This is a genomic window from Hyphomicrobiales bacterium, from assembly GCA_030688605.1.
GTDB lineage: Bacteria > Pseudomonadota > Alphaproteobacteria > Rhizobiales > NORP267 > JAUYJB01.
This window is the reverse complement of the sequence record JAUYJB010000125.1, coordinates 1-42,721: the sequence shown is the minus strand read 5'-3', so window position 1 is coordinate 42,721 and position 42,721 is coordinate 1. Positions and strand designations below refer to the sequence as shown.

The window sequence follows — 42,721 nt, the reverse complement described above, 5'->3', positions numbered from 1 at the left end:
TGCGCCTCTTCCATCACCCGGTGGTTGAATTCCAGCCAGGAAAGCTCGCGGTTGATGAAGCGCGACGGCCCGAAGCTTTGCGGCGGCTTGTGGGTGCCGGCAGACGCGGTCTTGATCTCGGCCGGCGCGGCGCGCGCGCGGGTCTGGCGCTTGCTGCTCTTCGCTTGTGGTACAGGCCGCGTATCCATCGGTTCCTCGCGTGGCATCATCCTGCCCGGCATTGTCGTAAATGTCGGCTGATAAAGATTTAATCGCTCCATGTGAGATTTGGAAGACGGCGGCAAGTCAGGCGCCACCTTCGCGGTCCCGGTCGGCGAGGACTTCGGCGGCAAGGCGGCGGGTGATACCGCGGCCTTCGGCGAGCGCCGCCTTGTCGAGCGCCGCGACGAGGCTTGCGGCGGCGGCGAGCGAGCGCTCCATGCGGGCGCAGATATAGTCGAGAACCGCGGCGTCGACGGCCAATTGCCGGTCCGAGAACAGCTTGACCAGGACCGCGCGCAGCAACAGATCGTCCGGGGCTCCGAGACGGGCGACGGGGGCTGCGCGCAGACGCGAGGCAAGATCGGCAAGACCGACGGGCCACGAGGCGGGCGCGCTGCGGCCGGTCAAGACGAGATGGCCGCCCTCGTCGCGCGCCATGTTGAGGGCGTGGAACAGTGTCTCCTCGTCGAAACCGCGGTCGGCGTCCTCGATCGCAAGCGCGCCGCCGCCGGCAAGCGCCTCCAGGTGCGCCGCCGTAAGCGCGTCGGCGAGCACGCACACAGCCTCCGCCCTCCGGCACCACACGGCGGCAAGATGCGTCTTACCCGAGCCCTCGGGTCCGATCATGGCGAGAACCGGATGCGGCCAATCCGGCCAGCGGTCGATCAGCGCCACCGCCTCGGCATTGGCCGGGGTGACGATGAAATCCTCGCGGCCGAGCGCTGGCCGGTAGGCGAGATCGAGGGTTAGCTGGCGCTCGGCGACGCCGCCGGTGGCGCTAAAGCGGTTTCTGGTCATCTTTGCCGTAGAGCGCGCTTGCCGCGTACCGTTTCAGCGCGAAGCGGGACAAGACCCCGACGGCGGCGGCCATCGGCACCGCCAGTAACAGCCCGACAAAGCCGAACAGATAGCCGAAGGCGAACAGCGCGAACATCAGCCAGACCGGGTGCAGGCCGACGCTCGAGCCGACGAGCTTGGGCTGGAGAATGTTACCCTCGAGGAATTGGCCGGCGGCGAAAATACCGACGACGACGGCGATCATCACCCAGTCGGGCCAGAACTGGACCAGGGCGACGCCGCCGGCGACGATAAGGCCGACGGTGCTGCCGACATAGGGGATGAAGCTGATGAGGCCCGCGCCGAGCCCGATCAGCAGGCCGAAATTGAGCCCGACCACGGTCAGGCCGATGGCGTAGAACAGGCCGAGCAGCAGGCAGACCGTGCCCTGGCCGCGGACGAAGCCGGCAACGGCCTGGTCGATGTCGCGGGCCAGCGCCCGGATCGTCTCGACCTGGGCGCGCGGCAGCCAGCCGTCGACATGGGCGACCATCCGGTCCCAGTCGAGCAGCATGTAGAAGGCGACGACCGGGGTGACGACGAACAGCGCCAGGAAGCTGACGAGCGCAACGCCGCGCGACAGGAGCGAGCCGGCGAGACCGCCGAGCCAGGTGGTCAACTTGGCGGCGAGATCCTCCAGCGGCTTGGGCACCTGCCCGCCTTCGAGCCCGAGCCACTGCACGAGCTTGCCGTCGCCGGCCTCGGAGACGAATTTCTGCAGCGTTGCGAGATAGTCGGGAACCCGCGAAGCGAAGCCCGCGAGCTGCTGCACCAGCACCGGCGCCAGGATGACAACAAACAGCACAAGGGCAAGCACGAAGAACAGAAGGATGATCACGGTTGCCCACAGCCGCGACAGGCCAAGCCGCTCGAGCCGGTCGGCGACGGGGTCGAGGAAATAGGCGATCGCCAGCCCGGCGACGAAGGGCAGCAGGATCTCGCGCAGCACATAGAGTACGACAACCAAGGCGAGGAATGCACCGAGCCAGAACAGGATCTGCCGCTGCAGGCTCATGGCCGCGACTTCTCCCGCACGGAAATGGGCGGCTTGGCGTCGCGGCGGGCATGCGGCTCGGCGGCAGGCTTGCGCACCGACGGCTCCTCGTATCGCGCCATGTGCTCGAGCCAGCCGATCAGATAGGCGGCGGCGGACGCTACGGTGAGCACGGCCACGGCGATAACCGTCAGCTGCCGCGATACCGTCAAATCGAGGCCGAAGCCGACATCGAGCAGAACCATCCCGGCGAGCACGATCTGCCCGGTGGTGTTGGCCTTACTGACGAACAAGGGCCGCATCATCACCGCCCGGTCCATCATCCACGACAGGATCACCGCCGAGACGATCAGAATGTCGCGGGAAACCACCATGATCACCAGCCAGTTGGGGATATGCAGCTGCAGGCCCAGCGTCACATAGATGCTGACCAGGAGCGCCTTGTCGGCGAGCGGGTCGAGATAGGCGCCGAGCAGCGTCTCCTGGCCGAAGCGCTTGGCGATGAAGCCGTCGATGCCGTCGCTGAGGCCGGCGAGCAGAAACACCCAGAAGGCGGCCGCCATCTGCCCGGCGATGATCAGCCACACCACGAGCGGCACGAGAAAGATCCGGAATACGGTAATGACGTTTGGGACGTTCACTTCACTTTGGCTCCCCGGCGCGTCTCGAGTTTCACCAACAGCCGCCGTCAATAGGACGTCAAAACCCAATGATCGCCGGCATTGGCCAGCACCATGCCGTCGCGCGCCAGCATGTCGGCCAACTGCTCGCCGGTGCCGGCAAAGTAGAGCGAAAGCAACGCGCCGCGCGCATTGAGCGCTTCGATTTCGATCTCGCTGACGCCGGGCAGCGCGGCCAGCCGCGCCCTCAGCGCCTGCCATTGCTGAAGCCCGTCGAAGGATACGCGCACCCGGACCGGAACGCCTTCGATCACGCCGGACAGGCCGCCCGGACCGGTCATGGTCTGGATCTTCCACTGCTCCTCGATCTGGGCCAGGAACGAACCGACGGCCGCCTGCGCCACGGCCACCGGATCGCTGCCGCCGGCAAAGCTTTCCGTCAGCGCCACCGGCCCGGCCGGCCCGGCGCCGTCCAGCGAGCAGGTGAACCGGCTGTTCGCCGCGTCGGTCTCGCACAGGCCGACGAGCACGCTGTCGGTGCCGTAAAGGTAGCGCAGGGCGGTGAGCGCACCGATGTCGCGCGCCAGAACCGCATCGGGGTCGACGCCCTGGTCGGCGATATTGCCCTTGGGCAGCCGCACCGGGGTCATGGTGTTGACGAGGTCGAAGGTACGCCAGGCTTCGAGATTCGGGTTGTCGTCGATGAAAAAGTAGCGCTCGCCCTCGCGGTAGATGGGGACGACGAGGATCGGCGGTGCCTGACGCTCGGTATAGGGCACGCCGGCGCCGACGAGCAGGGTCTGCACCGCGGCCGGGTTGAAGCGGAACGTCAGGGTGGCGGCATAGTCGGTGGCGCTGGTCTGCTCCTTGACGACACTGAAATTGACAATCATCGTGCCGAGCTCGTCGGCCGGCACCTGCGGCAGAAATTCCCGGTCGCTCGCCCGGGTCAGCCGTTGCAGAACGATGGCGAGCGCCCGGGCCTGACCGTCGGCGACCGCCGCTTCCTTGGCCGTCACGGCGTCGGCCGCGTGCGCCTGCACCGCAATCCCCTCGACCTCGTAGGGGCCGGCTTGCGCCGCTGCCCGCAGCAGCAGCAGCGCCGCCAAGGCAAGGCCGAGCGCCGCGCCGCGGCGCGCTCCGCCGGCCGCCAATATCGATCGCGTCATCCTTCGTCTCGCCACGCCCCTCCTCCCCGCGCGATTGCCCATGCGAGTGCGTTCGCCGCGCCCAAAGCTCTAAGCCGTCCGCGCCCGCGGGGCAAGCATGGCCGCCCGCTTGCCGGACCCCGTTTCGGCCGCGGGCAGCAACCCGGGCCGCGCATTCGGGTTGATTCCGGACCTACCTTCCCGCCATATGTCGCAGGCAGACAGCGGAAACCCGTCCAACCCTCGATGTGCAACCTTTACAGCCAGACCATGCCGCGCGAGGCCGTCATCCGGCTGTTCCGGGTCGGCGGCAACCGCGCCGCCGCCTTCGATCCGCAGCCGGCGATCTTTCCGAGCCAGGAAGCGCCTGTGGTGCGTCAGGCCTCCGACGGAGGGCGGGAGATCTCGCTCCTGTCCTGGGGCTTCGTGCTGCCGCAACAAGGCCGGGCCGCCAAGCGGGTGACGAATGCGCGCGATGAAAAGGTGATGACCTCGAGCTTCTGGAAGGGCTCTTTCGCGGAAAGGCGCTGCCTCGTCCCGGCAACCTCCTTCGCCGAGCCGAAGGGCAGCCGGCCCGCGGTCTGGCACTGGTTCGCGCTCAAGGGCGCCGCGCCGCGCCCGCTGTTCGCCTTTGCCGGCCTGTGGCGGTCCTGGAAGGGCCCGCTCAAGGAAGGCGGCGACCCGGTTGCGATGGATGTCTACGCCATTCTCACCACCACGCCGAACGACACCGTCAAGCCCATCCACCCGGCCCGGATGCCGGTCATGCTGAGCGGCGAAGATGAGTTCGACACCTGGCTGAGCGGCGCCCCGGAGGCGGCCTATGCGCTCGCCCGGCCGTTTCCGGCCGCGGCCATGCACATCGTCCATAAAGGCGAAAACAAGGACGAAGTGAATCCGTTGTGAGGAGAAAATCGGCCGGCTCATCGCCGCTTGCCTTTCCGCCCAATTCTGCTTGGATGGCGCGGCGCCGAGCGGTCCCGCGCCGGGAACGGCTTCGGGAAGGAGGCCATGAGGGAAAAGACCAATCCGGGCGGCACGACCTATCGCGACGCCGGCGTCGACATCGAGGCCGGCAACGCGCTCGTCGAGGCCATCAAGCCCTATGTTGCCGCGACCCGCCGTCCCGGTTCCGACGCCGAGATCGGCGGCTTCGGCGGCCTTTTCGACCTCAGGCAGGCGGGCTTTTCCGATCCGATCCTGGTGGCGGCGACCGACGGTGTCGGAACCAAGGTCAGAATCGCGGCGGAGACCGGCCGCCACGACACCATCGGCATCGACCTTGTCGCCATGTGCGTCAACGATCTCGTCGTGCAGGGGGCCGAGCCCCTGTTTTTCCTCGATTATTACGCGACCTCCAAGCTCGTCCCGGCGACCGCCGCCGAGGTGATCAAGGGCATCGCCGCGGGCTGCAAGGAGGCCGGCTGCGCGCTGATCGGCGGCGAAACGGCGGAAATGCCCGGCCTCTACCAGCAAGGCGACTATGATCTTGCCGGCTTTGCCGTCGGCGCCGTCGAGCGCGCTGCGCTGCTGCCGCGCGCCGACATCGCCGAGGGCGATGCCGTCCTCGGCCTTGCTTCGGGCGGCCTTCATTCCAACGGCTTCTCGCTGGTGCGCCGCATCATTGCCGACGCCAAGCTTCCCTGGGAGATGCCGGCCCCCTTTGCGCCCGACGCCTTGCTCGGCGAGGCGCTGCTCGCCGCAACGCGCATCTATGTCAAGCCGCTGCTTGGCGCCATCCGCGAGACCGGCGGCATCAAGGCGCTTGCCCACGTCACCGGCGGCGGGCTGCCGGAAAATCTGCCCCGGGTGCTGCCGAAATCGCTCGCCGCCGAGATCGACCTTTCCGCGGTTCCCGTGCCGCCGGTGTTCTCCTGGCTGGCAAGGACCGGCGGCGTTGCGCAAGCCGAGATGTTGCGCACCTTCAACTGCGGCATCGGCATGGTAGCGGTTACGGCGCCGGCCGACGCGGACAAGATCGCGCGTCTGCTTACGGACACCGGCGAAAAGGTCGTCCGGCTCGGGCGCATCATCCCGGCCGAGGCCGGCGCCCCGCCCGTGCGCTTTTCCGGAAATCTGGCCACGGGTGAGTGACATGCGGCGCAACACGGCCATCTTCATCTCCGGACGCGGCAGCAACATGGAAGCGCTGATCGCGGCGGCGCGGTCGCCCGACTACCCGGCCGAGATCGCGCTCGTCATATCGAACAGGTCGGACGCGGCCGGCCTCAAGATCGCCCGGCGCCACCGCGTGCCGACCAAGGCCATCGACCACCGCCGCTTCGAAAGCCGCGAGGCTTTCGAGGCCGAGATCGGCAAGGCCCTGGAGGCGGCGGACATCGACCTCATCTGCCTTGCCGGCTTCATGCGGCTTCTGACCGAAGGCTTCGTCAAGCATTGGGAAGACCGCCTGGTCAACATCCATCCCTCGCTGCTGCCCTCCTTCAGGGGCATCGACACCCATGCGAGAGCCCTCGCCGCCGGGGTCAAGATCGCCGGCTGCACGGTGCATTTCGTGCGGCCGGAAATGGATGCCGGGCCGATCATCGCCCAGGCGGCGGTTGCCGTGCTGCCGGACGACACCGCCGAGACGCTCGCCGCCCGGGTGATCGAGGCCGAGCACAGGATCTATCCGATGGCGGTGCGGCTTGTCGCCTCGGACCGGGCGCGGGTGGTCGGCGGTCGGGTGGTGATCGAGGCGCGCGGCGGCAAAGCGATCCCCCTCTATTCGCCGCCGGTGGACTGAAGGATCGCCGCGGCGCGAGCGCGTGCTCCTCGACGCGAATGCGGTGCGCGAGCAGCATTAGGTTGAGCACGCCGAACAGGCCGGCCAGCCCGACGAGCCCGAGCGCGAGCGGCAGGACGGGGATCTCCACGGCGACGATCGCATAGTTGGGATGGCGCAGGCACCTGTAGGGGCCGCGTGTTTGCAGCGGTTGATCCTCGAGCGTGACGATGCGGGTTGCCCAATAGGGTCCGAGGCTCGCGATCACCCAAAGACGTAGGACCTGCAGGACCAGAAACAGGATCAGCCACCCCCAGCGCACGGGCGGGCTGGGCGCGGTGGCAAGCGCCAGGCAAACGAGCCAGCCGCCGTGCAGCAGGACGAACAGCGGATAATGCGCCCGGCCCACTTCGCGGCCGCCGCGCGCCATGAGACCGGCCATATTGCACCGGGCGTGGCAAAGCTCCAACGCCCGCTGCGCCGCCACGGCCGACAAGACAAGATGCGCCCAGCCGAGGGTCATGGGCGGGCTTCACGCGGCCTGAGAAACCGCGCGACCATCCGGGATCAATGTGATGGTCTGAAACGCGGCGGTAAAACCCGGGCCAAGCGCACAAAGCAGCGTCGGTCCGGAACGTCCGGCCTTGACAATGCGGTCGAGCACGAACAATACGGTGGGCGCGGACATATTGCCGAATTCGGCAAGAACCTGGCGCTCGAAATCGAGCCCGCCCCGGCATAGGCCGAACGCCTGTTCCAGCGCCGCGACCACCTTGGCGCCGCCGGGATGGCAGCAAGGCCGCGCGATATCTTCAAGGCAAAGCCGCGCGCGGCCAAGGAAGCCATTGAGCGCGCTCGTAAATTTGGTTGCGACAATCTCCGGGATACGGCGGTTGAAGATTACGTCGAGGCCCTGGCCATCGACTCGCCAGCCCATCACATCGAGTGTGCCGGGCCAGCAATGCTCTCCGGCCGCGCCGAGGATGCCGAGCACGCCCCGCGCGGGGCCGCTGGTGATGATGGCCGCCGCCGCGCCGTCGCCGAACAGGGCGGTCGCAACCAGATTGCTCTTGGTCAGGCGGTCGTGGCGAAAGGCAAGCGTGCACAACTCCACCACGACCAGGAGGCATTTCATTCGCGGCCGCGACTGAACCAGTTGAACCGCCCTGGTCAGGCCGAGCACGCCGCCGGCGCAGCCCAGCCCGAAGATCGGCAGCCGCACGGTGTCGGGGCGAAATGGCAGGCGGTTGATGAGATGGGCATCGAGACCGGGGGTCATGACTCCGGTCGAGCTGACGCAGACGAGGGCGTCGATCTCGCCCGCCTCAAGCCCCGCGCCGTCAAGCGCCTTGGTCGCCGCGTCGACCGACAGCGCCACGGCATGTTGCTCATAAAGCCTTGCTTTTTCGCGGAAATCGGAAGGTTTTGCAAACCACTCGATGGGCTGGCAGCTATAGCGGGCGGCAATTTCCGCGTTCTCGAAAACCGGTTCCAGAGCCGCAAAGAGCGGCGTCCGCTCGGCAAAGATCATACGCGCTTTTTCTCGGGCGTCCGCCTGCGAAATGCGGTGCTTGGGAACGGCGGTCGCCAATGCGGTTAGCTTGGCCTTGACGCCGGTGCCGGGCGCACGCCGCAGCCGCGGCGATAGGAAACTCTGTGGTGCGTTCATTGCGCCGGGCTCATTCTGTCGGGATCGAAACCCTGTCTGTTGCCGCAATTCTCCGAGGCCGGGGCCCGAGCCTACGGAAAAGTGCCTCGGGCCAGCGCGCCGGCAAGACGGCCCTTTCCGCTGGCCCTCGGCCTTGAGCGTTCGAATGATCGTCGCCTAGATCACGATGATTTTTGATCGATTCGATCCAAAATCATAAAACGTGATCGATTCTAATAAGATAGAGCGGGATGCGGGCGGAAAACCGGTTCCCGCTATTCCTCATCCCGCTCTACTCGGATGTCTTGCCGGCAATCGCCGCGGCGAGCTCCCCATATTGCTCGCAGCTCGTGCCGCAGAGCTTTTCGACTTCGGCGAGCTCGAGGCGCGCCAGATCGGTGCGGCCCGACGCAACATAGCCCTCGCCCAGATACTCGCGCGTATCGGCGTTCTTCGGATCGATCGCCAGCGCCTGCTTGTAATAGGCGATGCCGCGATCGATCTCGCCCAACTTGCGGTGGCTGTAGCCGAGATAGGTGAGCCCCACGGGGTCTTCGCGGCTCACGGCCTGCAACGCCGCGATGGCGTTCTCATACTGGCCGGCCTTGGCCAGCCGGCGCCCCTCCTCCACCAGCACATCGTCGGTAACCGCGCCTGAATTCGCAACGACGCATTTCTTCGTCTTCTTGTCCCAGACCGACCCTCTCGGGCAGTTGGGCGTCGAGGTCGTGCTGGTCCCGCCGCTGTCCATCGCCAGCAGCGAAGAGCTGGGCGCCGCCGAGACGGCAAGGCCGACAAACAATGCGGCCAAGGGCGATGCAATGAACGGGAAAAGTCCGGGGCGTTGGGTCATCTGAGGCTCCTGATGGCTGGTGGCGGGCAAAGCGCTCTTCAAACAGTGCGGTTCCCTATGAGCAGGAACCGCTCTAAAGTCACACGCCCCGTAAACACCGGCGCTCGCGCGCCTATTCGTCTCCGGCATGGCTGATGATTCTCAACAAGTTGTGAGGACGGGCCTGGCGGCGCACCTTGCCCGGCTTTGGCGCTACGGTCTGGTGCTGTCCGGCAGCGCCGACGTGGCCGAGGACCTGGTGCAGGCGACCTGCGTGAGGGCGCTTGAGCGCGCCCACCAATTCCGCGTCGGAACTCGGCTCGATCGCTGGCTGTTCACCATCCTGCGCTCGATCTGGCTCAACGAGCTGCGCGCCCGGCGCATTCGCCAGGGCCAGGGGTTTGTCGACGCCGCCGAAGCCCTGCATTTCGACGGCGGCATACACGTCGAGACGAATATCCTGGCCGCCCAGGTGTTGAAGGAAGTGCTCGCCCTTCCCGAAGCGCAGCGCGAGACGATTCTGCTCGTCTATGTCGAGGGACTGACCTATCGGGAGGCGGCCGAGGTGCTGGGCGTGCCCATCGGCACGGTCATGAGCCGGCTGGCTGCGGCGCGGGTGAAACTGGGCGCGTTGAACGCCGATTCGATCGGCAAGGACCGGCCAAAGAAGCAAGAAGATGGCGCGTAAGGGCAGCATCAGATCAGCGACGGACGAAGAACTCGTCGCCTATTTCGACGGCGAGCTTGCGCCGGACCGCCGCGCCGCGGTGGAAAAGCATCTGGCGGACGAGTCGGAGCTGCGCCGGCGGCTCGAACTCATGATCCGCGGCGGCCGTCCGTTCCGCCAGGTCTTCGACCTCATGTTGCAGGACGCTCCGACGGACCGCCTCGAAGCCATCCTGGAAAACACCGCTGCTGCTGCGGGGGACGGTCAAGCGCCGGCCGGCCGGGCTTGGCCGCTGTCGCGCGCGGCCTCGGTTGCCGCTGCTCTGGCGCTGTTCCTCGCCGGCATGGGCGTTGGCAGCCTCGTCGTGCCCCTCAAGCCGCCGCCGGCGGTCCCGGTCGCCGAGCAGCCGGCGGACCGCTCGGAGGATTGGCGCCAGGCGGTCGCGGGCTATTTGTCGCTATACACGTCCGAGACGCTGGCCAACGTCCCCGACGACGCGGCCGTCAAGGAGCAGGAGCTTGCCGCGGTCGCCGACAAGCTTGGCCTCAGCCTGACGCTCGACCGGATCGATCTGGCGAACGTTGAGTTCAAGCGGGCGCAATTGTTCGACTATGAGGGCAAGTCTCTTGTGCAACTGGCTTATCTCGATCCTGATTTCGGGCCGGTCGCCTTTTGCATCATCGCCGATGGGGACGAAAGCGAGCCCGCGCGGACGGAAGAGCGGCTCGGCATGAACATCGTCTACTGGGCGCAGCAGGGCTATGGCTTCATGGTCATCGGCCGCGCGCCGGCCGACCGGCTGCGGCCGCTTGCCGATTCCCTGGCGGCGCGGCTTTCCTCGTGAGCGCCGATATTGACAGTCCTGACTGACCATTCGGAACGAATCAGGGATGTGACGCTGCTCGTTGGCAGGGTTTTCATCTCCGGTCTGTTCCTCTGGGACGGCGTCATCTTGCTGCGCGCGCCGGGGCCTGCCGCCGACTATATGGCGGCCCACGGGGTTCCCGGCCTGCTTCTGCCCGCGGTGATCCTTTTGCAACTCGGCGGCGGCCTCTCTATCCTTGCCGGCTGGCAGACGCGCATCGTCGCCCTCGCCTTTGCCGGGTTTGCCCTGCTGACGGCTCTGATCTTCCATGCCGACACCGCCGATACCGATCAGCTCATTCATTTCGCCAAGGACATCGCGATTGCCGGCGGCTTCCTGTTCCTGGCGGCCGGCGGGCCGGGCGCCTTCTCCATCGACGCAATGCGCCGCGCCCGCCGGGCCTGAGCGGGAGCCCGTGAGCCTCCGTTCATGCCGTCAGGAAGGCCCGCCATGCTCCGCTTAGTCATCCGGACATTCGCCCTGGCGTTGCTGGCGACCGCGCTCATCGCCCTCATCGCCGCCCTCCTCTTGCCGCTTCGCCCGGTGCCGGCAAGTGCCGGCGAAGAGCGGCAAGCTGCCGGCAAGAACGAGCATCCTGACGGTTGCTGGGCCGGCGGCGCCTGGTATCCGGAGGGTGCCATAATCGACCTCAAGACGCTTACGGGCGTGCAGTCGCTGTCGGTCACGCCGGTGATATTCTCCTGCAAGAACGGCGTTTGGGTCAGCGTTTCCGCCAAGAATTAACGCCACTTGAAAAAGCTTAAGACTCCGTTAACCTTAATGGACTATGAAGATCCAGAATGGTTCGGAGATTACGATGCGGCTCAAGTTCAAAATTACTCACTCATTATTTGCATTTATCCTTTTAATTTCACCCGCCGTCGCAGCCGATTCCGCGATGTCCGGCGGCAATGGTCCCGAGCCGCCGTGGCTCAACGGCAGCTATTTCGACATCGGCGCGCGCTACTGGTACTCGACCGGCCAGACCGATTTCGACCTTTACGACAGCACCGGCGCCATTCTCATCTCGCGGCTCACCTACGATGGCCTCGACGCCCATTCGGGTGAGATCTTCTTCCACGCCCAGCACGCATCCGGCGTCTTCGTCAAAGGCTATGGCGGCCTCGGGATCATTCCGGGAGGCGGCCTGAATGATGAAGATTTTCCGCCGGTTATCGCCCCTTATTCGAGCACCCTGAGCACACAGGACGACGGCGACATAAGATATTTCAACACCGATATCGGCTATGCGTTTGTCGCCACCAATACCGAGACCGCGCGTTTTGAGCTCGCCGGATTCACCGGCTATCACTATTGGAACGAGTCGGTCCGCGCCTTCGGCTGCACCCAGATCGCGACCAACCCGGCGATCTGCGTTCCGACCATCGCGCAGTCGACCAAGGTGATTTCCAACGAGGTGCAGTGGCATTCCTGGCGCGTCGGTATCTTGGCGACCGTGGAGGCCGGCAACGGCTTGAAATTCACCGGCGAGGCGGCCTGGGTGCCCTATACCCAGCTCGACAATACCGACAATCACCATTTGCGCCCGCTCATCAACCCGCTGCCGAGCGACGGCGACGGCAACGGGCTGCAATTGGAGGCGGTGCTGAGTTATGACATCAACGAGGATGTCAGCATCGGCGCCGGCGCGCGCTATTGGCGGCTCGGGCGCACCGACGGCCATGCCCATTTCGAGCAGACGCCGGGCGGCGGCGTCGCCCAGGTGGTGAAGTTCCAGTCGGAGCGCTATGGCGGCTTCGTCCAGGTGAGCGTGAAGCTCCGCTAGACCGCCCTGATCCACACCTTGTTGTCGTGAAACGCGGCGCCGCCGAACGGCGCCGTCTGGTCGGCGCCGGTCAGCGCGTTGATGCCCACCCCTCCGTCGTGGGCCGAATTCGGCCAGACGCTCTCGGCGATGAGCACGCCGCGGCAGACCCCATTGAACAGGCGCGCGTGCAGCACCACCACGCCGCGGCTATTGCCGAGCCGCACCTTCTGGCCATCGGCGATGGCGTTGGCGGCGGCATCGTCGGGATGGATCTTCACCTCGGGGCGGCCTTCGCGGGCGCGCGAACTCGGCGTTTCGGTGAAGGAGGAATTGAGGAACGAGCGCGACGGCGAGGTGGCTAGCCGGAACGGATGCGGCGCGTCGGCTTCCTCGATCACCGCCCAATGGTCGGGCAGCTTCGGCATCTCGGCCCACCGGCCCATGGGGCCGGCATTGGCCGTCGGCACATTGAGCCAGTCCGGCTTGAAGCGGAACTTTCCGTCCGGATAGCCGAATCCATTGAGGTAATGCGCTTCCTCGAAGGGCGGCTGGCAGTCGATCCAGCGCTTCTCCTCGAGCTCGGACAGCGTCCCCCAGCCGGAATGGCGCAGGGTCCAGTCGATGAGCTCGCGGGCGCTCATAGAAAACCCTTCATGGCGCGCGCCGAGGCGGCGCGCCAGAGCGCAGATGACCTCGTGGTTGGAGCGGCATTCCCTCGCCGGCTCGACGATCTTCGGGCCCAGCATGATGTGCTGGTGGCCGCCGCCCTGATAGATATCGTCATGCTCCAGGAACATGGTCGCCGGCAGCACGATATCGGCCATGCGCGCGGTCTCGGTCATGAACTGCTCGTGGACGCACAGGAACAGGTCCTCGCGCTCAAGCCCTGCGCTGACCTTGTTCTGGTCCGGCGCGACCACGGCGGGGTTGGTGTTCTGGACCAGCATCGCGGTCACCGGCGGGCCATCGCCGAGATCGAAGCGGTCGCCGCCGAGCACGCAGCCGATGCGCGACTGGTCGAGCATGCGCACCGAGGGATCGCAGGCGTCGAGACCCTGGATCATGCTCTTGTTCCAATGATAGATGGCGCCGTTATTGTGGAAGGCGCCGCCGCCTTCGTTGAGCCAAGCGCCGGTCACGGCCGCAATGCAACTTGCCGCGTGCATGTTGACGGTGCCGTTGCGCGAGCGGGTGAAGCCGTAACCGAGGCGGAAATAGGTTCTCGACGTCGTCCCGACCATGCGCGCAAACGCCTCGATTTCCGCTGCCTCAAGGCCGGTGATCGCGGCGGCCCATTCCGGCGACCTACTCTTCAGATGCGCTTCGATCTCTTTCGGGCAATCGGTGTATTTTTCGAGGTACTCCCAATTGGCGAGACCGTCTCTAAAGAGCACGTGCATGATAGCGCAGGCGAGAGCCGCGTCGGTTCCCGGCCGCAGGCAAAGGGCGACATCGGCCTGCTCCATGGTGGCGTTTCGGTAGACGTCGACGGCGGCGATCTTGGCGCCGCGCTCCTTCTTGGCGCGCACCGCATGGGTCATCACATTGACCTGGGTGCTGACCGGGTTGGTGCCCCAGATGACGATGAGGTCGGAGCGCGCCATTTCGCGCGGGTCGGGTCCGGCGAGCCTGCCGGTGCCGGCGATGAATCCGGGCCAGGCCATGTTGGTGCAGTAGCTCGAATACATGCCGGAATATTTCTTGACGTGGCGCAGCCGGTTGATGCCGTCGCGCTGCACAAGGCCCATGGTGCCGGCATAGTAGAACGGCCAGACCGCCTCCGGCCCATGGCGACTTTCCGCCTCTGCGAAGCGCTCCGCCACCCGGTCGAGGGCCTCGTCCCAGGAAATCGGCTCGAATCGGCCCGAGCCCTTGGGTCCCGTGCGGCGCAGAGGCCGCGTCAGCCGGTCCGGATGGTGGATGCGCTCGGCATAGCGGGCGACCTTGGCGCAGATGACGCCCGCCGTGTAGCTCTGGTCCTTGGCGCCGCGCACCCTCCCGATGGTGTGCGCATCGAGCCGCTCGACCTCCAGCGAACAGGCCGACGGGCAGTCGTGCGGACACACGGAGGTGAGGATTTCCGCGGCCATCGGCTTGTTCACGCGTGCCTCCCGGCGTTGCGACCATTTGCTTTTCGCAAACTATCATTCGCCGCACCGGCCAGTCTATGCGCGCCTCAGCCGACGATCTGGCTCTCGCTGAAGCACATCGCGATCTCCGTTACGGCGTTTTCGACGGTGTCGGAGCCATGCACCGAGTTGGCCTCGATGGATTCGGCGAAATCGGCGCGGATGGTGCCGGGAGCAGCCTTCTTGGGGTCGGTCGCGCCCATCACCTCGCGGTTGCGAGCTACCGCATTCTCGCCCTCCAGCACCTGCAGCACGATCGGGCCGGAAGTCATGAAGGCGACGAGATCGTTGAAGAAGGGCCGCTCGCGGTGCACCGCGTAAAAGGCCTCTGCCTGCGCTTTCGTCCATCGCACCCGCCTTTGCGCAACCACCCGCAGGCCGGCGCATTCCAGCCGGTCGACGATCTTGCCCGTGATGTTGCGGCGGGTAGCGTCGGGCTTGATGATGGAAAGGGTGCGTTCGATGGCCATCGATCCGTCCTGTGCGGTTGAAGGCGGCGTGTATGGAAGAGCGAAAACCCGCGCCGGCTTATAGCCGCGAGGCCATTTTCCGGCAAGTGCGGCCGTCGGGCGCGGCGATCGCCGACCCGCTATTCGAGAGATCAAGAGAAACGTTGCGATCGCGCGCACGTCATCCTCAGGCAGCGTCCCGATATTGCCCCGCACCTTGCCCATGCCGCCGCTGGACATGTCCTCATAGCCAAGGACTTCGCCGAACTGGAAGGCAAGGACGAGATCGTCAACGTCCTTGAAGCGCTTGCGCGCAATCAGACCGCGCAGGCTCGGAACCTTGCCCTTGCCTTCCGGATGCGGTCCGCCGGCGAGAAACGCGTCCGCGCGCCATGCCATGAAAATGTTGCGCGGCGTATGGCACTCGCCGCAATGGCCGGGCCCCTGCACCAGATAGGCGCCGCGGTTCCAGGCTTCGGAGCGGGCCGGATCGTCGGCCACGACGCGTGTGTTCATGGCGATCCATTTCCATGGACCGACGAATGCACGGGCAAAGCGTGCAAGCGGGATGTCCTGCCGCTTGGCGGGATTGCGCGCCGGCTCAATGCTGAACAAATAGGCCTTCAGATCGAGGAGGTCCGCAATCGTCATGTGCCGGTAGGAGGTGTAGGGGAAAGCCGGGAAATAGTGCCGCCGGCCGGGCGAAATCCCCTCGCGCATGGCGCGGATGAATTCCGCATCGCTCCAGGCGCCGATGCCGGTCTCCCTGTCCGGCGTGATGTTGGGCGGATAGAAGGTGCCGACCGGGCTCTTGAGCGACGCCCCGCCCGCCGGGAGCGTGGCGTCGATGCCGCTTGATTCAGGCGGGGCGTGACAGGAGAGGCAGCCGCCGGCGATGAAAAGACGCTTGCCGTTTTCCGGGTCGGCGGTGTAGGCGGGAAGCGCCACGGGATCACCCTCCCCCGGTGCGGTGAGCCACAATGTGAACGCGGCGGCCGCACAGGCGACCGCCGCGATCAGCACTATCAGGCGGGCAAATATCCGCACGGCGATTTTGGCTGAAAGGGCCTAGTTGTTCCTCGGCGCGCGGAATTTCTCGTGGCAGTCACCGCAGGCTTTGCCGAGCCCGCCGAAAGCCTCTTTGAAGGCGGCTTCGTCATTGGCCTCGCCGGTCGCGGCGACGGCCTTGGCGGCGGCGTCGGCGTTTTCCAGCGCGGCGATGAAGCCTTCCATGTCCTGCCAGATCTCCGGCTTGGCGCGGCTGTCATCCCTCACGCTGCCTTCCGGAAACAGCGTGCGCGCCGCTGCAAAATCGTTGGCGATCGTATAACCGGCAAAGGCCACGGCCTTGCCGTCAAAGGCGGTCTCGCCCTTGAACATGGCGGTGAGCGTCTTCGCCGCATTGTTGTTGTTTTGCATCGCCACTTTGCGCTGGGCGATTTCGTCGGCATGAACACCGGCCGAAAACACAAGCGCGCTGCCTCCCAACAAAACGGCACAAGTGACGGATATAACGGGATTTCTTGTCATACAAATTCCTCCGAAACGTAACTGATGGTCAGCGCACGCCCGCGTGCTTTCGAGCTGCCGGGCAGGCACGGGCCGGCGAACAATGAACAAGGCCCATTCACGTGTCTAGATGGTCGCAGTTCACTCTATTGTTACCGGACCGCCCTTTCCCGACGCGTCACGGAAACATGAACAATGTCGGTCGGATGCACCATCAAAAGACCACCAAGCTCTAACCTTCTCGCCGGTTTGCGGCGAACGACCCCTCGGCGCGCGGCCAATAAGGGCTTATATTACAGAAGGATGCGCGCGCCTGCTTGCACGCGGATGAATGCCTTCGTTTTGGAGGCGAAGAAGAAACGAGGACCGGCATGGCACTTCTCGCGAAACTCAAGACCGTCGCTCTGGTCGGCGCCGCCGCCGGCGTGGCGATGCTGACCTCGGACGCCGCCTTCGCGGCCTCCTCGGCGTATTGCAAGGATTACGCCGCCCGATACGCCAACTCCGTCGCGCCGCCCGCGGAGGTGGTCGGCGGGACGATCGGCGGTGCCGGCGTCGGCGCGGTAATCGGCGGCATTTCCAGGGGCTCGAGGGGCATCGGACCGGGTGCGCTCATCGGCGGCGCCATCGGCACCGTCGCGGGAGCCGCAGTACATTCGGCCAAATGGAACGACGCCTACAATTACGCCTTTGACCGTTGCATGGGAAGCGGCGCCGTCTATGGGGACGCGCCGGAGCCATGGACGCCGGAATGGTACGATTATTGCGACGCCAAATTCCGCTCCTTCGACCCGGCGGACGGCACGTTTCAGCCGTTTAACGGACCACGCCGCCTGTGCCGCTGACGGGGCCTCCGGCTCGATTGGATCCTGTTCTTCTCGCAAAACCGGCTCCCACTTTTGCAAAACAGGCTCAGGCCTTCTTGACCCAGCGGCCGGCCTCGTCTTGCTGCCAGTAGGTGACGTCATGGCCTTGCGCCTGCATCGCTTTCCAGGCGCCGCGGGCCGACGCCAGCGCCGTCTCGTCGCGCCCGTCGAAGAGATAGACGAGCCGCGCATAGCCGGCCGTGTCGGAAGCTTCCGCGCCGTCGACCAGGAAGCGTATTTCGGCCTTGTTGGGATTGTCGGCGCCCGAGGTCAGGAAGACCGGCTGCATGTCGGCGGCGCCGTCGCCGGCGCTGCCGTGGGGCAGGAAGGAATCCTCGCGATAGGTCCAGAGCGCGGCGTCCAGCGCCGCCACACGCTCTTCCGAACCCGCCTGCACCACCGCGCGCCAGCCACGCGCAAGGCTCTTTTCCAACAATAGCGGCAGCACCCGCTCCAGCGGCTGGCGTTCCAGATGGTAGAACAGGACCTCGGTCATTCCTCGTAATGGTCGGCCACCAGCCGGTCGAGCAGGCGCACGCCAAAGCCCGAGCCCCAGCTCTGGTTGACCTCGCTTGCGGGCGAGCCCATGGCGGTGCCGGCGACGTCTAGATGCGCCCATGGCACGTCGTCGACGAAGCGTTTCAGGAACTGCGCCGCGGTGATGGCCCCGCCATGGCGTCCGGCGGCGTTCTTCATGTCGGCGTTCTTGGAATCAATCTGCTTGTCGTATTCCTTGCCCAGGGGCAGCCGCCACACCTTCTCGCCTGTCGCTTCGCCGGCGGCGACGAGCCGTTCGGCAAGCTCGTCATTGTTGGCGAACAGCCCGGCATGGTGCTGGCCGAGCGCGACCAGGACCGCACCGGTGAGCGTTGCCAGATCGATCATGAATTTCGGCTTGAACTTCTGCTGCGCGTACCATAGCGCGTCGGCGAGAACGAGCCGGCCCTCCGCGTCGGTGTTGATCACCTCGATGGTCTGGCCGGACATGGAGCGGACGATGTCGCCCGGGCGCTGCGCCTTGCCGTCGGGCATGTTTTCCACCACGCCGATGACGCCGACCGCGTTGACCCTGGCCTTGCGGGCGGCAAGCGCGTGCATCAGGCCGACGACGGCGGCAGCTCCCCCCATGTCGCCCTTCATGTCCTCCATGTGCAGGGCCGGCTTGATCGATATGCCGCCGGTGTCGAAGACCACCCCCTTGCCGACAAAGGCAACCGGTGCGGCAGCCTTGTCCTTGGCCCCGTTCCAGCGCATGACGACGACGCGCGGCGGCCGGGCGCTGCCCTGGGCGACGGCGAGAAGCGCGTTCATCTTGAGCCGCTTCAGCTCCTTCCCGCCCAGCACGTCGATGTCGACCCCAAGCTTGGACAGGTCTTGAGCCTTCTTGGCGAACTCCACGGGCCCCAGGGAATTTGCCGGTTCGTTGACGAGGTCGCGGGCAAGCAGGACACCCGACGCGACCTTGTCGCGGCTGGCGAAGGCTGTCTGGACCACCGACGGGGCGGCGACGCCGAACGTCACCTTGGAGACCTTGCCTTCCGCTTCCGCCTCTTCGTCGTTCCCCTTGCGCGTCTTGTATTTGTCGAACTTGTAGCTCCGCAGCTTCAGGCCGAGGACGGCGTCGGCGGCCTTCTCGGCGGCGACCGCCTCCTCGCTGGCGCCTGGCGCCTCGAGAACCACCGTCGCGCCGTCGCCGGCGCCGGCCTGCAGGCGGGCCATGATCTGTCCGCCGAGCTTGAGCCAATCGCCGGCTTCCATGTCCTCGGCCTTGCCGACGCCGATGACGCTGATCCGCGCAAGCCCCAGCTCGCCCGGCGCCCAGACATCAAGGGCCGCCCCCGACTTGCCCTTGAAGCCCGCCGCCTTGATGGCGCGAGAAACGGCGCCTCCGGCCGCCTCGTCGACTTGGGCACCGAAGCGGCCCAGCGCACCGCCTTCGCCGGCGGTAATCACCAGCGTGCCGGCCTTCGGCACGGCGATCTTGGAAAAGGCGATTGCGGGAAACCTGGCCATGCGGGTCCTTTGAAACGGAAGTTCGTTGTGGATCCATGCAAGCTTCGGCGATCGGCTGTGGCACAACATCGGCGCCCGCGCAAGGGGGCGGACGCGCGCCGGGGACGATTAATGCTTGGAAAAAATTCAGATTTTGGGTCGAAATTCTGCCATCAATGGGGACCACATTGCCTGCGGGCAGAGGGATTTACGAACAGTCCTGGTGCATCCCGGCCGCGGCGGTCCGGGGGCGTTGGCGCCGGGGTGCAGTTGCGTGGACCATGGCAAAACTGATGAGCTTGATCGGCCGCTACATTTTTCGCCAGTTGTTTCAGGCGTTTCTGTTGTGCCTCGTTACATTGATCGCGATTGTCTGGCTGACCCAGGTACTGCGCGAGTTCGACGTGATCACGGCGCAGGGGCAGTCGTTCAAGACCTTCCTGATGATGACGGTTCTGGTGCTGCCCGCCTTTGTCAACGTGATCGCCCCGGTGGCCCTGTTCGTCGCCACTCTGTACACGCTCAATCGCCTCAATTCGGATAGCGAGCTGTTGGTGCTGAGCGCGGCCGGCGCCTCGCGCTGGCAGATCATCGCGCCGTATCTTGTCCTCGCCGCGACGGTCGCCGTAGCGGTCGGAGTGATCAACGTCGCTTTGATGCCAAGGAGCCTTTCCGTTCTGCGGGTGGTGATCACGGGGGTGCGCGCCGACCTGATCTCCAACGTGATCCAGCCGGGAAGGTTCTCGACGCCCGAACGGGGCATCACCTTTCACATCGGCGCCCGCACGCCGCAAGGCGACCTGCTCGGCCTCTTGGTCGACGACCAGCGCGATCCAGAGGAGCATATCACCTATATCGCCGAGCGGAGCCGGATCGTCCGCAGTGACGCCGGCACCTACCTGGTCATGGAGCAGGGCAGCGTGCAGCGCCAGCAGGTCGACCGCGTCGAGCGCACCCAGATCGTGGTTTTCGACCGCTATCTGATCGACGTCGCGAAACTGTCTGACTCCAACCGAGACGTGCTGTACAAGCCGCGCGAGCGATCGACGGCCTTCCTGTTCAATCCGGCCCCGGATGATCCCTATTTCAAGGCCTATCCGGGCCGTTTTCGGGCCGAGCTTCACGAGCGCCTATCAAGCCCCCTCCTGCCGATCCTTCTGGTCTTCGTGGCGATCGCCAATGTCGGCTTCGCCCGCACCACGCGCGAGGGCCGCGGCTTTGGCACCGCAGTCGCGATTTGCGCCGCTGCGGCCAGTATCATGCTCATCATCAGCGCGCGGAATCTGGCGCAAAAGCATGGCTGGGCGGTCCCCTTTGTCTACGGCGTACCGCTTTCCGTCATCGCCCTTGCCGTACCGATGGCATTCGGCAAATTTCGCCGCCGCCACGCCAGTGCGCTCGCCGACTCTGCCGCTTTTGCCGCCGCCTGGGTGGGCGAGCGCGCGGTGCGGGCCGGCCGGATCTGGGCACGGTCATGATCGCCGCGCCCGGGGCCATTTCCCGCTATGTCTCGCGCCGCATGCTGGCCGCCATCATCGGCGTCTTTTGCAGCTGTGCCGGGTTGATCTTTCTCATCGATGTGGTGGAAATGCTGCGCCGGGCCAGCAGTCACGACGATGTCGGGCTCGATGTGCTGCTGCTGATGTCGGCCTACCGGACCCCGGCCCTGAGCGAGCAGGTCCTGCCATTCGCGGTGCTGATCGGCACCATGATGGCGCTGTTGAACCTCAGCCGCCGCAACGAGCTGATAGTAGCCCGCGCCATCGGCATGTCGGTGTGGCATTTCCTGACGCCTGCCATCATCCTGACCTTGCTCATCGGCATTTTGGCGGTCGCCCTCTACAACCCGTTTTCGACCTATTTGAGCGAGGAACAGGCAGAACTCGAGGCGGTTGCCTTCGGGCCGTCCCAATCCCTGGTTTTGCGCGCCAATCAGTCCGGCGTATGGCTGCGCCAGGAAGGCGCCGATGGACAGAGCGTGGTCCATGCGAATCGCAGCTTGGAAAGGGGAGTCGTGCTTGAGGAAATCACGGTCTATGCGTTCGACCCGCAGCGAAAATTCGTCGAAAGGGTCGAGGCGAAGTCGGCGACGCTCCAAGAGGGCTACTGGGAACTCCGCGACGCCTGGGTCTTATCGTCGCAGGGCGAACCGCAATTTTACCAGAACTACTTGGTTTCCACCTATCTGACCCGCTCCCAGATCGAGCAGACCATCACCGACCCGAAGGCGATTTCCTTCTGGGATCTGCCGGCCTTCATCGACCATGCCGGACGGGCGGGTGTGGCGACCGAACCCTATCGCCAGCAATGGCATTTATTGGTTTCGCGGCCGTTCGTTCTGGTCGCCATGGTGATGATCGCGGCGACGGTTTCGCTGCGCTCCTTTCGGTTCGGCGGAATCGGCCGTAGAGTGCTGATCGGAATCGCCGCGGGTTTCCTGTTCTTCGTTCTGACAAAGTTGATGAGCGACCTCGGATCCTCGGGCCTGATAGCCCCGGCGGCGGCGGCTTGGATGCCGGTAATTGTTGTTACGCTTGCAGGACTTACTGTCTTACTTTACCAAGAGGATGGATGAGGGATTGTCCGGTTATGTGGGGTCGATTTGACCGGGTAATGCTCTTATTGTGGCCCCGGCATGGGGAGATGGTATGCGGCTAGCTCGAGCCGGCGCGGCAGATCACACGCTTCGGCGGCGTAGAGTTGTGTACTCCGGCCGAGAGGTGGCGGCGCGGGTGTGTTCGCGGGTCGGCCGCCTTTTGGCGTTTGCAGCCCTGCTGTGCCTGGCGGCAGCGCCGCCCGTGCCGGCTCAGGGGCCTGGCTTTCTCCAGCTTCCCGATGCCAAGACCGGCATTCCCCTGCTCGTCCAAGCCGACGAGATGATTTACGACTACGACCTCGATCAGGTCACCGCTTCCGGCAATGTCGAGATTTACTACGCCGACTACGCGCTGACCGCCGACCGCGTCATCTACGACAAACGCCACGATACGGTGACGGCACTGGGCAACGTCCGCCTCAGGGAGCCGGACGGCAACGTGCTGTTCGGCGAAAGTCTCACCCTAACCGGCGATTTCCGCGAAGGCTTCGTGCGCTCCCTGTCGGTGCTGACGCCGGAAAATGCGCGCATTGCCGCCGCCACGGCGCAACGCCGGGAAGGCAATCTGATCATCTTCAATCGGGCCGTCTACACCGCCTGCAAGATCAACCCCGAGACGCCGGAAAAGGCACCGATCTGGCAGATCAAGGCGGTCAAGATCGTGCACAACCAAGCCGAAAAAGTCATCGAATATGACGACGTCACCTTCGAGTTCGCGGGCGTGCCGATCGCCTATCTGCCTCATTTCAGCCATCCGGACCCTTCGGTGAAGCGCAAGTCCGGATTTCTGACGCCGCGGTTGCGCGTCTCCTCGCAGCTCGGCGCAAGCGTCGAGGTGCCCTATTTCTGGGCCCTAGCGCCGGATTACGACCTGACCTTCAGCCCGCGGGTGACCAGCAAGCAAGGCGTTCTGGCCAAGGCGGAGTGGCGCCAGCGGCTGATCAGCGGCAGCTACTACATTCGCGCCGCCGGCATCAGTCAGCTCGATCCGGACGCGCTGCCGGCGCCCGGCAACGAGCGCTTGCGCGGCTCGGTGCAGAGCGCCGGCGCCTTTCGGATCAACGAGTTCTGGACCACGGGATGGGACATCACCGCAGTCTCGGACGATACGTTCCTGCGCGTCTACGACCTGGATTCGGATACCGAGCAGGTGTCGGAACTCTTCCTCACCGGCTTGAGCGACCGCAACCACTTCGATCTCAGGGCGATGCATCTGAGGAATTACGCGAGCCCGGCGACCTTCACCGACCCGGCCGGCATCCTGCCCTTCGGCACACCGATCGATCCGGCCACCGACACCGCATTTCTCGTCGGCGGCGTGCCGTTGCCGCCGCCGGACCAGCCGCTGGTTCATCCGGTGCTGGACTATAACTACCTGTTCGACCAGTCGGTGATGGGTGGCGAACTCGGCTTCAACCTGCATGCCTACAGTCTCACCCGGGACGTCGGCGCGGATGCCAGCCGGATCATCGCCGACGTCGAATGGCGGCGCACTTTCACCGACAGCCACGGCCAGCAATTCACGCCGTTCTTCGACTTCCGCGGCGATGTCTACTGGGTCAACGAGGTCTTCGACGCGACGGTCCTGCCCAGCGGCCTCAGGAGTCAGGAAACGGTGACGCGGGGCATGGCGGCGGCCGGCGTCAATTACAGCTTCCCGTTCATTTCGACCCATTCCTGGGGCAACCAGGTGATCGAGCCGATCGCGCAGTTGATCGTCCGCCCCGACGAGCAGAATCGCAGCCAGATCTCCAACGAGGACGCGCAGAGCCTGGTCTTCGACGACACGATCCTGTTCGACATCGACAAATTCTCCGGCTTCGACCGGGCCGAGGGCGGATCCCGCGCCAATGTCGGCGTGCGCTACACCGTGCAGACCAACGATTGGGGTTACGGAACCGTGCTGCTGGGTCAGTCTTTCCACCTCGCTGGCGCCAACTCGTTCGATCCGACGACCGGGCTCGGCGGCGACAGCTCCGACATTGTCGGCGCGGTCATCCTGGAGCCGGCTAGTAGTTTCGGCTTGGCGACTCAGTTCCGCCTCGACCGCGACAGTTTCGACATTCGCCGCCACGACCTCAAGAGTTGGGCCCGCGCCGGTCCGGTCTTCGCTTCGGTGACCTATTCCAAGCACATGCAAGCGCCGACCCCCGGCGTCATTAGCGATCGCGAGGAGGTCCTCACCAGTGGGTCGCTGGATCTCACCAGCAATTGGCGCCTGTTCGGCCATTTCCGCTACGACCTCGCCGGCGGCACGCGCGTGCAAAGCGGTGTCGGGCTCGGGTATTTCTGCGATTGCGCCACGGTTCGGGTCGATTATTCGGAGGACTATTTCCGCGACCGTGACGACAAGCCGAACCGAACGGTATCGCTGTTCATCGATTTGAAAACGCTCGGCTCTACGACGATTTCAGCCGGGAACGCCTCCCTGCCCGAGCCCTATTGAGCCTCGGCACGTGCGGCGGAGCGGCGGGCCCGTTTTGCCTGGATCAGCCCCCCGGTCATTGGGAACCAATTGACCGGAGCAGGTTGCAGGTGGCACAAAATTGCCGACTTTGCCAGCTAACCGCCACGATGGGTGCCAAGGCGAATCGATGACGGAACGATTGAAGCGATGACATCTGCTGCGACAACCATGCAAAGGCCAATTCTCTCCGCATTGCTGGGCTTGGCCCTGACGAGCATGCTGGCGGCGCTTTGCGGCGCGCCGGCCATGGCCCAGAATGCCCAGGGCATCGCCGTGCTGGTCAATGACGAGCCGATCTCCAACTACGACGTACAACAGCGCGTGCGGCTGATCACCGTCACCACCGGCCAGCGTGACACCAACCGTCTGCGCAGCCGGGCGATCGACGAATTGATCGAGGAAAAGCTCATCATGCAGGAGGCCAAGCGCCTCAATATCAATGTGCCGCAAGAGGGTGTGCAGCAGCAGCTCAAGGATATCGCCCAACGCACCAAGATGACCGTGCCTCAATTCACGCGCGCTCTGAGCGGCGTTGGCATCAACATAAGTTCGTTTTCCAAGCGCATCGAGACGCAGCTCGTTTGGCCTCTGGTCATCCGCGCCCGCTTCGGCCGCAACCTGCAAGCGCGCCCGGAGGATGTCGACGAGGCGCTGCGGCACATTGAGGGTCCCAAGATCTCGACGCGCTATGAATTCATTCTGCAGGGCATTCTGTTCATCGTGCCCAAGGATGCTTCCGAGGCGACGGTGAACGCACGGGTCAACCTGGCCAAGCACCTTCAGCGCGGCTTCCGCTCCTGTGCGGAGACCAAGGCGCAGGTCGCCGGCGTGCCCGACGTGGTGATCAACGATCTCGGCCAGCATACCTCGGACGCCATGTCGCCTGCCGAGCGCAAGACGTTCGACGAGCTCGGCGTCAACCAGACGACGGCGCCGCGAATCCACGACACCGGCGTCGAACTGATCGCGGTCTGCGCCAAGAACGAAATCAAGGACGAGAAGCTCGCCCGGCGGACGGCGGAAATCGAGCTGATCAATAAGGAATTCGAGGCCATGTCCCGACGGCATCTGCTCGATCTGAAGCGGGACGCCGTCATCGAGCGGCGTTAGGCCTTTGGCCGGTGCATCCGGACCAATGGCCGAGCCGCCGCCACTGCTCTTGACCATGGGCGATCCGGCCGGGATCGGGCCGGAGATTGCTGCCCGGGCTTGGCTCGCGCGCGAGCGGGAAGGACTGCCGGCCTTCGCCTATCTCGGCGACCCGGACGATTTGCGCGCAAGGGCCGCCGCCTGCGGGCTCGAACTCCGCGTCGAACCCGCCGAGCCGGAGGCGGCAGCGCGGCTGTTCTGCGAAGCGCTGCCGGTTGTCCCCGTGCCGCTGGCCCGCCCGAGCCGCGCCGGTCAGCCTGATGCCGCCAATGCGCCCTGCATCATCGCCTGCATCGAGCAGGCGGTGGCGCTGATCCATGACAAGCGCGGCGCCGGCCTCATCACCAACCCGATCCACAAGGCGGGCCTTTACAACGCCGGATTCGACTATCCCGGACACACCGAGTTTCTCGGCGCCTTGGCGCTCAAGGCGTGGGGCCGGCCCGCGCGCCCGGTCATGATGCTGGCCTCGGACGAGCTGCGCGTCGTGCCGGTTACGATCCACATCCCGCTTGCCGCCGTGCCGGGCGCCCTGAGCACGGCGCTGATCGTCGAGACCGGGCGTATCGTCGCCCGCGAGCTGACCGACAAGTTCAGGATCAAGGCCCCGCGCCTCGCCGTTTCCGGGCTCAACCCCCATGCCGGGGAGGCCGGCGTGCTGGGCACCGAAGAAGCGACGATGATCGCGCCGGCCGTCGCCCAGCTCCGCGCCGAGGGCATCGATGCCTTCGGCCCGGTGTCTGCCGACGCCCTGTTTCACGCTGCCGCCAGAACGCGCTATGACGCGGCCCTTGCCATGTATCACGACCAGGCGCTGATCCCGATCAAGACGCTGGCCTTCGATCGCGCGGTCAATGTCACCCTCGGCCTTCCCTTCGTGCGCACCTCGCCCGACCACGGAACCGCCTTTGGCATCGCCGGCAGCGGTCGGGCCAGCGCCACGAGCCTGATCGAAGCGATCAGGCTTGCCGGCCGCCTTGCCGGATCCCGGCCTTGACGGGCCTTGGCGAACTGCCGCCGCTGCGCGAGGTCATCGCCAGACACGGCCTTTCCGCGCGCAAGAGCCTGGGCCAGAATTTTCTCCTCGACCTCAACTTGACCGGCCGCATCGCGCGCGCCGCAGGCCCGCTTGCGGGCGTCACGGTGATCGAGGTCGGGCCGGGGCCGGGCGGCCTTACCCGCGCGCTCCTCGCCGAGGGCGCCGCCAAGCTCGTCGCCATTGAGCGCGACGAACGCTGCCTCGAAGCGCTCAAGGAGATCGCCGCCTGCTGCCCGGGACGGCTCGAAATCGTCTCCGGCGACGCGCTGAAGACGGACTATGCATCGCTTGCGCCGGCGCCCGTGCGCATCGTCGGCAACCTTCCCTACAATATCGCGACGCCGCTTCTTACCGGCTGGCTGTCGGCCGAGCCCTGGCCGCCCTTCTTCGACCGGCTGGTGCTGATGTTCCAGTTGGAGGTGGCCGAGCGGATCGCGGCTGCGCCGGGCAGCAAGGCCTATGGCCGGCTCGCCGTGCTGGCGCAGTGGCGCACCCGGCCGCGCATCCTGTTCACGGTGAGCCCGAGAGCCTTCGTGCCGGCGCCGAACGTGACCTCGGCCCTGGTCGAGCTTGAGCCGCAGGTGAAACCCTATCCGTGCCGGCGCCGGACGCTTGAGCGATTGACCGCGGCCGCCTTCGGCCAGCGGCGCAAGATGCTGCGATCGAGCCTCAAAGGGCTCGGCGACAAGGCGTGGGTGGAAAAGGCGATTGCCGCTCTGGAGGCGCTCGGCATCGCCGAGACGGCGCGGGCAGAGACCGTCAGCGTCGAGCAGTTCTGCGCCATCGCCCGCGCCCTCGACGCCTAGAGCATGTTCCGCAAGAGTGGGAACCGGTTTTGCGAGAACAACATGCTCGACCAAAAAGATAGGACCGAAATCGGATTCGCATCAGGTGGATTTCGGACTACAAGTCCGCCTGAATCCCGTGCACGAAATCGGCAAGGCCGGCGCGCCGCTCGCGGCGCAGCCGCTCGGCGGCAAGGATGGCGCGCAGCCCCGCAAGACTCTCTTCCAGGTCCTGGTTGACGATCACGAAGTCATATTCCAGCCAGTGGTCGAGCTCGGTGCGGGCGCCGGCCAGACGGCTCGAAATGACCTCGGCGCTGTCCTCGGCGCGGCGCTCGAGCCGCGCTCTGAGCTCGCCCGCGGAGGGCGGCAGGATGAAGACGCCGACCATGTCTGCGCGCGCCTTTTCGGACAATTGCCGCGCGCCCTGCCAGTCGATGTCGAACAGCATGTCGCGGCCGGCCGACAGCGCCTGCTCGACGGGTTTGGCTGGCGTGCCGTAAAGGTTACCGTGGACCTCGGCCCATTCCAGAAGCTCGTCGCGGGCGCGCAGTGCCTCGAAGCGCTCTTCGGTGATGAAATGGTAATCCGTCCCGTCCACCTCGCTGTGGCGGCGCGGCCGCGTCGTCACCGAAATCGAAAGGCTGATATCGCCCTCGGCCTCAAGCAGCAGACGGGTCAGGGTGGTCTTGCCGGCCCCCGAAGGCGAAGACACCACCAGCATCAACCCGCGGCGTGGCATCGGCGGTGGCGCGGCCCTGCTATTCAATGTTCTGCACCTGCTCGCGGAACTGGTCGACGAGGGACTTCAGTTCCAGGCCGATCGCGCTCAAGCTCACGTCGGCCGCTTTGGCGCACAGCGTGTTGGTCTCGCGGTTGAACTCCTGCGCCAAGAACTCGAGCCTGCGCCCGACCGCGCCTTCGGTCTGGAGAAGCTCGCGCGCCGCCGCCACATGGGATTCGAGACGGTCGAGCTCCTCCTGGATGTCGGACTTGGCGGCAAGCAGAACGGCTTCCTGGTGCAGGCGGTCCGGTTCGAGCTGGTCGCTCGCCTCGAGCAGTTTTTGCACCTGGGCGGTGAGCCGCTCGCGCACCGCCGCGGGCTTTCGCGCGGGGAGCTCGGTTGCGGCATCAGCGAGCTTGGCCATGGAATCGAGTTGGGCGGAAAGCACCTCGCCGATGCGCGCGCCTTCCTCCGTGCGCATGGTAATCAGCGCATCGAGCGCGGCATCGAACGAGGCCTCAATGGCGGCACGGCACGCTTCGGTTTCCGCCTCGTTCTGCTGCGGTTCGACAAGCTCGACGACGCCCTTCAGCGCTAACAGCCCGTCAAGTCGTGGCGGGTCCGCCTCGATGCGCCCGCGCAAAGCCTCCGCCGTTGCCAACATCTGCTTCAGGACGGCCATGTTGATGCGCGCCTCCGAGACCGGTGTGTCGGACTGGACCTGAAGGCTCGCCTGGACGGAGCCGCGCGCGAGCCGGCCGCTCAGCCGCTGGCGCAACCCCACTTCCAACCGCTCGAAGCCGGCCGGCAGGCGCAGTCGCAGATCGAGACCGCGGCCATTGACGCTCCTCACCTCCCAGAACCAGCGCAGCGGCCCGCGCGCGTCCTCGCTGCGCGCGAATCCGGTCATGCTCATGAGGGTCATGAATGGGGATCCGTTCCCGTCCTCCGCGCCGGCGATTCGCGGGCACGCAGGGACTTTACAGAGCCGGGCCGTCGCCCTCAAGGGCGCGAGTCGGCAGCTTGCAGCGGTTCCCGGTCAGCTGGACTCAATTCGACCGGAAATCGCGCTGGATCATTGCAGGGAATACGCCCCCGGACTGGCCTCGCCCGCCGAGCCGGGCAACGGGCTCAGATTGAGATTGAGCGGCATGGGGGGCAGCGGGTCCGGCGACTCAGCCTCAGCGACCGGCTGCTCCGATTCGACCTCCTCGCGTTGCGCCTCGCGCTGCGCCTGCTTCTGCGCATCGCGCCAGCGGGCGACATTGCGATTATGCTCTTCCAGCGTGGCGGCGAACACATGACCGCCGGTCCCGTCGGCGACGAAGTACAGATCCTGGGTGCGCGAGGGATTGGCCGCCGCCTCGAGCGCCTCGACTCCCGGATTCGCGATCGGCGTCGGTGGTAATCCTCCGACCTGGTACGTGTTGTAAGGGGTCACCTTGTCGATCTCGCTCTGCCGGATCGGCCGTCCGAGGCTCCCATTGCCGCCGGCAATGCCATAAATGATGGTCGGGTCCGATTGCAGCCGCATCGACCGCTTCAGGCGATTGATGAAGACGGAGGCCACGCGCGGGCGCTCGTCGACCCTGCCGGTCTCCTTCTCGACGATCGAGGCGAGGATCACCAGCTCCTCGGGCGATTTCAGGGGCAGGTCCTTGTCACGGCGCTCCCAGATGCGGGCGATCGCCCGCTCATGCGCCCTGCGCATGCGTCTGATCAGGGCGCTGCGCTCGGTGCCGCGGGTCACCTTGTAGGTCTCCGGCAACAGCGTGCCTTCCGGCGGCACTTCACCAGCCCCGCCGGTCAGCACTTCGTCCTGCATCAGCCGGGCGATGATCTGCGCGCTGGTCAGCCCTTCGGGGATAGTGATCTTGTGCAGGATCGCCCGGCCCTCGATCAGTCGGTCCATGACGTCGCGCATGCTGACCTGCTCCGGAAACAGATATTCCCCGGCCTTGAGGTTGCTGGCGGCCTTGGCCACATAGACACCGGCGAGAAACAGGGTGCTGTCGGCAATGACGCCCTCCCGCTCGAGGCGGCTGGCGATCTGAGTGACGGTGGCGCCCTCCGGAACGACGACCGCGCGGGTCTGCCTCAGCGGGCCCGGTGCCTCGAACTGCTGCTTGAGGATGAAGAATATTCCGCCCGAGGCGATGAACAGGAAGATCAGAAGCGAGATGAGGCCGTTGCCGAGCATCATGACCGGGTGGCGCTTGCCGCGCCCGTCATCGGGCGGCTGCGGCACGTGTTCCGGCTGGATCGCCTCTCTCGGCGAGCGCGGATAATAGTGATCGGCTCCGGCGTTGCCGAATTCCAGATGTCCCAGAATCTCTTCCGGCTGATCAGGTGCCGCGTCCACCTCGGCGGCATTGCGAGACTTCAAACCAAACACATCGCCCTTCCGTGATCGCGAGCCTTGCCTTGGGGATCAGAAACTAGCCCAGAATTTAGCGATGATTATGGCGAAACGGTGAGCGGCCGATGCCGCCCATGCAGGTCAGCCATCGTAGCGGCGAAAGATTAATGATGCATTGGTCCCGCCGAAGCCGAAGGAGTTGGACAGCACCGTGTCGATATCTCTTTCCCGCGCCTTGTGGGCGACGAGGTCGATCACCGTGTTGACCGACGGATTGTCGAGATTGATGGTCGGCGGAGCCACCTGATCGCGGATGGCGAGAATGGAGAAGATTGACTCCACCGCGCCGGCTGCCCCCAGCAGGTGGCCGATCGCCGACTTGGTCGACGACATCGACAGCCGGCCGGCGGCGTTGCCGAACACCGTTTCGACCGCGTGCAGCTCGATCTCGTCGCCGAGCGGGGTCGAAGTGCCGTGCGCGTTCACATAGTCGATATCTGCCGGCTCGAGGCCGGCGCTCGCGATCGCCGCGCGCATGCAGCGCCGCGCGCCGTCGCCGTCCGCTGCCGGCGCGGTTATGTGATAGGCATCGCCGGACAGACCATAGCCGACGATCTCCGCATAGATATTGGCGCCGCGCGCCTTGGCGTGCTCCAGCTCCTCGACCACCACGATGCCGGCCCCCTCGCCCATGACGAAACCGTCGCGATCCCTGTCGTACGGCCGCGAGGCGCGTTCCGGCTCGTCGTTGAAAGCGGTGGACAAAGCCCGGCACGCGGCGAAGCCGGCCATCGCCAAGCGGCAGACCGGGGACTCGGTGCCGCCGGCGACCATGACCTCGGCATCGCCCAGCGCCACCATGCGCGCCGCGTCGCCGATCGCGTGGGCGCCGGTCGAACAGGCGGTGACGACGGAATGGTTCGGGCCTTTTAGCCGGTGCCGGATGGAAACGTAGCCCGAGGCCAGATTGATGAGACGGCCGGGGATGAAGAACGGGCTCAAGCGCCGGGGCCCGCGGTCGCGAACCAAAAGCGCGCCCTGCTCGATGCCTTCCAGACCCCCTATCCCCGAACCGATCAGGACGCCGCTGCGGACTTCCTGCTCATAGGTGGAGGGGTGCCAGCCCGCGTCGTCGAGCGCCTGCTCGGCCGCGGCCATCGCAAAGGTGATGAACTCGTCGACCTTGCGCTGCTCCTTGGGCTCCATCCAGTCGTCGGGATTGAACGTTCCACCCTCGCCGTCGCCGCGCGGCACCCGGCAGGCGATCTTGGCGGAAATGTCGGAAACGTCGAACTCTACGACTCTACGGGCGCCGCTCAGGCTCGCGATCAGACTGGACCATGTGGTCTCGACCCCGCATCCCAGGGGCGTCACCATGCCGAGGCCGGTCACCGCAACTCGTCTCATCGGCAATCATTCCAGACGACTGTACTGAAGAGCCACCCGGCGGACGAGGCGCTCACCGGCTCAGCCGAACAGGCCTTAGCTGGCGTTCTTTTCAAGAAACTTGACGGCGTCGCCGACCGTCAAAATGGTCTCGGCGGCATCGTCCGGGATCTCGCAGCCAAACTCCTCTTCGAATGCCATAACGAGCTCAACCGTATCCAGGCTGTCGGCCCCCAGATCGTCGATGAAACTGGCGTTTTCCGTGACCTTTTCGGGTTCCACGCCGAGATTCTTGACGACGATCTTCTTTACCCGCTCTGCAATGTCGCTCATAGGCTGCTTCCCCGTTAATTTCCAGACGAACCGAAAGGAACGACCCCGCGGAGCCAAGGCAAGTCCGTGCTCCCCCCGCGCTTTAAGGCCGCCAGCGAAGGGTCCCTCCCTGATCCGGTGAGGTTCGGTCGGCGCGGTTGGTATCACACTTTGCCGCCCTCGACCACCCAAGCCCTTTACCAGCTTACCGACCTGTCCATCAAGCGTGATTGTCGCCGCAGGCAGCGCCCGCCGGCGCATCAGATCATCGCCATTCCGCCGTTCACATGCAGGGTCTGGCCGGTCACATAGGCGGCCTCGGAACTGGCAAGGTAAACCACCGCCGCGGCAACCTCCTCGGCGCTGCCGAGGCGACGGACGGGAACCTTGGTAAGGATCGCCGCGCGCTGCTTGTCGTTGAGCGCTTCGGTCATCGCCGTATCGATGAACCCCGGGGCAACGCAGTTGGCGGTGATGTTGCGGCTGGCGACCTCCTGGGCGAGCGCCTTGGTCATGCCGATCATGCCGGCCTTGGCGGCGGCGTAGTTGCCCTGTCCGGCATTTCCGGTGACGCCGACGACCGATGAGATGCCGATCACCCGGCCCCAGCGCCGCTGCATCATGCCGCGCAGCGCGCCGCGCACGATGCGGAAGCCGGCGGTCAGATTGACGTCGATGACGGCCTGCCAATCCTCGTCGCGCAGGCGCAGGAGCAGTCCGTCGCGGGTCATCCCGGCATTGTTGACGACAATGTCGAGGCTGCCCATCGCCTCCTCGGCGCGCGCGGCAAGGGCATTCACGGCCTCAGAATCGGACAGATCGCACGTCATCGCGTGGGCGCGCTCGCCGAGTTCGGCGGCCAGTTCCTTTAGCAACGGCTCGCGCGTGCCCGACAGGGTTACCGTTGCGCCGCGCCCATGCAGGGCCCTCGCGATGGCCGCGCCGATGCCACCGGATGCGCCGGTGACGAGCGCACATTTCCCCTCAAGATCGAACATTTGCAGGACTCCGGTCAGCTACGGCTGGGCATGTGAAGGCGGGCGCCGGTTTCATGCCGACTCAGGCGAGTTCCGGGGCGTGGGCGGCAATTTCGTCGGGCGTGCCGACGGCGTGCGCGCGCAATTCCCGGTCGATGCGCTTGGCCAGACCGGTCAGTACCTTACCGGCACCGAGTTCGTAAAGGGTGTCGACGCCGTTCTGCGCCATGAAGGCGACGCTTTCGCGCCAGCGCACGGTGCGGGTCACCTGTTCGACCAGCCGCCTGCGGATGTCGTCGGGCTCGGTGATGGGCGCCGCGGTGACGTTGCAGACCAGCGGCACGGCGGTGGGGCGCACCTCGGTCGCGTCCAAGGCATCGGCCATGGCGTCGGCCGCACGCGCCATCAGGGCGCAATGGAACGGTGCGCTCACCGGCAATAGCAACGCCCGTTTCGCGCCCCTGTCGGCGGCGATCCTGATCGCCCGCTCGACCGCCGCCTTGGTGCCCGAGACCACCACCTGGCCCGGCGCATTGTCGTTCGCCGCTTGGCACACCTCGCCTTCGGCGGCGGCATTCGCGACCTCAACGGCGGCGTCGAAATCGAGCCCGATCAGGGCCGCCATTGCCCCCTCGCCCAACGGCACCGCCTTCTGCATCTCGCTGCCGCGCAATCTCAGCAAGCGGGCGGTATCGGCGATGGAGAGCGCGCCGGCGGCGGCGAGCGCGGAATATTCGCCGAGCGAGTGGCCGGCGACATATTTGGCCGCCTCGGCAGTCTTGACGCCCTCCGCCTCGAGCACCCGCACCACTGCCAGGCTGACCGCCATCAACGCCGGCTGGGTGTTGGCGGTGAGCGTCAGTCGGTCCTCCGGGCCCTCCCATATGATGTCGCTGAGCTTCTCGCCGAGCGCCTCGTCGACCTCGTCGAAAACGGCGCGCGCCTGGCGGTAGGCGTCGGCCAAGGCTCGACCCATGCCGACCTGCTGGCTGCCCTGGCCGGGAAACACGAATGCAACCGCCATCTTGCCTTGCCCCCTGATGATGCGCGAGATGGAAGGCGCAAAGTGAACCGATAAGTTGCGATGTCAAGATGCAGCGCCGCCACGCGCCCGGATCGGGTCACGCGCACCCCGTCGAGGCCACTTGCATTGCACAGCAAAAGCCTTATAAACGCGGCCGCTGCAACCGTTTCGGCCGGAGGCTGAACGGAAGGCCGCCAAGTCCTCGGGGCACCATGATTTCCGAGGAACCGCGGCAGGGCCTTGTCGGCCCGGCTTCCCGTGTCTCCGCTCTTTTGCGGTCCTCTTTGAGCCTTTCCGCGTCTTCGCCGGCTTGAAAAGGGGCTTTGCGCCGAAACAGCGAAGTGAAGGAAAGGCCGAAATTCCATGCCGCATTACGAGCATGTGTTCCTGACGCGCCCGGACGTGTCGGCGCAGCAGGTGGAGCAACTTGCCGAGACCTACAAGTCGATCATCGCCGATCAAGGTGGAACCATCGCCAAGACCGAGCAATGGGGTCTGAAGTCGATCGCCTACCGTATGCAGAAGTGCCGCAAGGCGCACTACACCTTGATGAACGTTACCGCTCCACCTGCCGCGGTCGCCGAAATGGAGCGGCAGATGCGGCTCAACGAGGACGTTATTCGGTTCCTGACCATCCGCGTTGAGGCCCACGAAGAAGGCCCTTCGGCGATGATGCGTCGCGAAGCGCGCGAGGAACGCCGCGGTCCGCGTCGCGATGGTGACCGTGACCGCGACCGTGACCGCGACCGTGAGCGGCGGCCGCGCGGCAGGTCGTCCGAGCGCGCGGAGGCGGGACCGGCGAAGGAGGCCAGCAAGGAGACCGAGAAAAAGGCCGTGAAGGCCGATACTGAGGCGGAGGCTGACTAAGAAATGGTGGATGTCGCACAGATGCCGGTCCGGCGGCCGTTCTTCCGCCGCCGCAAGACCTGCCCCTTCTCCGGTCCGAACGCGCCGAAGATCGACTACAAGGATGTCAGGCTCCTGCAACGCTACATGTCGGAGCGCGGCAAGATCGTGCCGAGCCGCATCACAGCGGTGTCGGCGAAGAAACAGCGCGAGCTCGCCCGCGCGATTAAGCGGGCGCGGTTCCTCGGTCTCTTGCCCTACCTTATTCCTTAGGGCCGGAACCGGATTTGAATCTCGGTTGGGACGCAGCCCGCGTCGGACAGGCGGGGTCCAGCGTCTCTAACCGCTTGAAGCGGGACAGCGCGAGACATGGGTTATCAGATCGCCATCGGCTTGGCTGCGGGGCTTGCCGCCGCGCTGGTCTACAGCGCGGCAAACACCGGCACGCCGGCGGCGCTCATCCTGTTCTACGTTGGCACGCTGCCGCTGTTCATCGCCGGCCTCGGCTGGGGCTGGGCCACGGCCGGCCTTGCCGCCATCGCCGGCGCCGTTGCCGTCATGTTCGCCCTCGGGTCGCTCGGCAGCCTCATCTTTATGCTTGCGATCGGTGCGCCGGCGGCTTGGCTCAGCTATCTGGCCGGCCTGTCGCGCCAGACGCAGACGGCGGCCGGCCCGAGGCAGGAATGGTATCCGCTGGGCCGCCTTGTCGCTTGGAGTTCGGTGATCGGAGGCTGCCTGATCCTGCCGGCCATCGCCGCTTTCGGGTTCTCGCTCGAGGCCTATGAGGAGAGCATTCGCGGCGTCTTCGAGCGTCTCATTTCGAACGGCGCGGAGGGGGTGCCGGACGTGCCGCCGGGCTTGGATGCGGAGCAGCTCGCGACCCTTTTTGTGCGCCATATGCCGCCACTGTCGGTGATCATATGGATGGCGGCGACGCTCGCCTGCATGTATCTGGCGGCGCGCATCGTACTGGTCTCCGGAAGGTTCAGGCGACCGTGGCCGGATCTGAAGCGCTTCGAGCTGCCGAACGGGCTCACCATGGCGCTGGCGGCAAGCCTCTTAGCGTCGTTTCTGCCCGGGCTTGCCGGCCTCATCTCCGGCGCCTTCGCGGCCGGCTTCGCTTTCGCCTATACACTCTTGGGCCTGGCGGTCCTGCATGTGGTGACCTTGCCGAGCCCGATGCGGCCGATCTTTCTGGGCGGCGTCTATTTCGCGCTTCTGTTTCTCGGCTGGACGGGAACCGTGCTGAGCTGGACAGGCGCGCTGGTCGCCATGCTCGGCCTGGCCGAGCCGGTGCTCAATTTGCGGGCGCGGACATTCGCCCGCATGCGGGGACGTGGCGGCCCGCCGGCGCCCAGAAACGACAATTCCAATTCAAGGTCCGATTGACGGATTCGCTGACGCAACAGCGACATGGGTAGGAGCAACAAAGATGGAAGTCATTCTTCTCGAACGCATCGCCAAGCTCGGCCAGATGGGCGAGGTGGTCCGCGTCAAAGACGGCTATGCGCGCAATTTTCTGTTGCCGAAGGGCAAGGCCATGCGCGCCAACAAGGCCAATCTGGAGCGCTTCGCGCGCGACCGCGTGCAGCTCGAGGCGCGCAATCTGGAGCGCAAGAGCGAGGCCGAAGAGGTCGCGGCCAAGCTTGGCGGGCAGAGCTTTACCGCCATCCGCTCGGCCGGCGAGACCGACCAGCTTTACGGTTCGGTGTCGACCCGCGACATCGCCGACGTGATCAGCGAGAACGGCTTTTCCGTGCAGCGCACGCAGGTGCAGCTCAATATGCCGATCAAGACCCTCGGCCTGCACCAAGTGGCGATCGCGCTTCATCCCGAGGTCGAGGCCATGGTCACCGTCAATGTCGCGCGCAGCAATGAGGAAGCCGAACGCCAGGCGCACGGCGAGGCCGTGACGCTCGCCCGCGAGGAGAAGATCGAGGAACAGGCGGCGCCGGCCCTGGAAGAGCTGCTCGAGGACGCAGAGCAGGCGCGCGAGGTGGCCGCCGAACTCGCCGAGGAGGAGGCCTCTGAAGCCGCGGAAAGCAAGGCGGAAGCGGACGCCGCGCCGGCCGAGGACGAGGAAAGGACCGAGTAAAACGGGCGAACGTGCCGCTTGAGCCGTCGGCGCAAGCCAGAACAACACGCCAGTCTCACACCCGCGTCCCAAGAGCGGTTATTGCCGAACGCGATAAGTTACGTAAAATGCGATCCGGCATTATCCAAGTAGCGGCAGTTGGGACGTCATGCCCTGGTTCTTGCTCGATCGTATGTTGCGACGCATGGTCCGCCACGGCGCGCTGGAGGTGGTCGTTCCGGACGGGTCGCTGCTCAGCTACGGCGTGACGGGCGCCAAGCCGCGGGTGCGCATCGCGGTCGACAAGTCGTTGCTCGGCTGGCGGATTCTGCTGCGCCCCAGCCTCGCAGTTGGCGAGGCCTACACAGACGGGCATCTCAGGATCGTCGAGGGCACGCTGCGCGATTTCCTCGACATTGCGCTGATTTCGCGGGCCATGGCCTTGCCTGCCGGTCGGTTCGGGCGGCTGCTTGAACGGTTGGCGGAAATTTTCAACTATCCGAAGGTGCTCAACTGGGTCGGCCGGGCGGAGCGCAATGTCCGCCACCATTACGACCTTTCGCACGCCCTCTATGAAATCTTTCTCGATTCGGACCTGCAATATTCCTGCGCCTATTTCTGCGAAGAGGAGGAAACGCTCGAGCAGGCGCAGGTCAACAAGCAGCACCATCTGGCGCAGAAGCTGCTTCTCGCGCCGGGCATGCGGGTGCTCGACATCGGCTCGGGATGGGGTGGGCTGGCGATCTTCCTGGCTCAGAATTTCGATGTCGAGGTCACCGGCGTGACCCTCTCCGTCGACCAGTACGAGGTGTCGAACGCGCGCGCCGCGGCGGCCGGCCTCGCCGACAGGGTCAAATTCAAGCGGCTCGACTATCGGCTGGAGAAGGGCCCCTACGACCGCATCGTGTCGGTCGGCATGTTCGAGCATGTCGGTAGACCGCACTACCCCGAGTTCTTCGAACACGTTTACGACCTGCTCACCGAGGACGGGGTCGCGGTGCTGCACACCATCGCCCGGATGACCCCGCCGGCGCCGATCAATCCGTGGATCAGGCGTTACATCTTTCCCGGCGCCTATCTGCCGAGCCTGTCGCAGCTTGCACCGATCCTCGAGCGCCGCGGCTTCTATCTGACCGATTTCGAGAATTGGTGCCTGCATTACGCCGCCACGCTGCGGCACTGGAGCGAGCGCCTGGCCGCGCACCGCTCGCAGGTGGAGGAGATGCTCGATGAGCGCTTCTACCGCATGTGGCAGTTCTACCTGCATGGCTCCGAGGCAGCCTTCCGCCATCAGGGCTTGACGGTGTTCCAGATGCAGCTTGCGAAAAAAATCGATTCCGTACCCCTGTCCCGGGATTACATCTATGCTGTCGGCCCGCCGCGAATCGGCGAGGCAAAGCTGCACCGCATAGCCGGGCGGTAAAGGTCAAGCATTTCAGCGTCAATGACGGCCCCAAATTCGGGCGCCTGTGAATAGCGGGTATGAATGGCGATTTGTGCCGCCTGCGGCTTGTTGTCGGGCGTCGGCGGCGTTATCGCTTTAACCAACAGACCGAACGATAAGAATTATGGACAGCACAAGCCAAGCCCGGACGGCGGACCCGGGCGACGACTTGCCCTTCCGCCAGGCGCCACACAATATCGAAGCCGAACAGGCGCTGATCGGGGCCATCCTGGTCAACAATGACGCCTATTTCCGGGTCATGGACTTCCTTGAGCCGGGGCATTTCTTCGAGCCGGTCCACGCCCGCATCTACGACATCGCCGGTCAGCTCATCCGGGCGACCAAGCTTGCCTCGCCGATCACGCTGAAAACCTTCTTCGAGAGAGAAGAGCTTGTTCCGGGCGTCAGCGCCCAGGCCTATCTGGCGCGCCTTGCCGGCGCGGCCACCACGGTCATCAACGCCGCCGATTACAGCCGCGCCATTTACGACCTCGCCATCCGCCGCAACCTGATCCTGATCGGCGAGGATCTGGTCAACACCGCCTTCGATTCGCCCGTCGAGCACCCGCCCCAGGCGCAGATCGAGGAGGCCGAGCAGCGCCTGTTCGAACTCGCCGAGCGTGGCAAATACGGCTCGGGCTTCCTCAACTTCTCCGCCGCCCTCACCCACGCCGTCGACATGGCGGCGGCCGCCTATCAGCGCGACGGCGGCCTGTCGGGGCTGGCCACGGGCTTTCGCGACCTCGACCGGATGATGGGCGGGTTGCAGAGCTCCGACCTCGTCATCATCGCCGGCAGGCCGTCCATGGGCAAGACGGCGCTCGCCACCAACATCGCCTACAATATCGCCAACAAATATCGCACCGAGACCGACGCAGACGGCACCGAGCGGGTCGTCGACGGCGCGGTGGTCGGCTTCTTCTCGCTCGAAATGTCGGCCGAGCAGCTGGCCACGCGGTTGATCTCCCAGGAGGCCAGAATCGCCTCGAACCTTATCCGCCGCGGCAAGATCGACGAGGCGGAATTCGGCCGCCTGCAGACCTTCGCTCAAACGATGCAGAACATCCCGCTCTACATCGACCCGACCGGCGGCATCACCGTCGCCCAGCTCGCGGCCCGCGCCAGGCGCCTGAAGCGGCAGCGGAACATGGGCCTGATCATCGTCGACTATCTGCAGCTGCTGTCCGGATCGAGCCGGCGAGCGGCCGAGGGCCGGGTCCAGGAGGTTTCGGAAATCACCACCAATCTCAAGGCTTTGGCGAAGGAACTTAATGTGCCGATCCTGGCCCTATCGCAGCTTTCCCGCCAAGTTGAGAACCGCGACGACAAGCGCCCGCAGCTCTCGGACTTGCGCGAATCCGGCTCCATCGAGCAGGACGCCGATATCGTCATGTTCGTCTTTCGCGAGGAATATTACCATTCCCGTCGCGAGCCCAAGGCGGGCACCGACGATCACCTGAAATGGCAGGCGGAGGGCGAAAACATCCTCAATCTGGCCGAGGTGATCATCGCCAAGCAGCGCCACGGGCCGATCGGCACCGTGAAGCTGCAGTTCACCGGCGAGTTCACCCGCTTCCACGACCTTATCGAGGAAGGCCATCTGCCGCCGGGCTGGGAGGATTAGGATCCACGCGCCGCTTGATCGTGGTCGCCTGAGCGGGCACAACAGCCGCCATGGCCGTTTCAGCAACCGAGGAGGCCGGCGCCAGGCTGACCATCGACCTGAAGGCGCTCGCCGCCAATTACCGCCTTCTGGCCGGCCGCGTCGGGGCTGCGGAATGCGCCGCCGTGGTCAAGGCCGACGCCTATGGGCTTGGCGTCGAAAAGGTCGTGCCGGCGCTGGCTGATGCGGGCGCGCTGACCTTTTTCGTCGCCCTGCCCAATGAGGCGCGCCAGGTCCGCTCGCTTGCCGGCGAGGCGACGGTCTATATCCTCAACGGGCTGACGCCGGGGGCGGCCGCGACCTATGCGGAAATCGGCGCCCGGCCGGTTCTGTGCACGGCAGACGAGGTCGCCGAGTGGGCCTCCTTCTGCCGCGCGGCGGGCAAGCGGCTGCCGGCGGCCCTTCATGTCGACACCGGCATGAACCGGCTCGGCCTGTCGCTTGCCGAGGCCCGCGCCTTGGCGCGGGAGACAGCCGGCGCGCTCGACGATTTCGAGCTTGCTCTGGTGATGAGCCATTTCGTCTCCTCAGAGCTTCCCGACGATCCGCTCAACGCCAGCCAGATTGCCGATTTCGCAGCCCTCGGGGCCCTGTTCGCAGGCGTGCCGGCGAGTCTTGCCAACTCTTCCGGGATTTTCCTGTCGCAACAACCGCATTTCGACCTGGTGCGCCCCGGCTACGCGCTTTACGGCGGCAACCCGCAGCCGGGCTTGCCCAATCCCATGGCTCCGGTGGTGCGGCTCGAAGCGCGCATCATGCAGCTTCGCAACGTCAAAGCCGGCGCCACTGTCGGCTACAACGCTCAGTGGACCGCGCCCGGCCCGCGGCGCCTTGCGACGCTGGCGCTCGGCTATGCCGACGGATTTCCGCGCCCTGCCGGGGCTGCCTGCGATCGGCCCGGCGGCGGCGCGATTATCGCCGGCAAGCCCTGCCCCGTCGTCGGGCGGGTATCCATGGACTTGATCGTCGCCGACGTGACCGGGCTTGGGGAGGGCGCGGTGCGGCGCGGTGATTGGGCCTGCGTGCTTGGTCCCGAGATCGGCGTCGACGCGCTCGGCGAAGCCGGCGGCACCATCGGCTACGAGATCCTCACCCGGCTCGGCCGCCGCTTCGCCCGCATTTATGTCGACGGCACGACAGGGGCCGCCTGACCCCCATGGCCCGCCCGCGCAACCCCTTCGTCTGCCAGAGCTGCGGTGCGGTGGCGTCGAAATGGAGCGGGCGTTGCGAATCCTGCGGCGAATGGAACACGCTTGTCGAGGAGCAGGCGGTTCCTCCCGCCCCCGGCCGCAAGCCGCGCAAGGGCCGCGCCTTTTCGCTGACCGCTCTTGACGGCAAGCTGAGCCCCGCCCCGCGCACCGGGACGGGCATCGCCGAGCTCGACCGGGTCACCGGCGGCGGTCTGGTGCCGGGCTCGGCGATCCTGGTCGGCGGCGATCCCGGCATCGGCAAGTCGACGCTGCTGTTGCAGGCGGCGGCCTCGGTTGCGGCCGGCGGCAGGCGGGCCGTCTATATCTCCGGCGAGGAGGCGATCGCCCAGTTGCAGCTTCGCGCCAAACGCCTCGGGCTTGACGGCGCCGGCGTGGCGCTGGGTTCCGAGACCAACGTCGAGGACATCCTCGCCACGCTTCAATCCGAACCGCCGGCAGGCCTCGTGGTGATCGATTCGATCCAGACCATGTGGAGCGACGCCGTGGAATCGGCGCCCGGCACCGTCGCCCAGGTGCGTGCCGCGGCCCAGGCGCTGATCCGCTACGCCAAGGGCTCGGGCGCGGCCGTAGCCCTCGTCGGCCACGTCACCAAGGACGGCCAGATCGCCGGCCCCCGCGTCGTCGAGCACATGGTCGACGCGGTGCTCTATTTCGAGGGCGACGGGCTGCACCAGTTCCGCATCCTGCGCGCGGTCAAGAACCGCTTCGGGCCGACCGACGAGATCGGCGTCTTCGAGATGACCGGCGAGGGCCTGAGCGAGGTCGCAAACCCGTCGGCGCTGTTCCTGAGCGAGCGCGATGGGGGAACGCCGGGGGTCGCCGTCTTCGCCAGCATGGAGGGCACACGGCCGATCCTGGTCGAGGTGCAGGCGCTGGTCGCGCCCTCGCCGCTCGGCACACCGCGCCGCGCCGTGGTCGGCTGGGACGCGAGCCGTCTGGCGATGGTGCTTGCCGTGCTCGACGCGCGCTGCTCCCTTAGGCTTGCCGGCCTCGACATCTATCTCAACGTCGCCGGCGGCTTGCGCATCGCCGAGCCTGCCGCCGATCTCGCCGCCGCGGCGGCCATCGTCTCTTCGCTCGCCGACGTGGCGCTTCCCGCCGATACGGTCTATTTCGGCGAGATCGGCCTTTCCGGCGCTATCCGCCGCGTCGGTCACATGCCGGCGCGACTGCGCGAGGCGGAAAGCCTCGGCTTCCGCGCCGCAGTGTGCCCGGCGGCGGGCGGCGACAAGGACATGGCGGCGACGAAACTGAAGCTTGAGCCCGTATCGCGGCTCTACGAGCTCGTTTCCCTGATCGCCGCGGCCGCAGGCCGGCCACTGGAGTCGCTGCGCGTTGTTCCGGCCGGCGCCGGGGACTAGAGCGGTTCATGGTTATAGGGAACCATTTGACCGGGATGATTTTGCGCCGGGGCC

General features: G+C 65.9%; 42 protein-coding genes and 1 pseudogene. 23 read left to right on the top strand and 20 right to left on the bottom strand.

What is annotated here, in order from left to right; translation table 11 throughout:
- From Q8P46_13730 to Q8P46_13710, 5 genes are all read right to left on the bottom strand, one after another.
- On the bottom strand, positions 1-296 hold a 296-nt coding region (locus Q8P46_13730; GenBank protein ID MDP2621208.1), incomplete at its 3' end, for a hypothetical protein.
- On the bottom strand, positions 286-999 hold the full coding sequence (locus Q8P46_13725; protein MDP2621207.1) for a hypothetical protein: 714 nt from the start codon (positions 997-999) through the stop codon (positions 286-288). The genes Q8P46_13730 and Q8P46_13725, both read right to left, overlap by 11 nt.
- A complete protein-coding gene (locus Q8P46_13720) occupies positions 980-2,053 on the bottom strand; it encodes an AI-2E family transporter (protein MDP2621206.1) in 1,074 nt (357 codons plus the stop codon). Before Q8P46_13720 ends, Q8P46_13725 begins: the two co-directional genes overlap by 20 nt.
- Positions 2,050-2,673, bottom strand: a complete 624-nt coding sequence (locus Q8P46_13715; protein ID MDP2621205.1) for a CDP-alcohol phosphatidyltransferase family protein — start codon at positions 2,671-2,673, stop codon at positions 2,050-2,052. The genes Q8P46_13720 and Q8P46_13715 overlap by 4 nt, the downstream gene beginning before the upstream one ends.
- 47 nt (positions 2,674-2,720) lie before the next feature.
- Positions 2,721-3,836 carry a DUF2066 domain-containing protein gene (locus Q8P46_13710; GenBank protein ID MDP2621204.1) on the bottom strand — a complete coding sequence of 372 codons (1,116 nt, stop codon included), beginning with the start codon at positions 3,834-3,836 and terminating at the stop codon, positions 2,721-2,723.
- Positions 3,837-4,046: 210 nt separating this feature from the next.
- Between Q8P46_13710 and Q8P46_13705 the strand changes: the two genes are divergently transcribed.
- The 3 genes from Q8P46_13705 (at position 4,047) to purN (ending at position 6,546) form a co-directional block, all read left to right on the top strand.
- Positions 4,047-4,706 (top strand): SOS response-associated peptidase, encoded by a 660-nt coding sequence (locus Q8P46_13705; protein MDP2621203.1) that lies wholly within the window; start codon positions 4,047-4,049, stop codon positions 4,704-4,706.
- Positions 4,707-4,811: 105 nt separating this feature from the next.
- Positions 4,812-5,894, top strand: a complete 1,083-nt coding sequence (gene purM / locus Q8P46_13700; GenBank protein MDP2621202.1) for a phosphoribosylformylglycinamidine cyclo-ligase — start codon at positions 4,812-4,814, stop codon at positions 5,892-5,894.
- A 1-nt stretch (position 5,895) separates the two neighbouring features.
- A complete protein-coding gene (gene purN / locus Q8P46_13695) occupies positions 5,896-6,546 on the top strand; it encodes a phosphoribosylglycinamide formyltransferase (GenBank protein ID MDP2621201.1) in 651 nt (216 codons plus the stop codon).
- 16 nt (positions 6,547-6,562) lie between these two features.
- On the opposite strand, the pseudogene Q8P46_13690 reads toward purN, so the two are convergent.
- From Q8P46_13690 to Q8P46_13680, 3 genes and pseudogenes are all read right to left on the bottom strand, one after another.
- Positions 6,563-7,048: pseudogene (locus Q8P46_13690) on the bottom strand (isoprenylcysteine carboxylmethyltransferase family protein).
- Positions 7,049-7,057: 9 nt separating this feature from the next.
- Positions 7,058-8,194 (bottom strand): type III polyketide synthase, encoded by a 1,137-nt coding sequence (locus Q8P46_13685; GenBank protein ID MDP2621200.1) that lies wholly within the window; start codon positions 8,192-8,194, stop codon positions 7,058-7,060.
- Between the two features lie 271 nt (positions 8,195-8,465).
- The gene (locus Q8P46_13680; protein ID MDP2621199.1) at positions 8,466-9,026 is read right to left on the bottom strand and encodes a tetratricopeptide repeat protein; all 561 of its coding nucleotides are present in this window, start codon (positions 9,024-9,026) and stop codon (positions 8,466-8,468) included.
- 127 nt (positions 9,027-9,153) lie between these two features.
- On the opposite strand from Q8P46_13680, the gene Q8P46_13675 reads away from it, so the two are divergent.
- From Q8P46_13675 to Q8P46_13655, 5 genes are all read left to right on the top strand, one after another.
- Entirely contained in the window at positions 9,154-9,693 is a 540-nt protein-coding gene (locus Q8P46_13675) for a sigma-70 family RNA polymerase sigma factor (GenBank protein MDP2621198.1), read from the top strand.
- Positions 9,683-10,516: a zf-HC2 domain-containing protein gene (locus Q8P46_13670; GenBank protein MDP2621197.1), complete on the top strand. Its 834-nt coding sequence runs from the start codon at positions 9,683-9,685 to the stop codon at positions 10,514-10,516. The genes Q8P46_13675 and Q8P46_13670 overlap by 11 nt, the downstream gene beginning before the upstream one ends.
- Before the next feature lie 48 nt (positions 10,517-10,564).
- On the top strand, positions 10,565-10,942 hold the full coding sequence (locus tag Q8P46_13665) for a DoxX family protein (GenBank protein ID MDP2621196.1): 378 nt from the start codon (positions 10,565-10,567) through the stop codon (positions 10,940-10,942).
- Between the two features lie 45 nt (positions 10,943-10,987).
- Entirely contained in the window at positions 10,988-11,281 is a 294-nt protein-coding gene (locus Q8P46_13660) for a hypothetical protein (protein ID MDP2621195.1), read from the top strand.
- A gap of 154 nt (positions 11,282-11,435) precedes the next feature.
- On the top strand, positions 11,436-12,323 hold the full coding sequence (locus Q8P46_13655) for a hypothetical protein (GenBank protein ID MDP2621194.1): 888 nt from the start codon (positions 11,436-11,438) through the stop codon (positions 12,321-12,323).
- Here Q8P46_13655 and Q8P46_13650 read toward each other — a convergent pair.
- From Q8P46_13650 to Q8P46_13640, 3 genes are all read right to left on the bottom strand, one after another.
- Positions 12,320-14,395, bottom strand: coding sequence for a molybdopterin-dependent oxidoreductase (locus tag Q8P46_13650; GenBank protein ID MDP2621193.1), 2,076 nt, complete (start codon positions 14,393-14,395; stop codon positions 12,320-12,322). The genes Q8P46_13655 and Q8P46_13650 overlap by 4 nt on opposite strands.
- An 86-nt stretch (positions 14,396-14,481) precedes the next feature.
- Positions 14,482-14,904: a nucleoside-diphosphate kinase gene (gene ndk, locus Q8P46_13645; protein ID MDP2621192.1), complete on the bottom strand. Its 423-nt coding sequence runs from the start codon at positions 14,902-14,904 to the stop codon at positions 14,482-14,484.
- A 1,047-nt stretch (positions 14,905-15,951) separates the two neighbouring features.
- The gene (locus Q8P46_13640; GenBank protein ID MDP2621191.1) at positions 15,952-16,413 is read right to left on the bottom strand and encodes a cytochrome c; all 462 of its coding nucleotides are present in this window, start codon (positions 16,411-16,413) and stop codon (positions 15,952-15,954) included.
- A 350-nt stretch (positions 16,414-16,763) separates the two neighbouring features.
- Between Q8P46_13640 and Q8P46_13635 the strand changes: the two genes are divergently transcribed.
- A complete protein-coding gene (locus tag Q8P46_13635; GenBank protein ID MDP2621190.1) occupies positions 16,764-17,237 on the top strand; it encodes a BA14K family protein in 474 nt (157 codons plus the stop codon).
- Between the two features lie 67 nt (positions 17,238-17,304).
- Here Q8P46_13635 and Q8P46_13630 read toward each other — a convergent pair whose 3' ends face one another.
- Both Q8P46_13630 and Q8P46_13625 read right to left on the bottom strand, forming a co-directional pair.
- A complete protein-coding gene (locus Q8P46_13630) occupies positions 17,305-17,754 on the bottom strand; it encodes a DNA polymerase III subunit chi (GenBank protein MDP2621189.1) in 450 nt (149 codons plus the stop codon).
- Complete coding sequence (locus Q8P46_13625) at positions 17,751-19,271, bottom strand: leucyl aminopeptidase (GenBank protein MDP2621188.1); 1,521 nt, start codon at positions 19,269-19,271, stop codon at positions 17,751-17,753. Before Q8P46_13625 ends, Q8P46_13630 begins: the two co-directional genes overlap by 4 nt.
- On the opposite strand from Q8P46_13625, the gene lptF reads away from it, so the two are divergent.
- The 6 genes from lptF to rsmA all read left to right on the top strand — a co-directional run bounded on the left by lptF (position 19,253) and on the right by rsmA (position 27,307).
- Complete coding sequence (gene lptF, locus Q8P46_13620; GenBank protein MDP2621187.1) at positions 19,253-20,728, top strand: LPS export ABC transporter permease LptF; 1,476 nt, start codon at positions 19,253-19,255, stop codon at positions 20,726-20,728. The two genes, Q8P46_13625 and lptF, sit on opposite strands and share 19 nt — an antisense overlap.
- Complete coding sequence (gene lptG / locus Q8P46_13615; protein ID MDP2621186.1) at positions 20,725-21,825, top strand: LPS export ABC transporter permease LptG; 1,101 nt, start codon at positions 20,725-20,727, stop codon at positions 21,823-21,825. The genes lptF and lptG overlap by 4 nt, the downstream gene beginning before the upstream one ends.
- Before the next feature lie 127 nt (positions 21,826-21,952).
- Complete coding sequence (locus Q8P46_13610) at positions 21,953-24,292, top strand: LPS-assembly protein LptD (GenBank protein MDP2621185.1); 2,340 nt, start codon at positions 21,953-21,955, stop codon at positions 24,290-24,292.
- A 168-nt stretch (positions 24,293-24,460) separates the two neighbouring features.
- A complete protein-coding gene (locus Q8P46_13605; GenBank protein MDP2621184.1) occupies positions 24,461-25,423 on the top strand; it encodes a SurA N-terminal domain-containing protein in 963 nt (320 codons plus the stop codon).
- Positions 25,424-25,448: 25 nt separating this feature from the next.
- Positions 25,449-26,459, top strand: coding sequence for a 4-hydroxythreonine-4-phosphate dehydrogenase PdxA (pdxA, locus tag Q8P46_13600; GenBank protein ID MDP2621183.1), 1,011 nt, complete (start codon positions 25,449-25,451; stop codon positions 26,457-26,459).
- On the top strand, positions 26,456-27,307 hold the full coding sequence (gene rsmA / locus Q8P46_13595) for a 16S rRNA (adenine(1518)-N(6)/adenine(1519)-N(6))-dimethyltransferase RsmA (protein ID MDP2621182.1): 852 nt from the start codon (positions 26,456-26,458) through the stop codon (positions 27,305-27,307). The genes pdxA and rsmA overlap by 4 nt, the downstream gene beginning before the upstream one ends.
- A 97-nt stretch (positions 27,308-27,404) precedes the next feature.
- Here the strand turns inward: rsmA and gmk are convergent, their stop codons facing one another.
- The 7 genes from gmk to fabD all read right to left on the bottom strand — a co-directional run bounded on the left by gmk (position 27,405) and on the right by fabD (position 34,068).
- The gene (gmk, locus tag Q8P46_13590; GenBank protein ID MDP2621181.1) at positions 27,405-28,010 is read right to left on the bottom strand and encodes a guanylate kinase; all 606 of its coding nucleotides are present in this window, start codon (positions 28,008-28,010) and stop codon (positions 27,405-27,407) included.
- Positions 28,011-28,047: 37 nt separating this feature from the next.
- Positions 28,048-28,935, bottom strand: coding sequence for a YicC/YloC family endoribonuclease (locus tag Q8P46_13585; GenBank protein MDP2621180.1), 888 nt, complete (start codon positions 28,933-28,935; stop codon positions 28,048-28,050).
- A 150-nt stretch (positions 28,936-29,085) separates the two neighbouring features.
- A complete protein-coding gene (gene mltG / locus Q8P46_13580; protein ID MDP2621179.1) occupies positions 29,086-30,405 on the bottom strand; it encodes an endolytic transglycosylase MltG in 1,320 nt (439 codons plus the stop codon).
- 105 nt (positions 30,406-30,510) lie between these two features.
- Positions 30,511-31,776, bottom strand: coding sequence for a beta-ketoacyl-ACP synthase II (fabF, locus tag Q8P46_13575; GenBank protein ID MDP2621178.1), 1,266 nt, complete (start codon positions 31,774-31,776; stop codon positions 30,511-30,513).
- A 75-nt stretch (positions 31,777-31,851) separates the two neighbouring features.
- Entirely contained in the window at positions 31,852-32,088 is a 237-nt protein-coding gene (locus Q8P46_13570) for an acyl carrier protein (GenBank protein ID MDP2621177.1), read from the bottom strand.
- A gap of 239 nt (positions 32,089-32,327) precedes the next feature.
- Positions 32,328-33,065 (bottom strand): 3-oxoacyl-[acyl-carrier-protein] reductase, encoded by a 738-nt coding sequence (gene fabG / locus Q8P46_13565; protein ID MDP2621176.1) that lies wholly within the window; start codon positions 33,063-33,065, stop codon positions 32,328-32,330.
- A 61-nt stretch (positions 33,066-33,126) separates the two neighbouring features.
- A complete protein-coding gene (gene fabD / locus Q8P46_13560; protein ID MDP2621175.1) occupies positions 33,127-34,068 on the bottom strand; it encodes an ACP S-malonyltransferase in 942 nt (313 codons plus the stop codon).
- Between the two features lie 363 nt (positions 34,069-34,431).
- Here fabD and rpsF point away from each other — a divergent pair, with 363 nt between their 5' ends.
- The 8 genes from rpsF (at position 34,432) to radA (ending at position 42,667) form a co-directional block, all read left to right on the top strand.
- Complete coding sequence (gene rpsF, locus Q8P46_13555) at positions 34,432-34,935, top strand: 30S ribosomal protein S6 (GenBank protein ID MDP2621174.1); 504 nt, start codon at positions 34,432-34,434, stop codon at positions 34,933-34,935.
- 3 nt (positions 34,936-34,938) lie between these two features.
- A complete protein-coding gene (rpsR, locus tag Q8P46_13550) occupies positions 34,939-35,187 on the top strand; it encodes a 30S ribosomal protein S18 (protein ID MDP2621173.1) in 249 nt (82 codons plus the stop codon).
- 96 nt (positions 35,188-35,283) lie between these two features.
- A complete protein-coding gene (locus tag Q8P46_13545; GenBank protein MDP2621172.1) occupies positions 35,284-36,303 on the top strand; it encodes a DUF2232 domain-containing protein in 1,020 nt (339 codons plus the stop codon).
- A gap of 43 nt (positions 36,304-36,346) precedes the next feature.
- Positions 36,347-37,009 carry a 50S ribosomal protein L9 gene (gene rplI, locus Q8P46_13540; protein MDP2621171.1) on the top strand — a complete coding sequence of 221 codons (663 nt, stop codon included), beginning with the start codon at positions 36,347-36,349 and terminating at the stop codon, positions 37,007-37,009.
- A gap of 148 nt (positions 37,010-37,157) precedes the next feature.
- A complete protein-coding gene (locus Q8P46_13535) occupies positions 37,158-38,411 on the top strand; it encodes a cyclopropane-fatty-acyl-phospholipid synthase family protein (GenBank protein MDP2621170.1) in 1,254 nt (417 codons plus the stop codon).
- A 145-nt stretch (positions 38,412-38,556) separates the two neighbouring features.
- Positions 38,557-40,056, top strand: coding sequence for a replicative DNA helicase (locus Q8P46_13530; protein MDP2621169.1), 1,500 nt, complete (start codon positions 38,557-38,559; stop codon positions 40,054-40,056).
- A 50-nt stretch (positions 40,057-40,106) separates the two neighbouring features.
- Positions 40,107-41,246, top strand: a complete 1,140-nt coding sequence (gene alr / locus Q8P46_13525; protein MDP2621168.1) for an alanine racemase — start codon at positions 40,107-40,109, stop codon at positions 41,244-41,246.
- Between the two features lie 5 nt (positions 41,247-41,251).
- The gene (gene radA / locus Q8P46_13520; protein ID MDP2621167.1) at positions 41,252-42,667 is read left to right on the top strand and encodes a DNA repair protein RadA; all 1,416 of its coding nucleotides are present in this window, start codon (positions 41,252-41,254) and stop codon (positions 42,665-42,667) included.
- The last annotated feature ends 54 nt before the right edge of the window (positions 42,668-42,721 follow it).

Excerpts from the sequence above, each read along its gene's own strand:
- Q8P46_13685 (MDP2621200.1), bottom strand. The coding sequence starts at position 8,194 with ATGAACGCACCACAGAGTTTCCTATCGCCGCGGCTGCGGCGTGCGCCC.
- rpsF (MDP2621174.1), top strand. The coding sequence starts at position 34,432 with ATGCCGCATTACGAGCATGTGTTCCTGACGCGCCCGGACGTGTCGGCG.
- Q8P46_13675 (MDP2621198.1), top strand. The coding sequence starts at position 9,154 with ATGGCTGATGATTCTCAACAAGTTGTGAGGACGGGCCTGGCGGCGCAC.
- Q8P46_13670 (MDP2621197.1), top strand. The coding sequence starts at position 9,683 with ATGGCGCGTAAGGGCAGCATCAGATCAGCGACGGACGAAGAACTCGTC.
- Q8P46_13640 (MDP2621191.1), bottom strand. The coding sequence starts at position 16,413 with ATGACAAGAAATCCCGTTATATCCGTCACTTGTGCCGTTTTGTTGGGA.
- radA (MDP2621167.1), top strand. The coding sequence starts at position 41,252 with ATGGCCCGCCCGCGCAACCCCTTCGTCTGCCAGAGCTGCGGTGCGGTG.
- ndk (MDP2621192.1), bottom strand. The coding sequence starts at position 14,904 with ATGGCCATCGAACGCACCCTTTCCATCATCAAGCCCGACGCTACCCGC.
- purM (MDP2621202.1), top strand. The coding sequence starts at position 4,812 with ATGAGGGAAAAGACCAATCCGGGCGGCACGACCTATCGCGACGCCGGC.
- Q8P46_13680 (MDP2621199.1), bottom strand. The coding sequence starts at position 9,026 with ATGACCCAACGCCCCGGACTTTTCCCGTTCATTGCATCGCCCTTGGCC.
- Q8P46_13570 (MDP2621177.1), bottom strand. The coding sequence starts at position 32,088 with ATGAGCGACATTGCAGAGCGGGTAAAGAAGATCGTCGTCAAGAATCTC.
- Q8P46_13705 (MDP2621203.1), top strand. The coding sequence starts at position 4,047 with ATGTGCAACCTTTACAGCCAGACCATGCCGCGCGAGGCCGTCATCCGG.
- Q8P46_13635 (MDP2621190.1), top strand. The coding sequence starts at position 16,764 with ATGGCACTTCTCGCGAAACTCAAGACCGTCGCTCTGGTCGGCGCCGCC.
- fabG (MDP2621176.1), bottom strand. The coding sequence starts at position 33,065 with ATGTTCGATCTTGAGGGGAAATGTGCGCTCGTCACCGGCGCATCCGGT.
- fabF (MDP2621178.1), bottom strand. The coding sequence starts at position 31,776 with ATGAGACGAGTTGCGGTGACCGGCCTCGGCATGGTGACGCCCCTGGGA.
- Q8P46_13630 (MDP2621189.1), bottom strand. The coding sequence starts at position 17,754 with ATGACCGAGGTCCTGTTCTACCATCTGGAACGCCAGCCGCTGGAGCGG.
- Q8P46_13650 (MDP2621193.1), bottom strand. The coding sequence starts at position 14,395 with ATGGCCGCGGAAATCCTCACCTCCGTGTGTCCGCACGACTGCCCGTCG.
- Q8P46_13535 (MDP2621170.1), top strand. The coding sequence starts at position 37,158 with ATGCCCTGGTTCTTGCTCGATCGTATGTTGCGACGCATGGTCCGCCAC.
- Q8P46_13660 (MDP2621195.1), top strand. The coding sequence starts at position 10,988 with ATGCTCCGCTTAGTCATCCGGACATTCGCCCTGGCGTTGCTGGCGACC.
- rplI (MDP2621171.1), top strand. The coding sequence starts at position 36,347 with ATGGAAGTCATTCTTCTCGAACGCATCGCCAAGCTCGGCCAGATGGGC.
- pdxA (MDP2621183.1), top strand. The coding sequence starts at position 25,449 with ATGGCCGAGCCGCCGCCACTGCTCTTGACCATGGGCGATCCGGCCGGG.
- alr (MDP2621168.1), top strand. The coding sequence starts at position 40,107 with ATGGCCGTTTCAGCAACCGAGGAGGCCGGCGCCAGGCTGACCATCGAC.
- purN (MDP2621201.1), top strand. The coding sequence starts at position 5,896 with ATGCGGCGCAACACGGCCATCTTCATCTCCGGACGCGGCAGCAACATG.
- gmk (MDP2621181.1), bottom strand. The coding sequence starts at position 28,010 with ATGCTGGTGGTGTCTTCGCCTTCGGGGGCCGGCAAGACCACCCTGACC.
- Q8P46_13725 (MDP2621207.1), bottom strand. The coding sequence starts at position 999 with ATGACCAGAAACCGCTTTAGCGCCACCGGCGGCGTCGCCGAGCGCCAG.
- Q8P46_13545 (MDP2621172.1), top strand. The coding sequence starts at position 35,284 with ATGGGTTATCAGATCGCCATCGGCTTGGCTGCGGGGCTTGCCGCCGCG.
- rpsR (MDP2621173.1), top strand. The coding sequence starts at position 34,939 with ATGGTGGATGTCGCACAGATGCCGGTCCGGCGGCCGTTCTTCCGCCGC.
- Q8P46_13655 (MDP2621194.1), top strand. The coding sequence starts at position 11,436 with ATGTCCGGCGGCAATGGTCCCGAGCCGCCGTGGCTCAACGGCAGCTAT.
- Q8P46_13605 (MDP2621184.1), top strand. The coding sequence starts at position 24,461 with ATGACATCTGCTGCGACAACCATGCAAAGGCCAATTCTCTCCGCATTG.
- Q8P46_13585 (MDP2621180.1), bottom strand. The coding sequence starts at position 28,935 with ATGACCCTCATGAGCATGACCGGATTCGCGCGCAGCGAGGACGCGCGC.
- Q8P46_13530 (MDP2621169.1), top strand. The coding sequence starts at position 38,557 with ATGGACAGCACAAGCCAAGCCCGGACGGCGGACCCGGGCGACGACTTG.
- Q8P46_13625 (MDP2621188.1), bottom strand. The coding sequence starts at position 19,271 with ATGGCCAGGTTTCCCGCAATCGCCTTTTCCAAGATCGCCGTGCCGAAG.
- Q8P46_13720 (MDP2621206.1), bottom strand. The coding sequence starts at position 2,053 with ATGAGCCTGCAGCGGCAGATCCTGTTCTGGCTCGGTGCATTCCTCGCC.
- lptG (MDP2621186.1), top strand. The coding sequence starts at position 20,725 with ATGATCGCCGCGCCCGGGGCCATTTCCCGCTATGTCTCGCGCCGCATG.
- fabD (MDP2621175.1), bottom strand. The coding sequence starts at position 34,068 with ATGGCGGTTGCATTCGTGTTTCCCGGCCAGGGCAGCCAGCAGGTCGGC.